The organism is Candidatus Goldiibacteriota bacterium (assembly GCA_016937715.1).
Classification (GTDB): domain Bacteria; phylum Oederibacteriota; class PGYV01; order PGYV01; family PGYV01; genus PGYV01.
In genome coordinates this window covers 1-43,674 of the sequence record JAFGWA010000067.1, presented here as the reverse complement: position 1 = coordinate 43,674, position 43,674 = coordinate 1, and the positions used below count along the sequence as shown (strand labels likewise).

General features: G+C 38.4%; 49 protein-coding genes and 1 tRNA gene. 48 read left to right on the top strand and 2 right to left on the bottom strand.

Translation table 11 applies throughout. The annotated features are described in order from the left end of the window. The 13 genes from JXR81_07555 to JXR81_07495 all read left to right on the top strand — a co-directional run. The coding region (locus JXR81_07555; protein MBN2754707.1) for a T9SS type A sorting domain-containing protein at positions 1-508 on the top strand (508 nt) is incomplete at its 5' end. A gap of 584 nt (positions 509-1,092) precedes the next feature. Continuing rightward, positions 1,093-1,542, top strand: a complete 450-nt coding sequence (locus tag JXR81_07550) for a metal-dependent transcriptional regulator (GenBank protein MBN2754706.1) — start codon at positions 1,093-1,095, stop codon at positions 1,540-1,542. 38 nt (positions 1,543-1,580) lie between these two features. After that, complete coding sequence (locus tag JXR81_07545) at positions 1,581-2,564, top strand: glycosyltransferase family 2 protein (GenBank protein ID MBN2754705.1); 984 nt, start codon at positions 1,581-1,583, stop codon at positions 2,562-2,564. Further along, positions 2,564-3,400 (top strand): alpha-1,2-fucosyltransferase, encoded by an 837-nt coding sequence (locus tag JXR81_07540; protein MBN2754704.1) that lies wholly within the window; start codon positions 2,564-2,566, stop codon positions 3,398-3,400. Before JXR81_07545 ends, JXR81_07540 begins: the two co-directional genes overlap by 1 nt. Continuing rightward, positions 3,400-4,941: an oligosaccharide flippase family protein gene (locus tag JXR81_07535; protein MBN2754703.1), complete on the top strand. Its 1,542-nt coding sequence runs from the start codon at positions 3,400-3,402 to the stop codon at positions 4,939-4,941. The genes JXR81_07540 and JXR81_07535 overlap by 1 nt, the downstream gene beginning before the upstream one ends. Continuing rightward, complete coding sequence (locus JXR81_07530; protein ID MBN2754702.1) at positions 4,938-5,813, top strand: alpha-1,2-fucosyltransferase; 876 nt, start codon at positions 4,938-4,940, stop codon at positions 5,811-5,813. The genes JXR81_07535 and JXR81_07530 overlap by 4 nt, the downstream gene beginning before the upstream one ends. Further along, positions 5,810-6,613 (top strand): glycosyl transferase family 6, encoded by an 804-nt coding sequence (locus JXR81_07525; GenBank protein MBN2754701.1) that lies wholly within the window; start codon positions 5,810-5,812, stop codon positions 6,611-6,613. The genes JXR81_07530 and JXR81_07525 overlap by 4 nt, the downstream gene beginning before the upstream one ends. 28 nt (positions 6,614-6,641) lie before the next feature. Then, complete coding sequence (locus JXR81_07520; protein MBN2754700.1) at positions 6,642-7,670, top strand: glycosyltransferase; 1,029 nt, start codon at positions 6,642-6,644, stop codon at positions 7,668-7,670. Between the two features lie 63 nt (positions 7,671-7,733). Continuing rightward, positions 7,734-8,723, top strand: a complete 990-nt coding sequence (gene gmd, locus JXR81_07515; protein MBN2754699.1) for a GDP-mannose 4,6-dehydratase — start codon at positions 7,734-7,736, stop codon at positions 8,721-8,723. Positions 8,724-8,736: 13 nt separating this feature from the next. Beyond that, on the top strand, positions 8,737-9,930 hold the full coding sequence (locus JXR81_07510; GenBank protein MBN2754698.1) for a DegT/DnrJ/EryC1/StrS family aminotransferase: 1,194 nt from the start codon (positions 8,737-8,739) through the stop codon (positions 9,928-9,930). 11 nt (positions 9,931-9,941) lie between these two features. Beyond that, positions 9,942-10,916, top strand: a complete 975-nt coding sequence (locus tag JXR81_07505; protein ID MBN2754697.1) for an NAD-dependent epimerase/dehydratase family protein — start codon at positions 9,942-9,944, stop codon at positions 10,914-10,916. 10 nt (positions 10,917-10,926) lie between these two features. Further along, on the top strand, positions 10,927-12,018 hold the full coding sequence (locus JXR81_07500; protein MBN2754696.1) for a hypothetical protein: 1,092 nt from the start codon (positions 10,927-10,929) through the stop codon (positions 12,016-12,018). Positions 12,019-12,208: 190 nt separating this feature from the next. After that, a complete protein-coding gene (locus JXR81_07495) occupies positions 12,209-12,754 on the top strand; it encodes a class I SAM-dependent methyltransferase (GenBank protein ID MBN2754695.1) in 546 nt (181 codons plus the stop codon). Between the two features lie 24 nt (positions 12,755-12,778). On the opposite strand, the gene JXR81_07490 is transcribed toward JXR81_07495, so the two are convergent. After that, a complete protein-coding gene (locus JXR81_07490) occupies positions 12,779-14,032 on the bottom strand; it encodes a glycosyltransferase (GenBank protein MBN2754694.1) in 1,254 nt (417 codons plus the stop codon). 199 nt (positions 14,033-14,231) lie between these two features. Here JXR81_07490 and JXR81_07485 point away from each other — a divergent pair, with 199 nt between their 5' ends. The 25 genes from JXR81_07485 to JXR81_07365 all read left to right on the top strand — a co-directional run bounded on the left by JXR81_07485 (position 14,232) and on the right by JXR81_07365 (position 34,539). Next, positions 14,232-14,984: a tetratricopeptide repeat protein gene (locus JXR81_07485; GenBank protein ID MBN2754693.1), complete on the top strand. Its 753-nt coding sequence runs from the start codon at positions 14,232-14,234 to the stop codon at positions 14,982-14,984. A 1-nt stretch (position 14,985) separates the two neighbouring features. Beyond that, a complete protein-coding gene (locus tag JXR81_07480) occupies positions 14,986-15,852 on the top strand; it encodes a hypothetical protein (GenBank protein MBN2754692.1) in 867 nt (288 codons plus the stop codon). Between the two features lie 7 nt (positions 15,853-15,859). Further along, positions 15,860-16,675, top strand: coding sequence for a tetratricopeptide repeat protein (locus JXR81_07475; protein ID MBN2754691.1), 816 nt, complete (start codon positions 15,860-15,862; stop codon positions 16,673-16,675). A 2-nt stretch (positions 16,676-16,677) separates the two neighbouring features. Beyond that, on the top strand, positions 16,678-17,547 hold the full coding sequence (locus JXR81_07470; GenBank protein MBN2754690.1) for a hypothetical protein: 870 nt from the start codon (positions 16,678-16,680) through the stop codon (positions 17,545-17,547). 33 nt (positions 17,548-17,580) lie between these two features. Continuing rightward, positions 17,581-18,330, top strand: a complete 750-nt coding sequence (locus tag JXR81_07465) for a 16S rRNA (uracil(1498)-N(3))-methyltransferase (GenBank protein MBN2754689.1) — start codon at positions 17,581-17,583, stop codon at positions 18,328-18,330. Beyond that, positions 18,318-19,634: a TldD/PmbA family protein gene (locus JXR81_07460; GenBank protein MBN2754688.1), complete on the top strand. Its 1,317-nt coding sequence runs from the start codon at positions 18,318-18,320 to the stop codon at positions 19,632-19,634. The genes JXR81_07465 and JXR81_07460 overlap by 13 nt, the downstream gene beginning before the upstream one ends. Before the next feature lie 20 nt (positions 19,635-19,654). After that, on the top strand, positions 19,655-20,491 hold the full coding sequence (locus tag JXR81_07455; GenBank protein ID MBN2754687.1) for a shikimate dehydrogenase: 837 nt from the start codon (positions 19,655-19,657) through the stop codon (positions 20,489-20,491). A 23-nt stretch (positions 20,492-20,514) separates the two neighbouring features. Beyond that, a complete protein-coding gene (locus JXR81_07450; protein ID MBN2754686.1) occupies positions 20,515-20,727 on the top strand; it encodes a hypothetical protein in 213 nt (70 codons plus the stop codon). Next, the gene (locus tag JXR81_07445; protein MBN2754685.1) at positions 20,727-21,104 is read left to right on the top strand and encodes a hypothetical protein; all 378 of its coding nucleotides are present in this window, start codon (positions 20,727-20,729) and stop codon (positions 21,102-21,104) included. Before JXR81_07450 ends, JXR81_07445 begins: the two co-directional genes overlap by 1 nt. Before the next feature lie 254 nt (positions 21,105-21,358). Next, positions 21,359-22,378 carry a hypothetical protein gene (locus tag JXR81_07440; GenBank protein MBN2754684.1) on the top strand — a complete coding sequence of 340 codons (1,020 nt, stop codon included), beginning with the start codon at positions 21,359-21,361 and terminating at the stop codon, positions 22,376-22,378. Between the two features lie 354 nt (positions 22,379-22,732). Continuing rightward, entirely contained in the window at positions 22,733-22,975 is a 243-nt protein-coding gene (locus JXR81_07435; GenBank protein ID MBN2754683.1) for a hypothetical protein, read from the top strand. Next, a complete protein-coding gene (locus JXR81_07430; protein ID MBN2754682.1) occupies positions 22,965-23,342 on the top strand; it encodes a type II toxin-antitoxin system VapC family toxin in 378 nt (125 codons plus the stop codon). Before JXR81_07435 ends, JXR81_07430 begins: the two co-directional genes overlap by 11 nt. 63 nt (positions 23,343-23,405) lie before the next feature. Further along, the gene (locus JXR81_07425) at positions 23,406-24,164 is read left to right on the top strand and encodes a phospholipase A (GenBank protein ID MBN2754681.1); all 759 of its coding nucleotides are present in this window, start codon (positions 23,406-23,408) and stop codon (positions 24,162-24,164) included. Between the two features lie 97 nt (positions 24,165-24,261). Beyond that, positions 24,262-24,516, top strand: coding sequence for a type II toxin-antitoxin system prevent-host-death family antitoxin (locus tag JXR81_07420; protein MBN2754680.1), 255 nt, complete (start codon positions 24,262-24,264; stop codon positions 24,514-24,516). Beyond that, the gene (locus JXR81_07415; GenBank protein ID MBN2754679.1) at positions 24,513-24,923 is read left to right on the top strand and encodes a putative toxin-antitoxin system toxin component, PIN family; all 411 of its coding nucleotides are present in this window, start codon (positions 24,513-24,515) and stop codon (positions 24,921-24,923) included. The genes JXR81_07420 and JXR81_07415 overlap by 4 nt, the downstream gene beginning before the upstream one ends. 108 nt (positions 24,924-25,031) lie before the next feature. Continuing rightward, the gene (locus JXR81_07410; GenBank protein MBN2754678.1) at positions 25,032-25,652 is read left to right on the top strand and encodes a nitroreductase family protein; all 621 of its coding nucleotides are present in this window, start codon (positions 25,032-25,034) and stop codon (positions 25,650-25,652) included. 189 nt (positions 25,653-25,841) lie between these two features. Next, positions 25,842-27,065, top strand: coding sequence for an ATP-binding protein (locus JXR81_07405; GenBank protein MBN2754677.1), 1,224 nt, complete (start codon positions 25,842-25,844; stop codon positions 27,063-27,065). A gap of 50 nt (positions 27,066-27,115) precedes the next feature. Next, on the top strand, positions 27,116-27,475 hold the full coding sequence (locus JXR81_07400) for a DUF1801 domain-containing protein (GenBank protein MBN2754676.1): 360 nt from the start codon (positions 27,116-27,118) through the stop codon (positions 27,473-27,475). Between the two features lie 275 nt (positions 27,476-27,750). After that, positions 27,751-28,320 carry a hypothetical protein gene (locus tag JXR81_07395; GenBank protein MBN2754675.1) on the top strand — a complete coding sequence of 190 codons (570 nt, stop codon included), beginning with the start codon at positions 27,751-27,753 and terminating at the stop codon, positions 28,318-28,320. A gap of 197 nt (positions 28,321-28,517) precedes the next feature. After that, on the top strand, positions 28,518-29,138 hold the full coding sequence (gene lexA, locus JXR81_07390; GenBank protein ID MBN2754674.1) for a repressor LexA: 621 nt from the start codon (positions 28,518-28,520) through the stop codon (positions 29,136-29,138). A gap of 15 nt (positions 29,139-29,153) precedes the next feature. After that, on the top strand, positions 29,154-29,429 hold the full coding sequence (locus tag JXR81_07385) for a hypothetical protein (protein ID MBN2754673.1): 276 nt from the start codon (positions 29,154-29,156) through the stop codon (positions 29,427-29,429). Positions 29,430-29,522: 93 nt separating this feature from the next. Further along, a complete protein-coding gene (recA, locus tag JXR81_07380) occupies positions 29,523-30,662 on the top strand; it encodes a recombinase RecA (protein MBN2754672.1) in 1,140 nt (379 codons plus the stop codon). Positions 30,663-30,710: 48 nt separating this feature from the next. Next, the gene (locus JXR81_07375) at positions 30,711-31,124 is read left to right on the top strand and encodes a four helix bundle protein (GenBank protein ID MBN2754671.1); all 414 of its coding nucleotides are present in this window, start codon (positions 30,711-30,713) and stop codon (positions 31,122-31,124) included. 209 nt (positions 31,125-31,333) lie between these two features. After that, the gene (locus JXR81_07370; GenBank protein ID MBN2754670.1) at positions 31,334-33,487 is read left to right on the top strand and encodes an AsmA family protein; all 2,154 of its coding nucleotides are present in this window, start codon (positions 31,334-31,336) and stop codon (positions 33,485-33,487) included. Positions 33,488-33,519: 32 nt separating this feature from the next. Continuing rightward, on the top strand, positions 33,520-34,539 hold the full coding sequence (locus JXR81_07365) for a CapA family protein (GenBank protein MBN2754669.1): 1,020 nt from the start codon (positions 33,520-33,522) through the stop codon (positions 34,537-34,539). 244 nt (positions 34,540-34,783) lie between these two features. Here the strand turns inward: JXR81_07365 and JXR81_07360 are convergent. Continuing rightward, positions 34,784-34,860, bottom strand: a tRNA-Ile gene (locus JXR81_07360). A gap of 173 nt (positions 34,861-35,033) precedes the next feature. On the opposite strand from JXR81_07360, the gene JXR81_07355 reads away from it, so the two are divergent. The 10 genes from JXR81_07355 (at position 35,034) to JXR81_07310 (ending at position 43,540) form a co-directional block, all read left to right on the top strand. Then, positions 35,034-35,693 carry an MBL fold metallo-hydrolase gene (locus tag JXR81_07355; protein MBN2754668.1) on the top strand — a complete coding sequence of 220 codons (660 nt, stop codon included), beginning with the start codon at positions 35,034-35,036 and terminating at the stop codon, positions 35,691-35,693. Further along, on the top strand, positions 35,683-36,237 hold the full coding sequence (gene amrA / locus JXR81_07350; GenBank protein ID MBN2754667.1) for an AmmeMemoRadiSam system protein A: 555 nt from the start codon (positions 35,683-35,685) through the stop codon (positions 36,235-36,237). The genes JXR81_07355 and amrA overlap by 11 nt, the downstream gene beginning before the upstream one ends. 100 nt (positions 36,238-36,337) lie before the next feature. Continuing rightward, a complete protein-coding gene (locus tag JXR81_07345) occupies positions 36,338-36,529 on the top strand; it encodes a hypothetical protein (protein ID MBN2754666.1) in 192 nt (63 codons plus the stop codon). A 107-nt stretch (positions 36,530-36,636) separates the two neighbouring features. Then, positions 36,637-37,812: a GNAT family N-acetyltransferase gene (locus tag JXR81_07340; GenBank protein ID MBN2754665.1), complete on the top strand. Its 1,176-nt coding sequence runs from the start codon at positions 36,637-36,639 to the stop codon at positions 37,810-37,812. Positions 37,813-37,893: 81 nt separating this feature from the next. Next, a complete protein-coding gene (locus JXR81_07335) occupies positions 37,894-38,565 on the top strand; it encodes a TetR/AcrR family transcriptional regulator (GenBank protein ID MBN2754664.1) in 672 nt (223 codons plus the stop codon). Then, complete coding sequence (locus tag JXR81_07330; GenBank protein MBN2754663.1) at positions 38,566-39,330, top strand: efflux RND transporter periplasmic adaptor subunit; 765 nt, start codon at positions 38,566-38,568, stop codon at positions 39,328-39,330. A gap of 66 nt (positions 39,331-39,396) precedes the next feature. Further along, on the top strand, positions 39,397-40,293 hold the full coding sequence (locus JXR81_07325; protein ID MBN2754662.1) for an ABC transporter ATP-binding protein: 897 nt from the start codon (positions 39,397-39,399) through the stop codon (positions 40,291-40,293). Positions 40,294-40,304: 11 nt separating this feature from the next. Then, positions 40,305-41,228 carry an ABC transporter ATP-binding protein gene (locus JXR81_07320; GenBank protein MBN2754661.1) on the top strand — a complete coding sequence of 308 codons (924 nt, stop codon included), beginning with the start codon at positions 40,305-40,307 and terminating at the stop codon, positions 41,226-41,228. A gap of 13 nt (positions 41,229-41,241) precedes the next feature. After that, positions 41,242-42,399, top strand: coding sequence for an ABC transporter permease (locus tag JXR81_07315; protein MBN2754660.1), 1,158 nt, complete (start codon positions 41,242-41,244; stop codon positions 42,397-42,399). Between the two features lie 13 nt (positions 42,400-42,412). Then, positions 42,413-43,540, top strand: a complete 1,128-nt coding sequence (locus tag JXR81_07310) for an ABC transporter permease (GenBank protein ID MBN2754659.1) — start codon at positions 42,413-42,415, stop codon at positions 43,538-43,540. The last annotated feature ends 134 nt before the right edge of the window (positions 43,541-43,674 follow it).

Below are 43,674 nucleotides of genomic sequence, written 5' to 3'. Positions count from 1 at the left end.
TATAGCGGATCAGTTTAATCACAGGATAAAAAAGTATGATTTGGATTGTGCGGCCGGGGAAGAAAATACGGCAACACCGACTGTGACAAATACGCCTATAGCAACATTAGCATTTACAATAACTGCAACTGTCACAATTACCATAACCCCGGAAAATATTCCTGAAGGACAGGGAAGTTATGCTGCGCTGAAAGCGGGGACAACTACAATATATTATGAAGATATCTCAGAAAAAAACTTCTATAATTATCCAAATCCTTGCAGAAATATGACGGTTATCCGGTTTTCCTTAAATAAAGTCAGGCAAATAAATCTTCAAATCTATACAATTAATGGTGAAAGTATTTGGAGTAAAGAAATATATGCTGATATGCTTAAACCAGGTATAAATAGTATAGACTGGTATTTGGCAAATGAAAGAGGGCAAAAAGTATCAAATGGTATATATATATTAAAATTATATATTGATGATATGATATTTACAAAAAAGATAGCGGTAGTGAGGTAATTAATTATTTTTGATACTGTATTAAAAAGTATATATATTCAATGTTTGTTATATAGTGTTTAACAAAATAGTAAATTAATCATTTCCAATTTATAAAATGTTAATCATATGGAGCAGAACATGATTGTCTTGTTTCTGTTGAAAAATGTTCCATTTAAATAAGAAAGTGAAAGTTGTTATGTAAATTTTATTTTATAATCTTGTTTTTAAGAGAGTAATATATGTTTTATCTCACTGGGGAGAATTATTTTACCAGTATAAAAACGCAAAAATAACGGAATTTGAGCCTGATTCGGATACATATGAACTTATACGTCAGGATAGGATAAAGGAAATGATGGAAATGGCCGCGAAATACACTATAATATTGATGTAAACAAAGAAATACCATCGGAAATTTTTTCTAATATCGCCCGCGCGGGTTTTAAGTATCAGATAAGCGCGCCGGTTCTTCCGGCTTTTAAAAAAGGAGTTTTTCAGGACATTTCTGTATACGCTTACAGAAAATAATTGCAGGCGTTGACAAAAATAATTAATCATATATAATCTTGTTAGGTTTATATAACAAATAAAGGATGGTTTTAATGGAAAATAAGCTGTCTGCCGCCATGGCGGATTATTTAAAGATAATATACCTTCTTGAAAATGAAAAAAAGGTCGCCAGGGTTTCTGATATAGGCAGAAAAATGGAAGTAAGAAAAGCAAGCGTGGTATCTGCCGTCAACTATCTTAAAAGGGCGGAACTTATTCAGCACGAGCGTTACGGTTTTATCACACTGACTCCGCGCGGCAGGCAGGCGGCGGAAGCCATAAACCGTAAATATGAAATATTGCTGGATTTTTTTCAGAACACGGTAAAAACAGGGGAAAACAGGGCAAAGGAAGAAGCCTCCAAAATACAGCATTTAATAAGCGCTGAAAGCGTTGATAAAATCCAGATATTTGTAAATGTACTTAAAAAGAAAGAAAAAGAACCTGTAAAAGTAATTAAGGTAAAATCAAGATTAAAGGGAAAAACCTCGAAACGCGCTTAAACAGCTGTCGCGTTTTATTAAATAAATATGGAGTATAAATGATAAGTGTAATAGTGCCTGTATATAAAGTAGAGCAGTATCTTCCGAAATGTGTGGACAGCATAGTTAACCAGACATATCAGGATATTGAAATTATACTTGTTGATGACGGCTCCCCTGATAATTGCCCTGCCATCTGCGATGAGTATGCGCGAAAAGATAAAAGGGTAAAAGTAATTCATAAAATAAACGGCGGGTTGTCTGATGCCCGCAACGCCGGTATAAAAGAGGCTTCGAAAAATTATATTATATTTTTGGACGGTGATGACTGGCTGCAGGAAGAATGCTTAATCAGATTAAAAACAGTTATTGAAAAAAGCCCGAAAGATATAATAATTGGAAATGTACAATATGTTAATAATGACATCAAGGAAGCAAAAATAATACAGCCTGTAACTGAAGAAAGTATTGACGGAAAGACATCAGACGGTATTATGTCATACCTTGCAGATAAAGGAATTTATTGGCCGGCTTTTAGGTTTGTAATTAATAGAAAATTTATAATTGATAATAACCTGTTTTTTATTAATGGAATACTTCATGAAGATTTAGAATGGGTGCCAAAAACTTTATCAGCTGCTTGTTCTTTCGCGGCCTTAAAAGAACCTTTTTACTGTTACAGAAAAAACAGGCAGGGTTCCATAACGGATAATAAAATGTTTGCAAATTATAAAGATATGGTTAAAGTTTCATCGGAACTTTTCGAAATTTCTGAAAGAAGAGAAAAAAAAGCGCGGGATTATGTTTTAAAAGGGGCAAAGACGGCTTTATTGCTTGCTTTTGAAGGTGTTAAAAGAATGAATGCACAGGAAAAAGTCAGATTTAAACAAATTATAAATGAAACAGCGCAGATTAAAAAGCTGATAAAAAATTTCAGTTTAATGAAAAACTTTTCTGTTATATTTGGTTTGTGGAACAGCCTGGTTATTTACACTTTTTTTGCGGAACTTGCAGGAAAAATTAATGATATGAAGGGGAAATAATGATAGTAACAAAGATGATTGGCGGCCTGGGGAATCAAATGTTTCAGTACGCTGCCGGTTTGGCATTGTCTGTAAAAAATTCAACACAGCTTTTTATTGACAATACCGGCAGCCTTAGTGATAAAACACATTCATATTCCCTTTCTGTGTTTAATATCAAAGCTGAAGTATTTAAAGGAAACACCGCATTGAACGCCGGCACGCAGGAACTTATGGAAAACAGGAAATTATCCTATTACAGGCTGAAAAAATTCAATTATGATAATGCATTTGAAATGATAAAGGATGATACTTATATAGAAGGCTTTTTTCAGAGCGAAAAATTCTTTCATGGAGTTGAAGACAGGCTGCGTACTGATTTTACTTTGAAAGAGCCGGCAAAAGATAAAAATATTGAAATGATGAACAAAATAAGATCCTGTGAATCTGTCAGTTTACATATAAGGCGCGGCGATTACTTTGACAACTGGAAGAACAGGCTGTTTCATGGGGTAAATCTGATGCCTTATTATAAAAAAACTGTAAATTCAATCAATAAGAACTTAAAAAATCCCGTGTTTTTTGTATTTTCTGATGACCAGGAATGGGTTAAAAAGAATTTCAAGGGAATAGTTCAGTATACGCCTGTAGAAATAAATGACAGCAGTCAGGGATATGAAGACTTAAGGCTTATCAGCACATGCAGCCATAATATAGTGGCAAATTCAACTTTTTCCTGGTGGGGAGCATGGCTGAACTTAAATCCGCATAAATTGGTTTTTGCGCCAAAGAGATGGTTTAATAATCCTTTTATAAATACATCCGATCTTGTCCCCAAAACATGGAAGCGTTTTTAATGAAAAATAAAAAGCAGCTTTTTTTGAATTTGGTTTTCAGCGCTTTCTCATTTGTGGTCGGACCCGGTATAAATTTTATAATCTATCCATATATCATCATGCATCTTGGCGTGGAAGCATTTGGTTTCGCTGCGCTTGCGGCAAGTTTTGTGGGTTATGCTCAGCTTGCAACGGTTGCAATTCATTCAATGGCCGGCAGATTTATAACGGTTAAACTGCACGAAGGCGATGTGGAAGGAGCAAACAGGTATTTTAATTCTGTTTTAATAACAAATTTTCTTATGGGTTTCATACTCTTTATTGTTTTGTTTATCTGCGTTATTTATCTTGAAAGGATAGTAAGGGTCCCGGAAGCAATAATTTCTGACGTTAAATATCTGTTTTCTTTTACTTTTGCAGGTTTTATTGTAAGTGTGCTTACCAATACTTTTGGTGTTGGCTTATTTGCGTCTAACAGGCTTGATATTGCTTCAGTAAGGGATACTGCAGGCAGTGTTATAAGGGGTATTATTTTATTTTTACTTTTTTATTTTTTAAAGCCGCAGGTCTTTTATCTTGGAATCGGCACTTTTATTATGACCTTATGGGTATCATTAAGCAGCATATATTTTACCAAACGCATGATTCCGGAAATAAGTATAAATTGGAAATTTGAATTTAAGGCAGTAATAGAAATTGCATCAGCAGGGGCGTGGAACCTTTTAAGCAGGCTTTCCGGAATATTGGCCCAGGGGATAGATTTGCTGATTGCAAATTTATTTATTTCACCCGCGGCTATGGGTGTTATTTCGGTATCTAAAACACTGCCGGTTATGCTTATAAATATAACCGGAATGTTTACCGGCGTATTTGCGCCTCAGCTGACTATAAGTTACGCGAAAAAAGACTATGAAGACATTAAAAAACAGGTGTTTTTTTCCATTAAAATGCTTGGGATGATTACGGGAATACCGGTTGCTATAATAACCATATATTCCGGCGATTTTTATCGTTTATGGGTACCTGGGCAGGACGCGGTGTTGCTGCAAATATTAACCGTAATAGCCATAATTAATCTTGTTATAAGCGGTCCGTTTGGAGTTTTCTATAATATTTTTACGGCAGTTAACAAAATTAAAACTGCTTCTATTGTGGCTTTTATTCAAAGTATTATTTCTTTTATAACGGTAATATCCCTGCTTTATGTTTTTAAAGATGAAAACACACGCATGATTATGATTGTAAGCGTAAGCAGCGCCTTTTCGCTGCTTTTGAATTTAACTTTTCAGCCCGTTTACGCGGCTAACTGCCTGAATTTTAAATGGAATACTTTTTATCCCCTTATGTTAAGGAATATAATTTCATATATTGTTTTTACAGCCGGGCTTGCAGGATTAAGGTATTTATATGTGCCAAATCAGTGGGTTTCTTTAATCTTATTATGTGTGTTATTCTGTATTTTGGGGCTGATACTGTATTACAATATTATATTCACAAAAGGGGAAAAAGAAAGAATTGTGGAGTTATTCGCTAAAAACTTAAAAAGAGCTGCTGCAAAATGATAATAGTAAAAATTTTTGGCGGCCTGGGGAATCAGATGTTTCAGTATGCGCTTGGCAGGTTTCTTTCGGTTAAAAATTCCTGCGAATTAAAAATTGATATAGCAGAATATAAAAACTATAAGCTGCATAATTATGGGCTGAATTCGTTTAACATTACAGAGAGTTTCGCGGATAAAAAAGAATGTGATCTTATAAAATTTCAAAAATGCAGTATTGTTGAACGTGCCGCAAGAAAAATACTGGGTAAAACAAAAAGAAAAACCAATGATTTAATTATTGAAAAAAATTTTAGGTTTGATCCAAAAATACTTGAACTTACAGGGAATAAGTATCTTGAAGGCTATTGGCAAAGTGAAAAATACTTTGTTTTGTATAAGGAACAAATTTATGCTGATTTTACTTTAAAACATGAAATGAATGATATTAATGCCTCGGTTTATAAAGAGATATCAGATGTTAATTCCGTAAGTTTTCATATAAGAAGGGGCGATTATGTTTCTGACCCCGTAACAAAAGCTTATCACGGGGTTGATTTAAAACAGTATTATATTGATGCGGTAGAATTAATTAAAGAAAAGGTTAAAAAACCATATTTTTATATTTTTTCAGATGAATCAAACTGGGTTCGTGAAAATTTTAAAGGTGAATTTGAATTTAAGGTTGTCGATTGTAATACGGGAAGAACAGGATACGATGATATGCGGTTAATGAGCGCGTGCAAACATAATATAATTGCAAATTCATCATTTTCCTGGTGGGGAGCGTGGCTGAATAGAAATCCTGGAAAAATAGTGACAGCTCCCAAAAACTGGTTTACTGATAAGTCAATTGACACTTATGACCTTATACCAGAAACATGGATCAGGCTATGAAAATAGCTATACTTTACATAACGCTTGGCAGATATGATGTTTTTTTTAAAGGTTTTTATGAAAGCGCGCATAAAAAACTGTTTTTGGGGCACGAAAAACACTTTTTTATTTTTACTGACAGTTTAAAAATTAATTCAATGAAAAATTCTGATATTACGGTTATAAAACAGGAAAAAATGGGATGGCCATTTGATACCTTAATGCGTTTTAAAATGTTTGAATCTATTGAAGATAAACTAAAAAATTTTGACTATATCTTTTTCTTTAATTCGAACATAGTATTTATAAGGCCTGTAAAGGAAGAAATATTTCCCGGGACTGAAAATGGCGGGATTGCAGCGTCAATTTTCTATATGAAAAATCAGGATGAATACACTTATGACAGGAACCCCGAAAGCAATGCATATATACCATACGGCAAGGGCAAAGCGTATTACCAGGGCGGTTTAAACGGCGGTACTGCTGCAGACTATCTGCAGATGATAAAAACTGTAAGGAAATGGGTTGATGAAGACGTAGAAAAAAAGATATTTGCAAAATGGAATGATGAATCGTATATTAATAAATATCTGCTTGATAAAAATCCTTTGATTATTAATAGAAACTATATGTTTCCTCAGGAATGGAGAATGAAAGACTGCCCCGGTAAACTGATTGCAATGCTTAGGGATAAATCTAATCCCTTTTATGGAGGCACAAAATGGCTTCGCGGAGATACAAATGTTAAAGACAGCCTTTTTAAGGCGCTGTTAAAAAAACCATTTTGGTTCTTAAAAATATTGATTAAATATTTTATGTAAAAAGTATTGCTAAATTGGAGCAAAAAAAATGCCAAAAGTAACAGTCATCCTATCGGCTTTTAATGCGGAAAAGTACATTAAAGAGGCAATAGAAAGCATTCTTGCACAGTCTTTTTCAGATTTTGAATTTTTTATTGTTAATGACGGGTCTGTTGATAAAACGGGTTCAATAATAGCTTCTTTTAAGGATAAAAGGATTATTAAAATTAATAATAAAAAAAATAAAGGTGTGGGGGTATCTGTTAATAAGTGTTTTAATGCTGCAAAAGGGATGTATATTGCAAGGATGGACGCGGATGATATATCGATGCCTCAAAGATTTGAGAAGCAGGTTAAGTTCTTGGATGAAAATATGGATGTTGGAATTTGTGGATGTTGGATAAAAACTTTCGGTTCGGGGAAACATTATATAAACAAATATCCTTCCCTGCATCAGGATATTAAATTCAAAATGTTAACAGAAAATCCATTTCCACAACCCGGTATAATGTTAAGAAAAAAGATGTTTGACAGGCACAATTTGCGGTACAAGCCTGAATGTTTTCCTTCTGAAGATTATGAATTGTGGGAAAGAGCCATAAGATTTATTAAAGGGGCCAATATCCCTGAAGTGCTGCTTAAATACAGGGTTCACCCGCAGAATGCAAGTAATAAAGGGCAAAAAAAACAGATAAAAGTTGCGGATGATATCAGAATCAGGCAGCTTAGAAAGCTGTTAGGAAAGACAAATCATGAAACTGAAGAAATATTCATCCGGCTGGTGAATAAAGAAGGGACAGGAGGAAGGCGCTTTATTGATAAGTCGTTTGAAATATTATTTGCTTTGAAAAATTCGGCCCTTTTAAAACAAGAATATACTGCAGTGCAAATGGACCCTTTAATAGAATCCTGCTGGTCTTTTGCCTGTAAAACTGAATTGTCATTTTACAGCATAAATAATTACGCGGCAGGATTAAAAAAAATGGGAATAAACGCGGGATATTTGATGAAAATAAGGCAGATATTAAGGTCGATTAAGTTTAGTATAATCAAAAAAATAAAGTTAATTTTATATTAATAAATAGTCATACAATCTTAAATTGTGATAAAATACCAAATAAAATATTTTAAGAGGTAAAACATGGCTAAAAAAGCTTTTATTACGGGTATTACGGGGCAGGATGGGTCTTACCTGACGGAATTTCTTATTTCCAAAGGTTATGAAGTTCACGGAATTATGAGGCGTTCAAGTGCATTTAATACGGAAAGAATAGACCACCTGATGGGCAATGAAGAAATAATGAACAATAAACTGTTTACGTATTATGGGGATCTTGCGGACGGAACAAATCTGTCGCGTCTGCTGGAAAAAATAAAACCTGATGAAATATACAATCTTGGCGCTCAGAGCCATGTAAGGGTAAGTTTTGATATACCGGTTTATACGGGGGATGTAACGGGAATAGGCACTACAAGGCTGCTTGAAGCTGTCAGAGAAACGCAGATAAACACTAAATTTTATCAGGCGTCATCAAGTGAATTGTACGGCCTTGTTCAGGAAGTACCGCAGAAAGAGACCACGCCTTTTTATCCGCGCAGCCCTTATGGCGCCGCAAAATTGTACGCATACTGGATGACGGTAAATTACAGGGAAAGTTATAATATGTTTGCGTGCAATGGCATCCTGTTCAACCACGAAAGCCCCAGAAGAGGAGGCACATTTGTAACAAAAAAAATAACAAAAGCAGTGGCAAATATAGCCGCTAAAAAACAGGACAAACTGTTTTTGGGAAATCTGGACGCTAAAAGGGACTGGGGTTACGCGAAAGATTACGTTGAAGCTATGTGGCTTATGCTGCAGCAGGATAAACCGGAAGACTATGTAATAGCAACCGGAGAAACCCATTCAGTTAAAGAATTTCTGCAGGAAGCATTTTCATATGCCGGGCTTGACTGGAATAAATATGTTGAAATAGACCCGCGTTATTTCCGTCCGGCTGAAGTTGACCTTTTGATAGGCGATGCCACAAAAGCTAAAGAAAAGCTTGGATGGGTTCCAAAAACAAATTTTAAGGAACTTGTGAAAATTATGGTGGATGCCGATTTAAAGGAAGCTGGTGTAAATAAATAACAGGAGCCATATAATGATACACGTGGGAGACATGAAAATAGGGCCGGAAGAAAAAGCCGCTATAAACGCGGTTTTGGATTCAGGGCATATTTCCGAAGGAAAAAATGTAAAGCAGTTTGAACGGGAATTCGCCGAAAAAATAGGCGTACGCCACAGCATAGCGGTATCGTCAGGCACGTCAGCGCTTATAGCCGGGTTGCTTGCCCTGATTTATTCGGGTAAAATAAAAAAAGGCAGCAGTGTTATTACAACCCCTGTCACATACATATCCACGGTAAGCGCTATTGTGCTTGCGGGGTTAAAGCCGGTATTTGCGGATATTGAACCGGGTACTCTGAACATTGGGCCTGACCAGATAGAAGAAACAATAAAACGCGAAGGCGCGGATAAGTGTTCGCTTATACTTCCGGTGCACCTTATGGGATATCCGTGTGACATGATTAAAATAAATGAAATAGCTGCAAAATACGGCCTGCTTGTTTTTGAAGACGCCGCGCAGGCACACGGCACAAAAATTAACGGCGTAAACGTCGGTAACTTCTCTATCCTCGCGGATTACTCTTTCTATATAGCCCATAATATTCAGGTTGGTGAAATGGGCGCGGTGACAACCAATGATACAGCCCTTGCGCGCCTGGTAAGGCAGATAAAGGCAAATGGAAGGGTCTGCGACTGCCTTGTATGCACCAGAAATGACGGCATATGCCCGCACGAACCAAAAGATGAACGCGATATGGACCCAAGGTTCACGCATAACCTGATTGGGTATAACTTTAAGACAATGGAATTTACCGCCGCGCTTGGTTTATTGCAGTTAAAGCGGTTTGATGAAATAATGGAAAAGCGCAGGGATAATATTAAAGCGATAAATACTGTTCTGAAAAAATATGAAGATGTATTCAGGCTGCCGGAATATATGGAAAATGTAAGTTATCTGGCTTATCCTTTAGTTATAAAAAAATCAGCAAAAATCAGCAGGCGCGACCTGCGTATAAAACTTGCAAAGAATAATGTGGAAAGCCGGCCGTTGTTCGGGTGTATTCCTACACAGCAGCCCGCGTATGAATATCTTAAAGGCGGATATGATGGAAAATTACCTGAGGCAGAATTTATCGGAAGCAACGGTTTTTATATCGGCTGCCACCAGTATATAGAAAAAGAGGACATTAAAATAATAGAAGCGGCATTTGACGCTGCTTTAAAATAGCGGGGGTAGATATGTCTTCATTCTGGAAGGACAAGAAAGTAACAGTAACCGGCGGCGGGGGATTTATCGGTTCTCACCTTTGTGAAGCGCTGTGTGAAGCCGGGGCACTAGTTACATCAGCCGATATAAACGAAGGGCACATATCTTCAAGCGTGTTTAAAGATAAAATAAGATTTTTAAAGACAGATCTTTTTGATTATAAGCAGGTAATTGAAAATTTTAAAGGGCAGGATATGGTAATGCACTTAGCGGCCAGGGTGGGGGGAATTGAATACAATATGAAATATATGGCTGAAGTTTATGCTGATAACCTGCTTATGCTGTCAGCGGTGACAAAATCAATCATAGAAAACAACATAAAAGAGGCGCTTTTTGTCAGCTCTGCCTGTGTTTACCCGCACGATGCTATAATACCAACGCCGGAAACCGAAGGTTTCCGTTCTGACCCGGAAGAAACAAATGAAGGCTATGGCTGGGCAAAACGCGCGCTTGAACTTTCCGCAAAATACCTTAAAAAATATAAGGGAATAAATGTGGCTGTGGTAAGGCCGTATAACGCGTATGGCCCCCGAGATAAATTTGACCCAAAGCACTCGCATGTTGTTGCCGCGCTGATTAACAAAGTATACGGCGCGTCTGACGGCAAAATACAGGTATGGGGAAGCGGCAATCAGACAAGGGCTCTTTTATATGTAAAAGACGCTGTTAAAGGCATGATGCTTGCCGCGGCAAAATATCCTATGGCTGACCCTGTTAACCTTGGCAATGACAGGGAATACACAATAAGAGAAGTGGCTGAAACAATAATTAAAATATCAGGGCTTAATGTAAAGACTGTTTATGATACTTCAAGGCCGGAAGGTTATGAGAGAAGAAGCTCCCTGAATCAAAAGGCAAAGGATAAAATTGGTTTTGAAACGTCGTACAGCCTTGAAGAAGGGCTTAAAGAAACCATAGATTATTACGTGAATAATCTTAAAAAATGAGAGCCGCAGAATGAAAGTTATGTTTGTTTCAGGAAGCTATCCTCCGGTAAGGTGCGGAGTGGGGGATTATGTTGGTTTTGTCTCTGCTAATCTTGCAAAACAGGGGATAAAAGCGGAAATTCTTACTTCTTCTTATCGCGGTATAAAACATTCCGGCAGAAATCCTGCAGTTAATCCCTGTATTGAAAAATGGGGAATATTGAATGTAAAAAAAGCTTTATCTGAAATTTTACGCAGCGGCGCCGGTATTGTTCACTTTCAGTATCCTACCGTTGAATATAAAAAAAATATGCTTACAAATGTTCTGCCGGCTGTTTTAAAATTAATAAAACCGGGGATAAAGATTGTGCAGACATTTCACGAACCCTTAATGGGCCTTACTTTTTTTGGAAGAGCAAGGCTTCTGCTTAATATGTTTTTTTCGGATGCGCTCATTTTTGTTGAAAAAGAAAATATGACAACAAGCCCATGGTATGTAAAAGCAGTTTTAGCCGGAAAAACAGTCAGGTATATACCTGTTGCTTCCAATATTCCAAGGCAAAAGGCAGACATTCGTGTTATTACGGCAATAAGAAAAAAATTCGCGGTGAAAAATAAAAAAAGAATTTTCTTAACGTTTGGCTTTATAACGCCTGTAAAAGGCTACGAAATACTGGCTGAAAACGTAGATTTTAATAAATATGAATGGATTCATCTTGGCGGGTATGACAAAAATGATTTATATCAGAATTCATTTGTTAATAGTGTTATAAAAAATGGAATAAAAATAAATTTTACAGGGTATCTTTCGGCTGTTAATACGGCAAAATACCTGGCATCTTCGGGGATGTGCCTTTTTCCGTTTAAGGAAGGCGTTACAGACAGGCATGGAACTTACCTGGCCGCCGCAAATCAGGGCGTTTACTGCGTTGCCTTTCACGCTTCAAAAAAAGGTTATTTTGAAGAAGAGAACACTTTTTACGCGGCGCTTGGAGATATAAATGGCTTTATTGATGGAATGAAAAGAAAAGTAAAGAAAGGCAATATCAAACCAAAACTGCCGCAGTGGGCGGATATTGCTTTTTCCCATAAGCAGCTTTATGAATTTTTGTTAAAAAAGTAAAAAAAGTATTTTGGAAATAATTACGCGTTATAAAAGTATTAATGGCATAAAAAACAATATTACTGTATAAATATTAAAGTTTTAAAATATCAATTGGGGAGATAATAAATTGAAAGAAGATAAATATTCATTTGCCAATTATGTATCTAAAAACAGATTTTGCAGCTATTGGCACCAGATAGATGAAATTATGTCTTTAAAACCCGATACAGTCCTTGAGGCCGGCGTTATATACGGATTTGTATCTAATTACCTTAAGTATAGGGGTATTAATGTAACCACGCTTGATATCAATAAAGAAGTAAAACCCGATGTTGTAGGGTCCGTAACTTCAATGCCGTTTAAAGATTCAAGTTTTGATATTGCAGCCTGCTTTCAGGTTTTAGAACACCTGCAGTTTGAAGAATTTGAAAAAGCGCTTTCAGAATTAAGCCGGGTTTCGCGCAGACATGTGATTATCTCGCTTCCGGATATAACAAGGCATATTCAATTTTATATTAAAATACCAAAAATTGCAGAAATAAAAAAAATACTGGAACTGCCAAGATTTAAAGATCCGGTACATGTTTTTGACGGACAGCATTTGTGGGAAATAGGAAAAAGAGGCTATTCTTTAAATAGAATTTTGCAGTGCATTAATAAGAAATTTAATGTTGTTAAAACATACAGGGTGTTTGAAATGCCTTATCACAGATTCTTTGTTTTAGAAAAATTAAGTGAAAAATATAAGTCCTGAAAAGAAAACCATATCCTATCGCAATTACTCAGATTCTATAATATCCGTCCAGCCCTGTATAATTTTATGTACGTCAAAGTCGTAACCGCGTTTTTCCGCGGACAGTGCGTACATTTCTCTTTTTTCATTGTTATTTAAAAGTTCTTTTATGGTATTTATCCACATTGTTTCCGTGGTATCGGTAATTTCATCCGATGTTTTTAAACTATCGTTAAAAGGAGGCATTAGAATACCAAAAGGAGCATGTTCCGGGGTTTCAGCTGTTTTGTTACAATCAGTGTCAGGCGCTAAAATATCCCTTGGCCCTGTTTTACAGTCGGATGAAATGACGGGAACTGCGCATATCATTGCTTCAATCAAAGCGTTTCCAAGCCCTTCTGAAATGGAAGGAAAAAGAAAAATTTTAGAGCGTGCAATAAGGCTGTAAGGGTTCTTCAAAAAACCGGTGAAATAAACGTCGTAATCGTCATTTATGGAAGCGTTTTCCCATTCTGCATAAGTTTTTAAACCTAAAGTTCTTGAAAGGTTTACAAGGTATTCTTTTAAATCTCCGTCCCCGTATCCAAGCAGTATAAGCTTCAGTTCTTTAAAATCCTTCAGAAGAATTTTCATAATTCTTATCAGATGCCATTGCCCTTTTTGACCGGAAAGGCGGCCTGAATTGACAAGGACCGGGTGTTTAAATATGCAGGAATATTTGCCGGCGTCCCGGCCGGCCAGATCTTTAATTTTTTGGTTGTTAATAGGATTGTATAATAATTTTGTTTTATCAGGTTTTATTTTCAGCAGTTTAACTGCGTCTTGCTTCATTTTTTTAGAGATTAAAACATAAGCAAAAACTTTTTTATAAAGAGTTTTCATAAAAAACTTTTTATAAAAAGGCAGAGACTTTAACATAAGTTCAATGTCGTTTCTGGTTGAAACTATCAGTTTTTCTTTTTGTTTTGACAGTATATTTATAAAATTCGCATTTTCCATAAAACTTATGCAGGTATAAAATGAATTCTGTTTTTTTATCCGGCTTACTGTTCTGATTTTTTTAAAAAATAAAAAAATTCTCTGAAGCAGGTTTTTTTCTAAAAAGTCGATATTCAATGAAATAATATTTCCCTTATATTCATATTCAATAAGGCTGTGAAAAATAATAAGTGTCACATCGTATCCAAGATTAGAAAGCCCAATGGACAGCCTGGCGGCAGATGCTTCGGCGCCGCCTTTTGCAAGGTGCTGAACTATTATAGCCGCTTTTTTTTTATTATTATCAGTTTTTTTTGTCATCTATAAATTTTAACACTACATAATAAGCCTGTCAAATTTATTGCGTTTGGCCTGTAAAAAACAGTTTAGTTTGTTTGTCAGTGGAGATTATTGTACCGCATTGGAAAACTGCATTGAAAAAACCAAATTTACCTTTCATTTTGCCAGATTTTTTGGTAAATTTAAGATAACCGACAAAATATCACGGGGTGGCAAAAGTTTGAAAAGGCTCGTAATAACCGCAATACTTACTGTTTTTATCACAAATGTTTTTGCCGCTGACAGCCTGGCTGTCAAATATTACAAATATGCCATAACTTACCACAAGCAGAATGACCTTAATAAGGCCCTTCAATATTATAATGCTGCCGTTAAAAAAGACAAAAAAATGTGGCAGGCATGGCTTGGGCTTGGAATGTGTTACTACAACATGAAAAAGTACCGCAATGCCAAGCTTATTTTTAAATATGTGCTTATGATAAAACCCGGCGAAAAGACGGCTGAAAAATATCTGGACATGATAAATCCAAAAATAAACGAGCCTTCCAAAACAGCCGCGACAGGTAAAAAACAGAAAAAATTAAAAGGCGATATTATGTGGCGTTCCGCGGTGTTTCCGGGCCTTGGGCAGTTTTATAACGACGAGCTTGTAAAAGGGTACATATACTCCCTTTCTTTTCTTGCCAGTACCGCTGCTGTGGTTAAATACACAATAGACCAGCAGCAGGCTGTGGACGCCTATTATAACGCCAACACTGATTTTGATGTAAAATATAAAGCCGCGCAGGACGCCAACAGCCGCGTGATTATCCCGCTTGCCATGCTGGGCACTGTCTGGCTTATATCCATAGTGGACGGATTCATGACAGGCGCGGAGTATGATAAAATCGGAGTGGACATGAATAAAATGAATTCTATGATAGAAATAAAAGGCGATATGCTTGCCTTTAATGTCATAAATTACAGGTATTAATATGCAAAAATTCATACTTGTTTTCATATTGTTTTCAACAGCGGTTTTTTTTGGATGCAGCGAATTGTCCCGTACAAATCCTTACGACCCGTCTTCGGCAGATTACATGGGTATCACATATAAAGGCGAAGAACTTTACCCCGCTGATTTTCAGATAGAATCAATTGTGTCTGACGGGAGTTATATAGCTTATGCCGGCACTAAAGAAGTTTATGGGGGCTGTGTGATGAAAACAGCATCAGGTACGCCGCTTGGTTTGTTTACAGGAATATCTGATATATGCGCGGATGACAGCGGCAATATTTATGGCGTTGACAGGTCCGAAAACGTGCAGAAAATTCAGAATGATATGTTTAATACGATAACCCCGCTTGCCTTCACCGCTTCTTCGGGAATTGACAGTTTATACATAGAATGGATGAACGGCAATTTATACATTTCCAACGAATATGACAATGAAATATACCGTATTTCTGACTCTGGCGGCGCGCAGTTAACTGTACCTGTAAGCGTGACCGCGCAGGGTTACTTTACTCCGGGGGAGATTTTTAAGTTCAACACTTCCGTATACGTGGTAAACAAACTTAATAAAAAGCAGGTAATTAAATATGACCAGAATTTAAGCAATCCGCAGGTAATTGATTTTACCGCCAATATTATAGATGCATGTATTCAGGAAGGCGCGCTGCAAATATTGTCAGAAAGCGCGGTTTACAAAACAGACGGCACGCTTGGTGTTCTGCTTAAGTGGGGGGATTTTGGCGAAGGGCCGGGCAGGATTTTAAATGGAAAAAGTATTGCCTATAACGCCGCTGACGGGTTAATATATATCCAGGACGGCTCAACTATAAAGAAATTCGGGGAGTAAAAATAAGATGAAAAAGAGTATTTTTTTTACAATAATATTTTGTTTAATCGTTTCATCTGCGGTATATGCTTTTTATGAAGAAACAGAAAAGGCGCAGAGCGAAGATGAAGCCATGTCTGTATTTCTTCAGCAGGTGCAAACTGAATCCGAAAAAATGAAAAACCCTGTGCGCGACAAGGCAATGCTGTATTTTAAAAAGGGCGAAGCGCTGTTTAAGGCAAAGGATTATAAAAACGCGGCAAGGTTTTTTTACGCGTCGGTTAAAATAGACCCCACGTTTAAAGAAGGGTGGAAAAATACGGGATTCTGCTACTACCAGATGAAACAGCATAAATACGCGCTTCCGCTTTTCAGAAAAGTGCTGGAACTTGACCCCGAAGATAAAGATGCCAAAGATTTTATGGAATATTACAATTCTTTTATGGAAAAAAAGCAGAAAGCCACGCAGGTAAGGGAGCCCATAGATTCTATGTGGCGTTCAGCCGTGCTGCCGGGGTTCGGGCAGATGCACAACGGGCAGCATTTAAAAGGGGTAATAGTGGGAGCGTCTTTTGCCCTTAGCACCGCCCTTACAATTTACAATGTGGCAGACCAGCATACAAAATATGACAAGTATTTAAAGACAAATGAAAATCAGGATGCCGCGTACAAAAAAGCGGAAGAAGCGGCTACAAGCGCGCTGATATTCGGACTGATAGCGGGCGGGCTTTACGCCGCCGGTATTGTGGACGCGGGGTTAAGCTATAACAGCCCCGAAGCCAGAGGTGTTGTGTATATAAATGAAAGCGGCGCGGTTATGGCGTCCGCGGAAATAAGGTGGTAAATATGAAAAAAATTACAGTGATAATTATTGTTGTTTTGTTTCTAATCTCATGTAAAGACATGAAACGTGTTAATCCCACCGACCCTGAAGCTTCCAATTATATCGGGATGCACTACACCGGAAGCATAGGCAATTTATCTGAAGTAACGGATTTTGACGCTTATGGAAATGATATTTTTATTGTTGATGAAACCACCGCTCTTCTTTATTGTTTTGATAAAAACGGCGATGAAAAATGGGAAACAGAACCGGATGTATTTAAAGCTCCCAAAAGTGTATCTCTTAGTAATTCATATATTTATGTTCTTGACGCGTGGGACGTGCCGTACGGAAATACTTTAACGGTAATATCAACATCGGGTATTTTATCTGATTTTGCGGTTAATCTTACCGCTAACGCCCATAAAGTAATTGTAGATGACAGCTTTATTTATATAGCCTATGACAGTTTCATTGAAAAATATGATGGTATAGTTTTAAATAAACTGAATTCCACAAATATTATTATTGGTTCCGCGGGGACGGCTGACGGGCAGTTTATGGAAATTTCAGATATGTGTTTTTATGATAATCAAATTGTGGTAGCGGATTCAGAGCTTGACAGGATATCATTTCTGAATTTAAACGGCGGTTTTTTGAGAAAAATAGAACCCGGAGCGGATATAAAAGGCATAGACGTTAAAGACGGAATTTTATACGTGCCCTGTGAAGCGGGGATAATAGAATACAGCTGTTCAAACGGAAATAAATTAAAGACCTGGGCGGATTACGGAGAAGGAAACGGTAAAGTTATAAAACCGTCTTTAATAGACGTAAATAACACTTTTGTTTATGTTGAAAACGTGTCAAGTATAAAGGTATTTGAACCGTAACAGAAGAAAGAATACAATTCTATAAGGAGTTTTATGGCACGCCACAGATTTTTTGTTAATAAGATATCGGATGAAAACGCGGAAATAACAGGAAATGATTACAATCATGCTGTGACCGTGCTGCGGATGGAACCGGGCGAAAAAGTTAATGTGTTCAATTATGAACACGGTGAATATGAAGCGGAGATAAAAGAAATAGACAGGCACGACGGGATAATAAGGATTAAAGTATTAAATAAAATACGGGACAGAAAGAAAAGCACAGCGCAGATATGCGCCATAATTTCGCTTATTAAAAAAGACAAGATGGAACTTATGCTGGAAAAATTAACCGAACTTGGAGTGGATGAAATAATACCTGTAATAACAAACCGTACTATTATAAAAATTAAGAATGAAGAAAAAAAGAACGACAGGTGGGAAAAGATTATTTATACAGCCGTAAAACAGTGCGGCAGGATGAACAAGCCAAAATTACTGCCGGTTGTTGAAAACGTATCCGCGCTAGAAACCGCACAGCATTCGCTTAAGTTTTTTATTTATGAAAAAGAAGAAAAGAATTTTTTGATAGATGAAGCCGTAAAACTTGAAGGGTTTGAAGAAAAGGTATATTTTATAATAGGGCCTGAAGGCGGATTTGACGAATCAGAGGCGGAAATTCTGATAAAAAAAGAGTTCATACCGGTCAGCATAGGCGATACTATTTTAAGGGCCGAAACCGCGGCCATTGCGGCGGCAACGGTGCTGGTGCAGGCGATAAGGAGAAGCACGTGGAAATCTTAAAAACCGTACTTGCGGAAATAAACGCGCTTGGGTTAAAAGGCGACGCGTATTGCGAAGAAAACCTTAAAAATGAAACGATGGTAAATGACGGGGAAATTGACCAGATAAGGCAGTCAGATTCTTTTGGGTGCGCTGTAAGGGTTTTTAAAAACGGAAAAATGGGTTTTTCATATTTTACAGCCAAAGATAATACAGAGGCAAAAAAAGCGGTTAAAAAAGCCGCTGACACGGCGCTTATAGAGGGTTACGAAACATATACAATGCCGTCTTTCTGTAAATGCACCCCGCCGGATACCATTGACCCGGATTATAACAATATTACTTCAAAGATAAGGCAGGACAAAGCGCTTGAAACTGAAGCGGCGGTAAAAAAATACGGAAAAAAAGTTAAATTTGTAAGGGATACAAATCTTACTGATGTAAAAAGCAGCTCTCATTACATGAACACGCAGGGCGCTGTTTCTTCATCTGACAAGACTTATTTTTACTGCTTTACTTCCGCCATTTCTTCAGACGGCACCGCGCAGGAAGCGTCAGAGGTTATGACAGGTTCTTGCGTGTTTAAGGATATTAATGCTGAAGCGCTTGGGCGCGAAGCCGCGCAAAAAGCGGATATGCTGTTAGGGGGCGGCGCTTTAAAGACAGGCAGATACGACCTTATACTTCCGCCTCAGGCGGCTGTGGATTTTTTGCAGATACTTGCGCCGTTATTTTACGCTTCCAATATCCGCAAGGGCAAATCGCTTTTTGGATCCAATAAAGAAGGCGATACTGTTGCGTCGTCCATCCTTAATATAAATGACGACGCGCTTCTGGCTTTCCGCGCGGGAAGTTTTGGTACGGACGGCGAAGGTACTCCCGGAAAAAATAAGATGCTTATTAAACACGGCAGGCTTATGGAATTTTTATATGACATAGCATCAGCGGATTATTTCAAAAAAGAACCCGGCGGCAACGGCATACGCGGCAGTTTTAAGACGCTTCCGGAATGCGGGGTGTCCAACTTCTACATTGTGCCGGGGGATTCCAGGAAAGATATAATTATGAAAGGCAGCGGCCTTATAATAAACTCTTTAATGGGGCTTCATACCGCCGACCCTGTGTCCGGTAATTTTTCGCTTGGTTTAAACGGGTGGCTGCTGGAAAAAGGGGAGATAAAACAGGCGGTAAAGGAAATGCTTGTAACCGGCAATATAAAAGACGTGTTAATGAACGTGAAAGATGTATGTGAGGACAGCGTATTTTATTTTAATTATGGAAGCCCCACAATTGTGATAGGGGATATGACAGCTGCAGGAAGATAAACCATAATCAGGAGCAGATAATGAAAAAAACAATCACCGGAATAATAGGGTTCCCTCTTTCCCACACTTTATCCCCTGTAATGCACAACGCTGTGTTTAAAAAATATAAAATGAAATGGGAATATAAGGTATTTGAAACAGAACCGGAAAAAGTGCCCGCCATGATAGAGCGAGTAAGAAAAGAAAATATAAAGGGTATTAACGTCACAATTCCGCATAAGCACGCTGTAATGCCTCTGCTGGATGAAATTGACCCTGCCGCAGAAAGGATAGGCGCGGTTAACACCGTTAAAAACGTAAACGGCAGGCTTACGGGATACAATACGGACTATCTGGGGTTTCTTGCCACGCTGAAAAAAGCAAAGATAAATCTTAAAGGCAAAAAAGTGGTAATGATTGGCGCGGGCGGTGGGGCGCACGCTATTGGCTACGCTTTAATGATACAAAAACCGTCAAAATTTTACATTTATAATATAGACATACCCATGACGAAAAATCTTGTTAAAAAATTGGGATTAAAAAAAGCCGTAATAGGAGATATTAAAAAAAGCGCGGCAAAGGACAAAGTTCTTGCAGAAGCTGATTTTATAATGAACTGTACGTCAGTCGGTATGCACGGTAATCAGGTGGTATACGAAATTGAAAAGTTAAAGAAAGGCGCGGTTGTTTACGATATTATTTACAATCCCGAAAAAACGGAGTTCCTGGCGCGCGCGGAAAAAATGGGCGCTAAAATAATAAACGGGCTGGATATGCTTATTTATCAGGGGATGGAATCTTTTAAAATCTGGACCGGTAAAAAATCCGATTATCCGCTTATAAAAGAGAAGCTTAATAAATATTTTAATAAAAAATAAATTGTTTTAAGGGGGTGTGTTGTATGAGCGACGAAAAACTGACTCCTATTGACACTGACAGGTCAATGCGCATTGACGAGCGGCACAATACAGTCCAGCCCGCGCACAACAAGGGAAAGCATAAAAAGAACTTTAAAGAAGAACTTATAAAAAAAGAAAAAGAAGTGCTTGAAAAAGAAAAACAGGAAGCAAAACCCGACACAAACGCAAAATATAAGGATGGCAGAAGAATCTGATGAAAAAAATCGTAATATTTTTTACAGCGTTACTGGTAATGGCGGCGTGTACAGCCAAACCCGAAAAAATAGAAAAAGTCTATTATCCGTCAGGAAAACTGCTGGCAGAAATGCCGATAGTAAAAGGGTTTAAACACGGGAAGCTAATATGGTATTACGAATCCGGCGATATAAAAATCACTCAGGAAGTTAAAAAAGGCGCTGCCAACGGCAGGATAATTTTTTATTACGAGGGTAATGTGAAAGAACACGAAGGTATCATAAAAAACGGCAAACGCACGGGCGAATTTAAATATTACGACAAACAGGGCAGGCTGATAAAGTCAGAGTTTTACAGCAATGGGATTGTAGTTAGGCAGAAAACATACACTCCATAACTTTCAGTAGTTTTGGTAGACGCGGGTCTTTAGCCCACGAAAGTTTTGTTTGGTTCTTTTCATAGAGATGCAATATATTGCGTTTTACTTTAAGCAGGTAGATTTGCATTGAAATATAAGAGTGTTTAATAAGGGGAGTTAGAAGTTAATCTAGGAACTACAATTATAGTGTTAAAATATAATTCTTACAATAAAAGTATTGAAAATAAAAAAGTATAAGTTAAAAAATAAAAGGAGATCTTCTTTTGAGTCGGATGAAACGATATGTAACAATTACTTTTATATTTTTAATAATATTGCTGTTCTTCCAGCAAAAAATAGCTTTTTGTGGTAGGTGTCTTGGTGATTTTGAATCATATGTACAAGAACTAGAAAATATAGCAATAATGGATTATAAAGAAGATATCAAAGGATATGTTGATTATTGTATATATAACGGAGACCTTTTGTATATTCAAATGGGAAATAGATGGGCAAAAGAAGAGAATGAGCAAATATTCAATGATTATATAAAAAGTGAGTATCGTCCAAGGATAATAGCTGCATGTAATAAAATATTTCTTCAAAAAAATGATGATTTTAAAGATCTTTGTGTTTGCTTATTTGCAAAATATAGAGTAACTAAAGTTAATGGTAAAGATTTATTTCCAATGCTTGTAAATAAAGATAAAAGTCCGATAATAGATCCAATAAAAGCTGCTATGTTAAAAGATAAACGAGCTACCAAGTTATTAATAGAATCTTTTTATACCAACAAACTATATGATTATGATGTAAGGACGGACAAAAAAAAATACCGAGTACCAATAGCTTATTTTGCACATGAAGAGTATAGAAACAGCATTCTAAATGCTTTGTGGTTTTTAAATGATACAAGATCAATTAGATTTCTTGAATACGTTATAGATAATGATCCAAGTGATGATGTTATTTATAATGCAGAATATGTGCTTCGTAAAATTAGAGAAAAAAATGCAGAGTATGTTTATAATGAAGTATTTCAATTCATGTTTAAAGGTAATCCGCTAAAGTCATATCATAGAATACAAGAAAAAAATATTTCATTTAAAGATTTAAAAGAAATTTTAATAGAGGATGATAATTATATTAAAGTTCAATCGATGAAAATTATAGTTAACAGGGGAAATATTGATGAGATAAATGAAATACTGCCTTATATAACTTATTTATCATTAAATGCAAATGATGAATATCTAATGAGAAACAGTAAAAAACTATTAGTGAAAGCAAATAGTATTTTAAGAAATAAGTAAGGTATATTGTACAAATATAGTATTTATATTGAAGGTATAATATGAAAATAAAACATCCTGAAATCGGCGTATGCGGGCTTTCGTGCAGGCTGTGCCCCAATTATCACACGGATTCAAAACCAGGTGCCCCGGGTTTAGAAGTTTTTAAATAATTACAGCAGTTAATAATAAAGGCAAAAAAGGGCTCCGTTGGGCTGGATATAAAGGAAAGGTCCAAAGTAATGCACGAAATTCTGGACGAAACCGCCGCAAAGAAAAAATATTTTCTGAAACTTAGAAAATAAACAACAGATTTTCTTTTGACTTTAAGTGTTATTATGTGTACACTTGTTATGTACACATAAGGAGGTAATTATGAAAGCGTCTGTTTTGGACCTTCGCAGAAAAATGAAATCAATAATGGCCGCGATTGACAGGAAAGAAAAAGTTATTCTTACCCACAGGGGCACCGAAAAGGGTGTTATATATCCTGTTAATTCAGAGCCGGAAGGGGAATATAATCTTTTGGAAGATCCGGCTTTTGGTATGTGGGCAAAGCACAAGAAAAGCGTGCGCCAGACCGTAAAAGATTTAAGGAAGCCGCGTCATGCAGTTTGATACAGATGTTTTAATATGGCTTTTGCGTGGAAATACAAATGCGGCGGAAAAAATTATGTCTGAAAAGGACAGATGCATAAGCGTAATTACATTTATGGAGCTTTTAAAAGGCGCCGCTAATAAAAACGAGAGTACGGCAATAAAAAAGCTGATAAAAAAACTTAACTTTACGGTAATTCCAATAAATGATGATATCAGTCATCGATCGCTTATATATATGGAAGAACATGGGCTAAAAAGTGGCATATCTGTCGCGGACTGTCTTATTGCCGCAACCGCTGCCGAATCCGCGCAGGTTTTGTGCACTGCCAATCACAAAGATTTCAGGGCGATTGAGGATATTGAATTGGAAGGATTTAAAGCATAAAAAGCAAAATAACGCCGAATCTTAATAATACGGGCGTATAATATTTTTAAAAAGATGGTGAACATGAAGATACTGAAAGTTTTGATGATACTTTTATTGCCTGTTATGGCGTATTCTTATTCCAATGAATTCAATCCGCCGCACTGGCCCGGCGAAGGGTATAATTCTAATTATTTCATATTGGGTATCCCTGATTCCAAACTGCAGATAAGCACAAAGTTCCGCGCCATTCAGGAAGGCGGTCTTTTTGTCGCCTACACTCAGCAGATGTACTGGGGGCTGTGGGAGGATTCGCATCCCATGTATGACGTGAATTACAATCCCGATATGTTTTTCAGGATAGTTGTTGATAATACCCGTTCCGCCTGGCTTGATTTTGGGCTTTTAGACCATGAATCAAACGGATTGCAGGGTGAAGATTCGCGCAGTTGGAACAAACTTTATCTGCGGTACACGGACGGTATATTCATAGGTCAGGAAAACGAACTGCACTGGTCATTTAAGGTGTGGTATCCCTACGCGCCTGACCCCACTTCGCCCGACCTGCAGCGTTACAGGGGCACGTTTGAAATGCAGGTTACTGTAAACAACCTTGCAAAAGTATTTTTTGACAGGAATGACATCACAATAAGGATATATCCGGGCGGCCCGTCATCTGTTGATTTATTAAAAGGCGGGCAGGAAATAACGCTTCGCGGGAATCTGTTTTTTACTAAAGATTTTCTTCCTGTTGTTGTCCTGCAGTTTTTTCACGGGTACGGCGAAAGGCTTATTGATTACAAGGTGGAACGGACTGTATTCAGAGCAGGCATAGGGTTTTAAGTTTAATTAAAAAATCTGTTGTATTTAACCGCTCTTGACAAGACGCCCATTGATGCTATAATTGTAATACAAATGTATTACATATTGGAGGTGTTATATGGTATTTGCGAATATCAGGGATTTAAGGCTTGATACAAACAGTGTTTTAAAATTAAGTGAAAAGGAAGGCCCTGTTGTAATTCTGCGCAATTCAAGGCCGGTTGCTGTTTTGAAATCAGTTTCAGAAGAAGATATGGAAATGAAAGTGAAATCGTTATGGCCAAAACTCCGCAAAGCCGCAGAGAAGTCAGGATACGGGGTTAATGATGTGGATGCTGTTATAAAAGAAGTCAGGCGGACACGAGTTAAATGAAAAAGAGCATAAGGGTTGTAATAGATACAAATGTGCTTATTTCATCTTTTTGGGGCAAAAAGCCCGGTGAAATTATCGCTTTGTGGTCTGCCGGTAAGCTTACCGCTGTAATAAGCCCGGAAATATTAAATGAATATATGGAAGTAATGCAGAGGTTTAACCTTTCAGAAGACAATATGGAAGCGGTAATGGAAGTACTTTCAGACACCGCGCATAATATATATGTTTCTCCGCATGAAAAAGTTAATGTGGTAAAAAAAGACAGTTCTGATAATAAATTCATAGAGTGCGCGCTTGCCGGTAAGGCCGGATTTATTATAAGCGGCGATAAGCATTTAAAAAATATCGGGGAGTATAAAGGGATTAAGATATTAACTCCGGCAGAGTTTTTGGATAATATATCCTGATTTAATCTGTGAACATATCTGTAAATAAATAATTATATTTATTTACTGCAGCTTTATTTAAGTGAAAGAAAGCCGCAGATTATTAATTTAAAATTCCGGGAGGTAATAATGCAAAATTCAAATCAATACCTTGACAGAAATGAAACTATCCGCAGTATAAGGGACAGAAGAAGCATACGCACGTTTTTGGATAAAAATATCAGTGATGATGACCTGCTGACAATACTTCACGCGGGGCATCAGGCGCCGTCCGCGCACAACCAGCAGTCGTGGAAATTTATTGTTTTAAAAGATAAGGCAAAAAACGACCTTGCGGCAATGGTGGCGGAGCGCTCGTCAAATTTTCCCAAGCCTTCTGCCGTGCTTCTAAGGATGGCGTCGCGCAGCATTATAAACGCGCCGGTAGTGGTGGGTGTAATGAACACAGGCGAACTGATTAGAAGAGGGACTGAGCTTTTTAAAATTGATAAAGAGACAGCGCACGACTTTTTCAGGATAATGGAAGTTCAAAGCTCCGCGGCCAGCGTGCAGAACATGCTGATAGCCGCAACATCGCTGGGGCTGGGCACTGTGTGGCTTGGCGTGCTTGCGTTAATGCAGAAGGATGTGCTTGGTTTTCTTGGGGAGCCCGAAGGCGAGTTTGTGGCGATTATTCCAATTGGATATCCGGCCAAACCGGGCGTTCAGCCTTCCAAACACGAACTTGATATGGTGGTAAAGTATCTGTAAAAAATAAAGTAAAAAAAATTTAATATGCCACAGAAAAACAGCTAATATAATAGCTGTTGATAAAATATAGATATTATCGCAGGCGGGCAATAGGGCGGTAAATGCTGAAAAAGGGTTTAATAATAACTTTACATTTACATGGTTTTAGACTAATATAATATCAGATATTAGATTAGTCGGAGGGTCTATATGGCGTTTATAAGAAGGCACGTTCAAAAAGCTGTAAAAGGGATGTCTTCTCAGTTTGCGGCAGTTTTTGTCACCGGGCCGCGGCAGGCCGGAAAAACCACTATGCTGGAAAAAACCGCGGCAGGTGCGGTTTATGTTACGCTTGATGATCCTGTGGCAATGCAAAACGCCAATCTGGAGCCCGGAAATTTTCTAAAACTTTATCAGCCTCCTGTAATTATCGATGAGATACAGTATGCACCGGGGCTTTTCCCTTATATAAAAATGTTTGCCGATAAAGCAAAAAAGAAAAAACTGTTTTATCTTACCGGTTCTCAGCAGTTTAGGATGATGAAAAATGTCAGTGAATCTTTGGCGGGCAGGGTTGGTATTATACAGATGCTGGGACTGTCCATGCGCGAAATAAAAAAAATAAATTTTGACACTCCTTTTATTCCTGATAAAAAGTATTTTTTAGCGGCAGAAAAATTTAAACAGGAAATTTCTTATAGAAATCTTTTTTTACATATTCAAAAAGGTTTTATGCCGGCACTGCATGCCGGCAAAGTTTCGCCGCAGGCGTTTTATTCTTCATACGTCAAAACATATATTGAACGGGATGTGCGTGATTTAACACAGGTGGGGGATGAATTAAAGTTTCTTAAATTTTTGTCAGTTGCCGCGGCAAGGACGGGACAGATGCTTAATTATACTTCAATTGCATCTGACGTGGGAATAAGCCTTCCAACAGCGGAACGCTGGGTATCTGTGCTATGCGCGTCCGGGATTGCATATCTTTTACAGCCATTTTTTAATAACAGGATTAAAAGGGCTGTTAAATCGCCTAAATTGTATTTTCTTGATACGGGACTGGCTGCTTACCTTAGCCGCTGGAACAGCGCGCAGGCGCTTGAATCCGGCGCTATGTCCGGGGCTTTTTTTGAAACGTTTGTTATAGCGGAGATAATAAAAAGTTATTATAATGCCGGTATAAGCGAGCCGCCGCTTTATTACTACAGGGATAAAGATAAAAAGGAAATAGATTTAATTATTGAAGGTGACGGTGTACTGCATCCGCTTGAGATAAAAAAGACTTCCAATCCCGCTAGTGAAGATATAAAAAATTTTAGTGTACTGGATAACATAGCGGGAATAAAACGCGGAAGCGGCGGTATTATCTGCAATTATGAAAAACTTTCAGGCATAAGCGCTTTGGATTATAGTATTCCCGTATCATATTTATAAATAATCAGCGGGATGTAAATTATTAATAATCTTATAAGGAGGCTGCAGGCGTGTATAAAAAAAGTCCGGAAGTGACCGCGTTCATAGAAAAATATCCCAAAGATGTAAAATCAATACTTGATAAGATACGCGCGTTGATACACAAAGCCGCGCCAGAAGCACAAGAAGCCATGGGTTACGGTGTCCCTGCCTTTAAATTAAACGGCAACCTGGTCTTTTTTGCCGCTTTTAAAAAGCATATAGGTTTTTATCCAAACGGGGATTCTGCGATGAAAAAATTTAAAAAAGAACTTGCGGAATATGAACAGTCCCGCGGAACAATAAGATTTCCGCTTGATAAACCGATACCGTACGGCCTGATAACAGAAATAGTGAAGTTTAGGGCGCAGGAACAGCTGCAAAAACGTTAACACGCCTGCGTATTAAACAGCTTTTGTTTTATGGCAACTTAAAGTTGACATATGGCAATATAGTGTTGCCATGACTAATATTAATATAAAGGTCTGAAAAAAAGAAGCAAGAAAAGCCGTGAGTGACTTGAAATTGTATAATTTTGTAAAATAAATTTAAATGAAAGATATGAATTTTCTAAATTTGTGAATGAAAATTTTTTGACAGCAGATGATAGATATTTTTTTAAATGTATACTATAGTATATAAATCTTATTTATGGGAGGGTTGTTTAATGAAAAATTTAGTTTTAACTTTTGTTTTTGTTTTATTGTTATTTGCGGGTTGTAAACAAAATACCAATAATGTTGAACCGACTTCTCCGGAACCTACTGCAACCGCAACGCCTGTATGCGATATCTTATTTGGATATAATTTAGATAATGATAGTAACAATTTTCTTGAAAATTCCTTAGTTGGAAGTTTGTTTGAAATGAGTGATGAAGCCAATATTAACCGATTATCTGTCAAACTTAATGTAGATTCGGATTATTCAATTGGAATATATACTGATAATGCTGGCGAGCCAGGAACATTGCTGGTGGAAACAGGTATAAAAAATGGTTTGGCGGGATGGAATACTGCGGATATTGGATTGACAACGCTTTCTTCGGGTGAGAAATACTGGTTAATCTCCATCACCCAAAATAAAGGCGTCAGGGTATGTACGTCAGTCAATAGGGGATATAAAGGATATACTTATGCATGGAGCGATATTGTTTCTGATGGTATGCCTTCATCTCTCTCGGGCTGGATATCCGTGTCGTTATGTGAACAAAAAATATACGCTTCATATTGCAATTGAAATAATAAGTATAAAGATGTGTTTTTGTGTTTAATGGAAGCAATATAGTCTAAACACGGGCTAAAAGGTGTACTTAAATTTTTAATTTGCAGTAATTAATTATTTCTGTAAATACTGAAAATATCCCCTCAAAAAACAATTAAAATAATCTGTATATTTTTGTTGACACAAATGTATACATTGTGTATACTTGTGTCATGAAGAAACATACACTTAGTTCAAAGGAAACAGAGTTGATTAAGGCTGTAAGAAACACCCTGATGAAGGGGCACAGCCCAAGCGTGAGAGAGCTTATGGAGGAGCTTGGTTATAAGTCGCCGCGGTCAACCGCGGAGCTTATTAAAAAACTCGCGGCAAAGGGCTATGTAAGAAGAAACGCGGAAGGCGACCTGCAGATCATTGAAAACTTTTCCGGTGATGAAAGCAGGGTCCAGACCGTTGAAGTACCGCTTGTAGGGCAGGTGGCGTGCGGTTCGCCCATTCTGGCGGAAGAGAACATAGAGCAGATGATACCGGTGTCCACGCGCATCGCTTCTCCTCCTTACAGGTACTACATGCTGCGCGCAAAGGGCGATTCCATGAACCTTGCCGGTATCAATGACGGGGACGCTGTGCTTGTAAGGCAGCAGGGCACTGCCCGCAATAAAGAAATTGTGGTGGCTTTAATTGACGACGAAGCCACAATAAAGGAATTCAACAAAAGCGGGGATATGGTCCTTTTAAAACCAAAATCAAGCAACCTTAAACACAAACCGATAATACTGACAAATGATTTTATGATACAGGGAATTGTTGTCACAACCATACCGGGACTATAACAGGAGGATGAAAATATGTCGCCATTTATTGTAAGTGCTGTAAGTGAAGTGGACGCGTTTAGGGTAATGTACGGATGGAAAATGGGAAGCAGAAGCGGCGCTTTTATAAGGCTTGCCGGTTATCACGGGCCAAAAAAGGGCAATCCGGGGTATGAAAAAGCCGTAAAGATGTTAACAGCGCTTGTGCTTGGAAAAAAGATACACGTTGGAAAGGTTGTAAAGGTAAAGGGAAAAGACCTTGTGGCAGAAATATTTGTAAACGGCAGAAACTTAAACGAGTATCTGAATTAATATAATAGGAAAGCGGCAGAATTGTCCGGCAAGAAGGAAACAAAGGGCGCAGTACAAAAAAAACATAGAGGAAAACAAAGGGAGGCAACAGAAATGAGCGAAGAGAGCAAAAGGGAAGAAAGTAAAAGTGAAAAGAAAAAAGCGTTAAGCCTTGCAATAGCGCAGATTGAAAAGGAATTCGGCAAGGGGTCCATTATGAAACTGGGACAGACACAGACAGGAAAGATTGAATCAATACCTACCGGGGCTTTATCATTAGATTTGGCGCTTGGTGGAGGCGGAATACCCAAGGGAAGAATAATTGAAGTATTCGGGCCGGAATCTTCCGGTAAATCCACACTTGCGCTTAACATAGTGGCGCAGGCGCAGAAACAGGGCGGCGTGGCCGCTTATGTGGACGCGGAAAACGCCATGGACGCGGAATACGCGGCTAAAGTGGGCGTTGATGTGGGCGAACTTCTTATCTCCCAACCGGATACCGGGGAACAGGGGCTTGAAATTGTTGAAAAACTTGTAAGAAGCGGCGCCGTTGATATAATTGTCGTGGACTCTGTGGCAGCTCTTGTACCTAAAGCCGAAATTGAAGGAGATATGGGTGACAGCCATATGGGGCTTCAGGCGCGCCTTATGTCACAGGCAATGAGAAAACTGACGGGCATAATAAACAAATCAAAGTGTATCGTCATTTTCATTAATCAGATAAGGGAAAAAATAGGCGTTATGTTTGGCAATCCGGAAACCACGCCGGGCGGACGCGCGCTTAAGTTTTACTCGTCCATCAGAATAGACATTAGAAGGGTGGAAACAATAAAGAAGGGCGAAGAAATGGTGGGCAACAGGGTAAAAGCGAAAATTGTAAAAAACAAAGTCGCGCCTCCTTTCAGGGAAGCTTTCTTTGATATCATCTTTGGAAAGGGAATTTTAAGGGAGCCCGCCACACTGGAAGCCGCTGTAGATTTTGGAGTCGTGGAAAAAAGCGGAAGCTGGTACATATACAAAGGCGAAAAAATCGGGCAGGGCAAAGAAAATTCAGTTAATTACCTGACGGCACATCCGGAAATAACTACAACTATAGAAGAGGAAACAAAAGAAAAGTTCTTTGCCAAAGCGGCAGGCCAGGCTCCGGAACCGGTTGAAGAAGAGGAAGAGGATGATCTGGAAGACCTGGAAGGTGCTGAAGAAGTAAAAGCGGAAGAAACTGAAAAACCTAAAAAAGGGGCAAAAAAGAAATAGGTTTTAAATTTATGGGACAGGGAGTCCCGAAAAAAGAGGGGTAGAGCTATGGAAAAAGAACAGTTCAGCAAAGAAATGTGTGAAAGGACTTTGAAATTCGGGGCAGACGCGGCAATAGCGTGTGCGAAACTGCCGGGCAAGACAGAGGCAAACATTCTGGGAGAAATGATTGTAAGATGCGCGTCTTTGACCGGCGCAAGCTACAGGGCGGCGTGTAAAAGCAGTTCGGGTAAGGATTTCCTTTCCAGGCTGGAAGAAACAGAAAGGCTTTCAAACGAGGCAAAACATCTTATGGAAGTCCTGCAGGTTGCCGGGCTTGAAAAAGACGGTTTGTTAAATGAACTGGTAAAAGAAGCTGGTGCAATATCTTCCATCTGCGGTTCCGCGATAAAGTCAACGCGGGAAAAATTCACCGCGTATAAAGACAAAAACAAAAAGGAAAACTTAAAGGCGGCTGTATAATATTGTTACCCCAATAGCATATATCACGGTTTAAGGCAAAAACCATAAACCGTTTATTGACGCCCTTTGTTTTCCGGCCGGCGCGGGCCCTGTGAGGCCCCGCCGGCCATTTTGTTTTTATAGGGTATAAAGCCTGAATGTATAAGTTTTGTATATGCATTATGCAACCCTTTCTGCTAAAATGACGTCAAATGTAAGGAGGTAATATAATGAAAAAATTTATAAAAGTTATGTTAATAATTACAGGAATAATAATACTATTACTTGGGGCAGCCACGGCGGCTGTTTATATCATGTTTCCGCCTGAAAAAATCAGGCAGATTGTAATAAAAGAAGCATCTGAAGCTACAGGGCGTGAAATAGGCCTTGGAGAGCTTAAATTTAATATTTTTAAAGGGATAGAGATAAGCAATGTTTATATTAAAGAGGCCGGCGCTTCAAATAAAGAAAACTTCCTTCAGGCTGAAAGTGTCATATTTAAATATAATCTTTTAGCCCTTTTAAAAAAAGACCTTATTATTAACAAAATAGAGCTTGTTTCTCCTTACGTAAAAATAATTAAACAGCCTGACGGAAAGTTTAGTTTCTCTGATATGTTAAACGGTGAAAAAAAAGCTGCAAAACAAAAAACTGCGAAAAAAGAGAAAAAAGCGGACAAACCTTTATTCAATAATATAATAGTAACGGGAGTGGCGGTAAAAAAAGGCAACTTTATATATTCCGATGTTTCAAAAGCAAAAGCGGTAAATGCGCAGTTAAAAGACTTTAATTTTTCAACCGGAAACCTGCTGTTAAGCGCGGCTGTTCCTGTGGATATTAAATCGGATTTTACCGCGGTTTACGGCAGTTATGTTATACCTGTGGATTTAAAATCTCAGTTAAGGCTTGACCTTAAATCAAAAGACGCTGATATTGCGGTGGGGAAACTTGTAATAGCCGGCACGGTAAGCGAAGGTAATGTTAAACTTGTAAATTTTAAGGACGTGTCAGGAAATATTTCAACAACTGCCGGCATACCGGATATTATGAAGATGCTGCCTGAAAAAACCGTTTCAGGGCTGAAAGACGTATCGCTTTCCGGAAATATAAAAAACAGTATTAAATTTTCCTCTGTTAAAGGAAAGTTTGTATTTTCAGATTCGGCAGCTGTTGAAAAAGCGGAAGTATTGTACCGCGGGAAAAAAGCAGTGGAAAATTTTAACGCTTCAGCTGAAATTACATCCTCTTATAATTTAAAATCCGATATGGATTTTAAACTTGCCGGCAGCAATGTAAATATAAAAATAAAAGGCAGCAATGTGACAAGCCTTGATGACGGGGTTTTTAATATTGATATTTATTCCCCGAAGCTTGCCGTGGAATATCTTCTGGCATTGATTCCGCAAAAAGATAAATCAGCCCCTAAAAAGCAGGTAACAAAAACAAAAACAGCGGCTGCTAAAACAAAGAAGGCCATAAAAGCGCCGGGCACTTACCTTAATATTAAAGCCGATGCCATTTCTTTTAAGGAAATAGAGATTGGAAAGACAATAGCAAATGTAAGGCTTGTTAACAATAAATTTTATATGGAAGCTTCAGCTGCAGCATACAGTGGAAACATAAACAGCAGCGCGGTATCTGATATAAATAAAGGGACGTATTCATTTGATTTTATAACATCACAGGTACAGATGACGCGCCTTATAGACGATGTTATAGCCGTACTTCCAAGAAAAGACGCGTCTAAGAAAACTTTTATTGATGACCTTAAAGGTAAAGTTCAGGGTAAAGCCGCCATTAATTCAAAATTTTCAGGAACGACGTTTAATGACATACTGCATACGGTAAAAGGCAGCGGAAATTTCAGCGTTACAAACGGCCTTGTGGGGCCGCTTGAAATGGGCAAAGACCTTGCGAAAAAAACAGGCATTTCAGATTTGGGCAATGCCATAGAGTTTGATACTATGTCAGGTGTATTCAGCATGGCTTCCGGTAAAATCGATGTTAAAAACTTCCGGCTTGATAAAGGCGCTGACGGAAAAGCAGGCGATATAAAAGTAAAAGGGGCCGGATGGATAACCGTGGACAGGGCTCTTGATTTTAAGGCGGAAACAGACATAAGCCCCAAATTATCAAAACAGTTTGAACAGAACATAGCGGCTAATTTTGGGATCAAGGACGCCGGATACGCGTATGATAAAGAAGGCTGGATGCCTTTTGATTTCAGGGTATATAATACGATAGCGCAGAAAAAATACGATTACTCACAGGCAAGGATGATGGAGAACATAAAAAGAAATCTGTCCAAAAAACTTGAAGAAGAAGGCAAAAAGTATATGGAAAAAGAGGGCGGAAAATTAATAAAACAACTTTTTGGAAAATAGCAGCTGCGGCGGGAGTACTTGTTCTAATAGTAATGACCGCAGGCTGTGCCACGGTTAAACCGGCAGATAAAGCGCAGCTGCATCATGATAAAAAAGTAAGCGCGCAGAATGCAGGCGGTTCAGACATAATCACCCTGACGGGCGATATAATGCCCGGACGAAAACTGTCACCGGTTATAGATGTTAACGGAAGCGGTTATCCTTATGCAAAAGTTAAAGAATTATTAAAAAAATCATCTGTTGTATTTGGAAACCTTGAAGCTCCTCTTGTAAATAAAGAAAACCTTTCAAATCTGAAAAAGCAGGGTAAAGACAAGTCAGTTCATCTTTATGGGTTTGAAAGGGATGCGCAGGCAATGGCAGATGCGGGTTTTGATATAATGTCGCTTGCAAATAATCATATATTGGATTATGGGCAATATGGGCTTACACAGACCGTACAGGCGCTTGAAAAGGCGGGGATTGATTACTGTGGAATAAGAAAAGGCGCGCTATGGAAGCCAAATGCTCCGTGCGTGAAATATCTAAACGGTACAAAAGTATCTTTTTTATGTTATTCAAATGTATCCCATGAAACATTTTTTGCCGGCAAAAACAGGTACGGAACAATACCGGCCCTTATGGATGAAATTGAAAAAGATATTGAAGCGTGCAGGGCTGATACTGATATTCTTATTATATATCTGCACTGGGGAAGGGAATATGAAGAGGTAAAAAGTTATCAGAAAAAATTCGCAAAAAAATTAATTGACCGCGGCGCGGATTTTATTTTTGGCTCGCATACGCACATTTTTCAGGATGTTGAAAAGTACAAGGGTAAATACATATTTTATGGTTTGGGAAATTTTGTTTTTGACCTTGAACGCGAAGATACCCATAAAAGCGGTATTGTGAATCTTGAAATAGCTGATAAGAAAATAAACGGAGTTAAACTTATACCGGTAAAGCTTGTGGAATACAGGCCGGAAATAATGCATGATCCCGCGGAGATAAAGGCGTTTATTGACGGGTTGAAGTTTGAAGGTGTTGATGTAAAAGAACTTGGTTTATAAAGTAGAGACGCAATATATTGCGTCTAAAGTTTATTTATTTAAACCTGTGAGATAAAATGTATCTAATTGTAAAAACTCCTATATTGCATATAAACTGTGTAAGTTATAATTGGGTTTAAAAACGAGACGCAATGTATTGCGTCTCTACTTTAAGAACGCAAATTACGCGGTCAAAACGATTCAAGTCCTGCAGGGCCTGAAAATAAAAAAAGCGTGCAAGAAAGCACGCTTTTTTTATTTTAAATGGTGGGCCCTGTAGGACTTGAACCTACGACCAATAGATTATGAGTCTACTGCTCTAACCAACTGAGCTAAGGGCCCATTTTTTGTTAATTTCAAAGTGTTTTATATTATATTTTTTTAAGGTATAATGTCAAGGGAATAATAAAGAAACAGGCAGGGAGGTTGTTATGGGTAAAGGCATTATTAAGCTGTTTCTGCTGCAGGCATTCATTTTAATTTCGGTAATAGGGGGATTTGCCATGGAAAACAATATGACGGCGGAGCAGGTAATAAAAAATATGACGTGGTTTCACCACGATTCTTTTATGCTGAAACTTGATGAAAAAATCATCTATATAGACCCTTTTAAAATTGAAACAGGCCCTGCCGCCGATTATATCCTTATAACACATGAGCATTATGACCACTGTTCTCCGGAAGATATTAAAAAAGTCTCCTCCAAAAATACAGTTATTGTATGTACGGGACAATCCGCCGAAAAGCTTAAAGGGTATAACTTAAAAATAGTTAAACCGGGTGATTCCATATTGCTTGGCGATATTAAGGTGGAAACTGTCCCGGCATATAACAATAAAAAACCTTTTCATCCCAAAAAAGACGGTAAAGCAGGGTATATTATTAATTATAAAGGGGCAAGAATATATCATATGGGCGATACGGATTTAATTGATGAAATGAAGAATGTCGGTAAGATATCAGTGGTGCTTGTGCCTGTATCCGGCACCTTTGTGATGACAGCAAAAGAAGCGGCATTAGCTGTAGATTTAATCAAACCTGAAATCGCGGTCCCGATGCATTACGGGCTTATTGTGGGAAATAAAAACGACGGAGAAGAATTTAAAAAATTTATTAAAGATAAAAATATAAAGGTATTTATACCTGAAGAAAAGAAGGTAAAAAATGCTGAATAAACAGGAACAGGAAGAAATCTTAAAACTTGCCAGAAACACAATAGAACAATATGTGACAAAGAGTATTATTCCGCGGTTTAATTCCAATGACCCCGCTTTTAATCAGACGGGAGGCGCTTTTGTCACCATTCATAATCACGGGCAGCTTAGGGGCTGTATTGGAACAATAGAAAGCAATGAACCAATACATAAAACAGTTGAAGAAATGGCGATAGAGTCTGCAACTCAGGATCCAAGGTTTGAACCTGTAAATGAAGAGGAGCTTAAAGATATTGATGTGGAAGTATCCATACTGTCACCCAAGCGAAGGGTGTCCGGTATTGATGAAATTGAACTTGGCAGGCACGGGGTAATAGTTAAAAAAGGTTTTGCTGCAGGTGTATTTCTTCCGCAGGTGGCTGACGAAACCGGGTGGAGTAAAAAGGAATTTATGGAACACCTTTGTGAAGGAAAAGCCGGATTGTCAAAGGACGCGTATCTTGACCCTAAAACCGAAATATATGTATTTGAAGCGCAGGTTTTTGGGGAAAAAGAGAATCGCTGAACAACAAACCGTTATTTAAAACGGCAGCATATGCGTAAATTTGAGTTTAGTGTTAAAGACAATCCTAACGGGCTAAAAAAACCTATTTTAGGAGGGCGGCATGTGCAGATTTTTAGAAGAAGAAATTGATTATTCGGAAGCGGCTAATGAACAGGGATGGGTGGAAAAAAACCGCAGGGTATGCGCTTTAAAAAGAGAAAACTGCAATAAAAACGGGGATCAAACAGATATCTGCTGCGGGTTTGCCGAAACAAATAGTTTTGCTAAATGCGGCAATTACAGGGCACAGTAAAACAAGCCGACAAATTAAATTAAAAAAAGCTGTTGCTTTCTGAAGTCAATACTGTATAATTTAACCAGATGGTTAAACTAATCAGTTAAATTAAACAGGCGGCTGTAATGGAAATAAAACAGGCAAATCAAATTAACATTAAAGACGCGGTAAGATTAAGCGCTGAAGTCTTTAATTCATCTTTTCTGAAAGAATCTATAATGAAAGAAGAACAGTTTTCATATAAAAATATAAGGCTGTTATATGAAGGGAAAAAACTTGTCAGCATGGCGTGTGTTCTGCCAAGGCATATATATATAGACGGAGTTACGGTAAAAGCGGCAGGTATAGCGGGGGTGGCAACAGCACCGGATGAAAGGGGAAAGGGGTATGCCGCAATAATCACGCGGGATGCCCTGGAATACATAGAAAAAGAAAGATACGCCCTTACGTATTTGAATCCTTACAAAACTTCATATTATAAGCAGTTTGGTTATTCACCGGTTATGTTTCCATTTAAAGTAATAGATTTGCCTGACAAACTAAAAATCCAACACGGGTATTTCATTAAAAGAATTGATCCGATGAAAAAAAGTGATATTAAAGCAATGGCACAAATACATGCCGCGTTTTGTGCGGATAAAACAGGCCCTGTAGCCAGGTCAATAAATACGTGGATACTGGGGTGTAAATACATTGAAAAAGAGGGTAAATCAGAAGGTATTGGAATATCGCCGGCATATATCGCGTATAAAGGCAGAAAAGCATGCGGTTATCTTTTAATTGGCCCTGTAAATCATATTGAATTAAACTCACTTAAGATATCCGAACTGTGCTACTTACCGGGTCATGAAGAAAGCGTAAACGCACTGGCAGAACAGGCGTTTAAGTATATAAAACAAAAAGGTTTAAATAAAATATATTATGACAGTGGCGAAGGGATAGAAATAGAAGGATCCAGAAACCCTGTTAAAAAAGAAGTTAAAACCTATATTACTCCCAAATACATCAGAATGTACAGAAGCGGTAATTTTCAGGAGTTAAAGAAAGTAATTATTCCGCTTGTAATAAAAAGGTTGAAAAAAAACGGCATTAAAGGAGTGTTTGATATTAAAAGGACAAAAAAGAATATGCCGGGAAACGTATCTTTTTATCACGGCAAAAAAGTGATAGCGCAGGCTGATGAAGGGACACTGATGAAAATGATGCTTGGAATTAAATATAAAACCTCCGGTAACAGTGAAATTATAAAAACCGCATTTCCTATGCTTAAGCCGTTATATATGGATTTTGATTTCCTATGAAAAAATCTGCTGAAATAAAAATTTTTATCCCGGACTGGAATTTTTACTTTGTTTTCACCGGAAAGAATACGGAGGTTAAAAGTGTCAAAAAAACAGGATCCACAAAAAGAGTTAAAGGCAAAAGAAAGAATACTTAAAGCCGCGTCTGATGAATTTGTGGAATACGGCTATTATGGCGCAAGGACGCAGAGGATAGCAGACAGGGCAAAGGTAAACAAAGCGCTGCTTCATTACTATTACTCATCAAAAGAAAATATATACGAGCAGGTGTTAAGGACGGTTTTTGGCATATTAATAGAAAGAATAAACGGGATTGATTTTGAAAACGGCGGGAAAACAGAGAAAGTTATGGAAGAGATACTGAATATATATGAAAAAATGTTTGATGAATACAGAAGCCATCTTAAACTGATGGTTTATGAAGTGATAAGCGGGGCGAAACACATGCCAAAGATAATAATGGAAAATTTCAGCAGAATTCCTTTTAATCCGATAAACGGTAAACTTTATAAATACCTTAATAAAGAGATGAAAGAAGGCAGAATGAAAAAAGTGAATATCTATCAGTTTCTTATAAGTTTTATTGTTCAGCTTGCGCCTGTTTATATGGTTAAACCCATGGCGGAAGAAATCGCCGGGAAAATAGGATTTGACAGGTTAATAGTGGGAAAATTTGTAAAGGACAGAAAAAAATATATTATGGATAATTTTAAAAGTTCAATGCTGCCTGAAAATAAAAGGAGGAAAGAATAAATGAAAAAAGATACAGCGGTTATAATTATTGCACTTTTTATATCTGCAATTGCGGGCTGTTCAAAACCGGACGTGTCCATATCAGGATCCGGAACTGTTGAAATAAAAGAGGTGGATGTTGCGCCTAAAATTTCAGCAAGGGTGATAAAAAAAATAAAGGATGCGGGCGAAACTGTAAAAGCAGGTGAAACAGTTGCCGTCCTTGAAAACACGATAGTGCAGGCGCAGCGTCAGGGTGCATATTCCGCCTATAATACCGCAAAAGCTTCCTATGACAGGTTAAAAGAGCTTTATGCTTCAGCTTCAGTTTCAAAACAGCAGTTTGAAGCCGCGGAAGCGCAGTATAACCAGGCAAGGGCGGCATACATTACGGCGGATGAAATGTTAAAAGAATCGCAGGTTAAGGCGCCGTGGGACGGGGTAATAATGGAAGTGCACGTTGAAGAAGGCGAACTTGTATCTCCAAATACTCCTGTTTTTACGCTGGGGGATATGAATACCGCGAAAGTTACCATATATATGCCTCTTATTGACATGAGCAGAGTAAAGCTGGGAAGCGCTGCTTTGGTTAAAATAGACGCGTATAAGGATAAAGTTTTTAAAGGAAGTGTTTCCCGTATATCACAGGACGCGGAATTTACTCCGAAAAATGTTCAGACAAAAGATGAAAGGGTAAAACAGGTGTTTGGCGTTGAAATAACCGTAAAGAATGATGAAGGTATGTTAAAGCCGGGAATACCGGCAGATGTAATTATCAACTTATAGAGTAAAAGCCACAGCCCATAAATACTGCAACCGGAAAGATCAGGACCGGTCAATAAAAGGAGCAAAATGGGAAGTATAGTATCTGTAAATAATTTGAAAAAGAGTTTTGGAAAAGTGGAAGCGGTGTCCGGATGTTCTTTTGAAATAAATTCCGGGGAAATTTTCGGGCTTATAGGCCCGGATGGCGCCGGCAAAACCACCACTCTTAGGATGCTTGCTGGTATTATGCATCAGGATTCAGGCGAATGTACTGTGCTGGGATATGGCCTTCCAAAAGAATCGGAGGGCGCCAAAGAGCAGATGGGTTATATGCCGCAGAAATTTTCTTTATATACAGATTTAACTGTTCAGGAAAATATGGAATTTTTTGCCGATATTTTCAGCATAGACAGGATTACGCTTGCTAAAAGGCTTGAACCTCTGCTGAAAATGACAAGGCTGGAACCGTTCAAAGACAGGCTTGCCGGAAATTTATCCGGGGGAATGAAACAAAAACTTGCTTTGATGTGCACGCTTATTCACAGGCCAAAGCTGCTAATACTTGACGAACCCACCACGGGCGTTGACCCGGTGTCGCGCAGGGAGTTCTGGGAAATACTTCAGGAAATAAGAACTGAAGGGGTGACATTAATAGTAAGCACTCCATATATGGATGAAGCAGAATGGTGTTCCAGAGTGGGGCTTATGTACGCCGGAAAGTTCTTAATGTCCGGAAGCCCGCTTGAATTGAAAAAAAGTTTAAAAAGTTCGGTTTATGAAGTTACGGGCAACAGTGAAAAAATAAAGGAGTCCGCGAAAGGGCTTGCTTCACTTGAAGATTTGCGCCCGCTTGGTGCTCATTACAGGATTGTTATAAGCGATGAAAATGATATGAATGTTTTCAGGCAGAGAATAGGCACTGACGCTCGAATAATAAAAGCAGCTGTGACAATTGAAGATGTATTCATAGAAAAAATCACTTAAGGGGAACTAATTTGAATTTTGCGGTGAAAGCGGAAAACCTTACAAAAATTTTCGGCAGTTTTACTGCCGTTGATAATATTTCTTTTGAAGTTAAAAAAGGAGAAGTATATGGTTTTTTGGGTGCTAACGGCGCCGGAAAGACCACTACCATCCGCATTCTGTGCGGGCTGCTTGAACCCACAAAAGGTGATGCTATTGTGGCGGGATACAGTGTTAAAAAAGATACTGAAGAGATAAAAAAAAGGCTTGGGTATATGTCGCAGAAATTTGCCCTGTATACAAATCTTACAGCCGAAGAAAATATAGAATTTTACGGCGGTATTTACGGGATGAAAGAAAATGATATAAAAATCCGAAGCAAAGAGGTTATGCACCAGCTTGGGCTTGATGAAATGGCCGGCAGGCTTGTTTCCGGCATTGCCGGCGGCATAAGGCAGAGAATAGCCCTTGCCTGCGCGGTTGCGCACAGGCCTGAAATTGTTTTTCTTGACGAGCCCACCGCGGGCGTGGACCCTATCCTGCGCAGAAAGTTCTGGGAGATAATAGATAATATTTCAAAACAGGGGACCACCGTATTTGTAACCACCCATTACATGGACGAGGTGGAAAACTGCACCAGAATATCCCTTATGGACGGCGGAAAAATAATTGCCGAAGGTAATGTGCAGGAACTTAAAAATCACGCGTTTAAATCTCCGGTTTATGAAATGGAAACAGAGGACGTGGGCAAAGCATATAAACTTCTGGCCGGAGATACGGAAATTGGCGAAGTTTCAATGCACGGCGCGATGCTGCATGTTATTTCCGGGATTTCAATGGAAACCGTGCAGAATAAAATAAGCGGGCTTCTTAACAGGGCCGGGATTGTTCACGGCAGGCTGAATGTTTCACAGCCCACAATGGAAGACGTGTTTGTAAAACTGGTAAGAAAATAATGGAAGGTGAAAAGTGAAAGGGCAGGGCAGGCTGGATATAAAAAGGGTAATTCCCGTTATGCGCAAGGAATTTCTGCAGATAAAACGCGACCCGCGTTCGCTTGGAATTGCGCTTTTAGCCCCTGTAGTGCTGCTTATTCTTTATGGGTACGCGGTTACTTTTGACATAAAGAACATAAATATATCCGTGGTTGATTATGACAACACCGCTTACAGCAGGCAGTATGTGTCAAAAATTGAAGCATCGGGATATTTTACCCTGTATGAACCCGCGCGTAATGATATGAAAAAAAGCGTGGAGGCTTTAAGGATAAATAAAGTAAGGGCTATATTGTCTGTGCCAAAAGGTTTTTCTTCGGATTTAAAAAATAATAAAAAAACATCTGTACAGCTTATCTGTGACGGGTCAGAACCAAATACTTCCACTGTGGCTATAGGTTATGTCTCTGCCGTCACAATGATGTATTCGCGCGGCATAATACTTGAAAAAGTGAAGATGCGGGGAGTAAACCCAAAAAATATCCCTGCTGTTATGGCAGAACCAAGAGTCTGGTATAACCCGCAGATGAAGAGCGTAAATTTTATCGTGCCGGGCTTAATTGCAATACTTATGATGTTAATAGCCGGTACTCTTACTTCGCTGACCGTTGTCAGGGAAAAAGAACGCGGCACATTTGAACAGCTGATATCCACTCCCGTAAAACCGCTTGAACTTATGGCAGGAAAACTTTTTCCATACGTGATAATAGGTTTTGTGGATGTGATAATAGTCGCGGTTGTGGGGATGCTGTGGTTTAAAGTGCCGTTCAGGGGAGATATTATCGCGTTTTTATTAATGTCCGTAATGTTTATTTTTACCGCTATGGGAATGGGAATGCTTATTTCCAGCGTGGCGCCTAATCAGACGGTGGCTGTTATAGGAACGGTAATGGCCACCATGCTGCCTTCCATACTGCTGTCGGGATTTGTTTTTCCGGTGGCTTCAATGCCGAAAATAATACAGGTAATAAGTTATGTTGTGCCTGCCAAATATTTTTTAACCGCTTTAAGGTCGCTGTTTTTAAAACCCGGGGTGGGGTTTAATGTCCTGTATCCGGAAGCTCTGCTGCTGCTTGTTTTTGGATTGTTTTTTGTCGCGGCATCCGCGAAAAGATTCAGAAAATATATGTGAGGATGAATATAATATGAAACATCCGGTGTTTTACATGATTAAAAAAGAGATGACAGAGATTAAAAGGACAGGCATGATAAAAATGCTTATTGTGGCGCCTATTATACAGATGATTATTTTCGGATACGTGGCAACGACCGATATCAAGCATGTGTCCACGGCAATATGTATTGAAAAACCTTCGGCGCAGGCACGCGGACTGGCGGATAAATTTATAAACAGCGAGTATTTTAACGTGAAATATAATATAAATAACCCGGAAGAAATTGATAAGATATTAGGCAATAGTAAAGCATTAATAGGCATAAGAATACCGGCAGACTTTGACACGCTGATAAAAAAAGGAAAGGCTGTGAAGGTACAGGTAATAATTGACGGCAGCGACAGCAATGCGTCCTTAATTTCCATGAACAGGGCGTCTTCAATAATTCAGGGTTATTCTGCGGATGTGTTTGCGGAGAAAATGGAGATAATGAAACCGGTGATTGGGAACCTGCCGGAAATAAAACTTGAAGAGAGGGTCTGGTACAATCCGGAGTTAAAAAGCGCAAATACAATGGTGCCGGGTGTGATGGGTATGATTCTTATGATTATAACCATTATCATAACAGCGGTATCAATAGTAAGGGAGAAAGAGAACGGCAATATAGAACAGCTTGTGGTAACGCCCATAAAACCGGTTGAAATAATAATAGGTAAGACAGTGCCGTATATAATATTCGCGCTGGCGGATATTGTCCTGATAACGGCGTTGTGCCTTTTAATTTTTAATATAAGCCTTGAAGGCAGTTTTATTCTTTTATTAACCCTTTCTTTATTTATGATATTCGCGAATCTGGGGCTTGGCATACTTATTTCCACGGTTTCTTCCACGCAGCAGCAGGCTATGCTGACATCCATGTTTTTTATTGTTCCAAATATACTGCTTTCCGGATTTATTTTCCCCATAAACAATATGCCTGCCGCGCTTCAGTTTATCGCATATGGCCTTCCGTTGACGCATTACAATGTAATACTTAAAGGCATTTTCTTAAAAGACCTTGGGTTTACGGAACTATTGCCGCAGACCCTGGCGCTTCTGGCATTTGGCGCCGTAATTTTTGCTGTTGCCATAAAGCAGTTTAGAAAAACAGTAAGCTGATAAACCGGCAGCTTTTTTTGCTTTCATTACGTCCAATCTGCGTGAAACCCTGTAACCGCAAAGTGATAATGTCCTAAATATGCAAAATAGAAATGTCCTATTCCAAGGCGTGGTAGCATAGAAATACGGAGGTG

Bases quoted from the DNA above. Each gene is read 5' to 3' on its own strand.
- JXR81_07550 (MBN2754706.1), top strand. From the start codon at position 1,093: ATGGAAAATAAGCTGTCTGCCGCCATGGCGGATTATTTAAAGATAATA.
- JXR81_07545 (MBN2754705.1), top strand. From the start codon at position 1,581: ATGATAAGTGTAATAGTGCCTGTATATAAAGTAGAGCAGTATCTTCCG.
- JXR81_07540 (MBN2754704.1), top strand. From the start codon at position 2,564: ATGATAGTAACAAAGATGATTGGCGGCCTGGGGAATCAAATGTTTCAG.
- JXR81_07535 (MBN2754703.1), top strand. From the start codon at position 3,400: ATGAAAAATAAAAAGCAGCTTTTTTTGAATTTGGTTTTCAGCGCTTTC.
- JXR81_07530 (MBN2754702.1), top strand. From the start codon at position 4,938: ATGATAATAGTAAAAATTTTTGGCGGCCTGGGGAATCAGATGTTTCAG.
- JXR81_07525 (MBN2754701.1), top strand. From the start codon at position 5,810: ATGAAAATAGCTATACTTTACATAACGCTTGGCAGATATGATGTTTTT.
- JXR81_07520 (MBN2754700.1), top strand. From the start codon at position 6,642: ATGCCAAAAGTAACAGTCATCCTATCGGCTTTTAATGCGGAAAAGTAC.
- gmd (MBN2754699.1), top strand. From the start codon at position 7,734: ATGGCTAAAAAAGCTTTTATTACGGGTATTACGGGGCAGGATGGGTCT.
- JXR81_07510 (MBN2754698.1), top strand. From the start codon at position 8,737: ATGATACACGTGGGAGACATGAAAATAGGGCCGGAAGAAAAAGCCGCT.
- JXR81_07505 (MBN2754697.1), top strand. From the start codon at position 9,942: ATGTCTTCATTCTGGAAGGACAAGAAAGTAACAGTAACCGGCGGCGGG.
- JXR81_07500 (MBN2754696.1), top strand. From the start codon at position 10,927: ATGAAAGTTATGTTTGTTTCAGGAAGCTATCCTCCGGTAAGGTGCGGA.
- JXR81_07495 (MBN2754695.1), top strand. From the start codon at position 12,209: ATGTCTTTAAAACCCGATACAGTCCTTGAGGCCGGCGTTATATACGGA.
- JXR81_07490 (MBN2754694.1), bottom strand. From the start codon at position 14,032: ATGACAAAAAAAACTGATAATAATAAAAAAAAAGCGGCTATAATAGTT.
- JXR81_07480 (MBN2754692.1), top strand. From the start codon at position 14,986: ATGCAAAAATTCATACTTGTTTTCATATTGTTTTCAACAGCGGTTTTT.
- JXR81_07475 (MBN2754691.1), top strand. From the start codon at position 15,860: ATGAAAAAGAGTATTTTTTTTACAATAATATTTTGTTTAATCGTTTCA.
- JXR81_07470 (MBN2754690.1), top strand. From the start codon at position 16,678: ATGAAAAAAATTACAGTGATAATTATTGTTGTTTTGTTTCTAATCTCA.
- JXR81_07465 (MBN2754689.1), top strand. From the start codon at position 17,581: ATGGCACGCCACAGATTTTTTGTTAATAAGATATCGGATGAAAACGCG.
- JXR81_07455 (MBN2754687.1), top strand. From the start codon at position 19,655: ATGAAAAAAACAATCACCGGAATAATAGGGTTCCCTCTTTCCCACACT.
- JXR81_07450 (MBN2754686.1), top strand. From the start codon at position 20,515: ATGAGCGACGAAAAACTGACTCCTATTGACACTGACAGGTCAATGCGC.
- JXR81_07445 (MBN2754685.1), top strand. From the start codon at position 20,727: ATGAAAAAAATCGTAATATTTTTTACAGCGTTACTGGTAATGGCGGCG.
- JXR81_07440 (MBN2754684.1), top strand. From the start codon at position 21,359: ATGAAACGATATGTAACAATTACTTTTATATTTTTAATAATATTGCTG.
- JXR81_07435 (MBN2754683.1), top strand. From the start codon at position 22,733: ATGAAAGCGTCTGTTTTGGACCTTCGCAGAAAAATGAAATCAATAATG.
- JXR81_07430 (MBN2754682.1), top strand. From the start codon at position 22,965: ATGCAGTTTGATACAGATGTTTTAATATGGCTTTTGCGTGGAAATACA.
- JXR81_07425 (MBN2754681.1), top strand. From the start codon at position 23,406: ATGAAGATACTGAAAGTTTTGATGATACTTTTATTGCCTGTTATGGCG.
- JXR81_07420 (MBN2754680.1), top strand. From the start codon at position 24,262: ATGGTATTTGCGAATATCAGGGATTTAAGGCTTGATACAAACAGTGTT.
- JXR81_07415 (MBN2754679.1), top strand. From the start codon at position 24,513: ATGAAAAAGAGCATAAGGGTTGTAATAGATACAAATGTGCTTATTTCA.
- JXR81_07410 (MBN2754678.1), top strand. From the start codon at position 25,032: ATGCAAAATTCAAATCAATACCTTGACAGAAATGAAACTATCCGCAGT.
- JXR81_07405 (MBN2754677.1), top strand. From the start codon at position 25,842: ATGGCGTTTATAAGAAGGCACGTTCAAAAAGCTGTAAAAGGGATGTCT.
- JXR81_07395 (MBN2754675.1), top strand. From the start codon at position 27,751: ATGAAAAATTTAGTTTTAACTTTTGTTTTTGTTTTATTGTTATTTGCG.
- lexA (MBN2754674.1), top strand. From the start codon at position 28,518: ATGAAGAAACATACACTTAGTTCAAAGGAAACAGAGTTGATTAAGGCT.
- JXR81_07385 (MBN2754673.1), top strand. From the start codon at position 29,154: ATGTCGCCATTTATTGTAAGTGCTGTAAGTGAAGTGGACGCGTTTAGG.
- recA (MBN2754672.1), top strand. From the start codon at position 29,523: ATGAGCGAAGAGAGCAAAAGGGAAGAAAGTAAAAGTGAAAAGAAAAAA.
- JXR81_07375 (MBN2754671.1), top strand. From the start codon at position 30,711: ATGGAAAAAGAACAGTTCAGCAAAGAAATGTGTGAAAGGACTTTGAAA.
- JXR81_07370 (MBN2754670.1), top strand. From the start codon at position 31,334: ATGAAAAAATTTATAAAAGTTATGTTAATAATTACAGGAATAATAATA.
- JXR81_07365 (MBN2754669.1), top strand. From the start codon at position 33,520: ATGACCGCAGGCTGTGCCACGGTTAAACCGGCAGATAAAGCGCAGCTG.
- JXR81_07355 (MBN2754668.1), top strand. From the start codon at position 35,034: ATGACGGCGGAGCAGGTAATAAAAAATATGACGTGGTTTCACCACGAT.
- amrA (MBN2754667.1), top strand. From the start codon at position 35,683: ATGCTGAATAAACAGGAACAGGAAGAAATCTTAAAACTTGCCAGAAAC.
- JXR81_07345 (MBN2754666.1), top strand. From the start codon at position 36,338: ATGTGCAGATTTTTAGAAGAAGAAATTGATTATTCGGAAGCGGCTAAT.
- JXR81_07340 (MBN2754665.1), top strand. From the start codon at position 36,637: ATGGAAATAAAACAGGCAAATCAAATTAACATTAAAGACGCGGTAAGA.
- JXR81_07330 (MBN2754663.1), top strand. From the start codon at position 38,566: ATGAAAAAAGATACAGCGGTTATAATTATTGCACTTTTTATATCTGCA.
- JXR81_07325 (MBN2754662.1), top strand. From the start codon at position 39,397: ATGGGAAGTATAGTATCTGTAAATAATTTGAAAAAGAGTTTTGGAAAA.
- JXR81_07310 (MBN2754659.1), top strand. From the start codon at position 42,413: ATGAAACATCCGGTGTTTTACATGATTAAAAAAGAGATGACAGAGATT.